The sequence below is a fragment of the Chryseobacterium sp. B21-037 genome (assembly GCF_028570785.1).
GTDB lineage: Bacteria > Bacteroidota > Bacteroidia > Flavobacteriales > Weeksellaceae > Chryseobacterium > Chryseobacterium proteolyticum.
Map to the genome: position 1 here is coordinate 2,249,188 of NZ_JALGCB010000001.1, position 57,671 is coordinate 2,306,858.

Consider the following 57,671-nt stretch of genomic DNA (forward strand, 5'->3'; position numbering starts at 1 on the left):
TTAAAATATCAAAAAAATTAAAAAAGGAATATATTGATAAAGGAAAATTAGGTGCCATAAGCGGTAAAGGCTTTTATAACTATCCCAATCCTGCGTACGGGAAAAAAAATTTCCTGAAGTAGTTTCTCTCGTTCTTATACGGGTAAAACAATAATAAAAAACAGGATCTATTTTGTAGATCCTGTTTTTTTTATATGATAAGAAACTTATTCTGGTTTATAAGAATCTTTCAGTGTCACGGTACGGTTAAATACCAGGTTCCCTTCAGTCGAATCCTGATCTTTCGTAAAATATCCAATTCTCTGGAATTGAAGCGGCTCTCCTACTGCAACATCTTTAAGGCCCGGCTCCGCAAAACCTTGAATAACAGAAACAGATTCAGGGTTCACAAAGTTAAGGAAGTCCACATCTTTTTCTGCATCAGGTTGCTCAACGGTAAATAGCTGATCATAAATTCTTACCTCCACCGGAATTGCATGGTTTGCTGATACCCAATGTAAGGTTCCTTTTACTTTTCTCAAGCTTTCTTCTGTTCCGCTTCCTGACTTGCTCTTTTCATCATACGTTGCATAGATGGTCGTAATCTCTCCGTTTTCATCTTTCTCTACTCTTTCAGCTTTGATGATATATGCAGATTTCAAACGAACTTCACCTCCTAATTTTAACCTGAAGAATTTATTATTTGCTTCTTCTTTAAAGTCTTCACGTTCAATATATAGTTCTCGTGAGAAAGGAATTTCTCTCGTTCCGGCATTTTCCTGCTCCGGATTGTTTTCAGTCTCCAACCACTCTTCTTTACCTTCCGGATAGTTTTCAATCACTAATTTTACAGGATCAACTACGGCCATAACACGTTTAGCTACTTTATTCAGGTCCTCACGAACGCAGAAATCCAATAGCTGAATCTCAATAAGGTTTTCTCTTTTGGCTACTCCTACTTTTTCAATAAAATTCCTAATGGATGTAGGGGTAAATCCTTTTCTTCGCATTCCTGAAATTGTAGGCATTCTTGGGTCATCCCATCCTGTTACTACTTTTTCAGCAACTAATCTCTGTAGCTTTCTTTTGGATGTAATCATATAGGATACATTCATCCTTGCAAATTCTCTCTGCTTCGGAGCTACTTTAGGCTCTTCATATACCTGATCCAGATACCAGTTATACAATGGTCTGTGATTTTCAAACTCCAAAGAACATAAAGAATGTGACACTTGTTCCAAATAATCTGACTCTCCATGAGCCCAGTCATACATCGGATAGATTTTCCAGTCGGTTCCTGTTCTGTGGTGAGGTCTTTTCAGAATTCTGTACATTACAGGATCACGCATATTCATATTAGGAGAAACCATATCAATTTTTGCACGAAGGGACATCGTACCTTCTTCAAACTCTCCGTTTTTCATTCTCTCGAATAAATCCAAAGATTCTTCAACAGGACGGTTTCTGAAAGGGCTTTCCACTCCGGGTTCAGTTGGATTTTTTCTTTGTTCTGTAATCACTTCAGACGGTTGCTCGTCCACATATGCTTTTCCTTCTTTGATTAATCTTACGGCCCAGTCATAGAGCTGCTGGAAGTAGTCAGATGCGTACAATTCTTTATCCCATTTGAAACCTAGCCATTCTACATCTTTTTTAATAGAATCTACAAATTCCTGTTCTTCTTTTTCAGGATTTGTATCGTCGAAACGAAGGTTTACAGGAGCGTTGTATTTTTCTCCCAGTCCAAAGTTGATGCAGATGGCTTTGGTGTGCCCTACATGTAAATAACCATTTGGTTCTGGGGGAAAACGGAAACGGATTTGATCTCTGTTCAAACCATTTGCCAAATCATCTTCTATAATTTGTTCAATAAAATTGAGCGATTTTTTTTCTTCTTCCATTATTTAATTAAAAGTTAAAAGTTATATTTAAATATAACCCATTCGCAAATTTAGCGAAAATTTAGGGTTTATGAAAGGGCTGATTTAAAAGCATATTGACTAAAAATCCAATATTTTTTCCGAAATTTATACCACCAAAACCTATCACAAAATCATTATGGCTGTTTATATCTTAAGTAACAGGAAGATCGTCCGTCATAAAAACGAAACCGTTGATTCATTTTCCAATGATGAATATTCTATTCCTAATTTCAGAATCGCAAAATGTGATTTTACCAATTATACGGAACCAACTGCCCAGGAAAAGAGAAAAAAAAATTACACCAACAGGAATATATTAAATTATCAGCTTTTTTCAGAACCTGAAAAACAAGGATACCAGGAAGTCCTTGATGTTTTATTAAGCGAAAAAAATATCAAAAAATCAAAAGTTACAGCCGATAACCTGGGGGGAACCCAAAGGATGTTTTATGAATTGTATAAAAACATGTCTTCTACCAAATCCAGAAGTGACGTTTTAATATTTATCCATGGTTATGCCTACGATTTCGACGATGAACTGGAAGCTATTATTGATCTGAAAAAACTGTTTATCGATAGTCCGGAATCTCCAGTTGAGCATATCCTGTTTGTGAGCTGGCCGGCTTCAAGCAGTATTGTTCCGCTTACCTACTTTGACGATAAAGCATCCAGCATTAATTCCGGAACCTCATTAATGAGGCTGTTCTATTTTTACACTCAGTTCCTAAAGGATATTTTTTCCAACCGGGATTTAGCTCCGTGTAACCAGAGAATTCATCTGATGGCTCATTCCTTGGGAAACAGGGTGCTTCAAAGTATGCTGTACAGTCTTAAAAGCGAAAATATTCTGAGAGTAATTGATCAGGTTCTTTTATTGAATGCTGATGTAACTTATAAAGTATTTGAAGACTCTGAAGACTCCTTTAACAAACTTCCTTTACTTGCCAATCGCGTTTCAATTTATTTAAACCGAAAAGATGCCGTTCTAGGAATTTCCCAGTTTACCAAAAATATTCTCACTCCGAGACTGGGAAAAAACGGCCCCAGTGATATTGAAAAATTTAAAGATATTGTGTCTATTGTAGACTGTACCTTTATTGAGAACAACCTCAAAGATGGTTTAAAATTTGAGCTAGGAAACCACTGGGGATATCTCTCTAGTTCACAGGTACAAAATGACATTTTTCAGACCCTGAACGGAGTTGATAGAAACCTCATTACCAATAGAATAAGCAATTATGAAAATATTTTCACAATTGTATCAAAATAGTGACTTATACAAAATTAACAATAAAATAACAGAACAATAATTGCGAAAAATTCAATTTGGCACGAAGATTGCTTATATCTAAAGATAGAGAATTAATTAAAATTTCCGGTCATGAAAAAGTTTAAAGAAAAGGTTTCTATTTTAATAGAAAACATCAAAAAAACGATTTTCATAAATGATGAAGTTTAATCAATGTACACCAACAGAAAATAACACAATTTCATGTTGAAATCATGCTTTAAAAAGCAAGCGTTCCCCAATTAGTTCCAAATGATTGTCAAAATTATTAGTAAATAAGCCTCCGGTTCCTAAACCTTGAGGCATTTTACTATTTTTAGTATAGGTATACTGGGCTATTGCATTTAATCCTATATTACTTTCCAGCGCCGAAGTTATCCACCATCCTATATTATTTTGTTCTGCAAGAGAAATCCATTCGTCAGATCCCGAAAAACCTCCAATCAAAGACGGTTTAAGAATAATATATTGCGGTTTAATTGCTTCCAGTAGTTTATTCTTTTCGCCGGTATCAACAATTCCGATCAATTCCTCGTCCAGAGCAATTGGTGTTGGTGTATCGCTGCACAACATGGCCATATCATTCCAATTTCCAGCCTTAATAGGTTGTTCTATAGAATGAATATGTAAATCCGATAGCTGTTTTAAAACAGTCTTTGCTTCTCGTGTATTGAATCCTCCGTTCGCATCAACCCGCAATTCCAAACTGCTTTCCGGAAATTTCTTTCTCAATTTTTTCAGCACTTCATGTTCGGATTCCCAATCAACCCCTATTTTCAATTTAATGCAATGGAAACCTTTTTCAAGTTTTTCCCGGATCTGTTCTTCCATAAACCCGACACCTCCCATCCAGATTAGCCCATTGATCGTAATGGGAATCTGCCCCTGTGTAAATTGACTGGGAAAATAAAGATGTCCTCCATTCTTTAAATTAAGGATAGCCTGCTCGTATCCAATCCAGATGGATGGAAATTCTATTAACTCTTCTCTTAAGAATTCAGTAGTCTGCCCGATATTCTCACAAAGCCATTTGAGTTTTTCTTCATAATCTGGTCTGTCGTCAAAGCTTAGCCCTCTGAAAACGGCACACTCTCCCACTCCCTTTCTATCATTTTCCGAAATTTCAAGAATAAAAGTTTCTTTTTCATGCAAAACGCCACGAGATGTTCCACTCGGGCGTTTGAATTTTAATAAATATCTGAAGTATTTTGCGATCATTTATTTCACATTATCTATTCGCATAAATTCCTCTGCTTTTTCTACCATAGCAACACTTCCACAGAAAAATGGAATTCTCTGATGAAGCTCTGTAGGCTCAACTTCCAGAATTCTTCTGAATCCATCCGTTGCTTTTCCCCCAGCCTGCTCAGCAAGGAATGCCATAGGATTACATTCATAAAGCAGCCTTAGTTTACCATTAGGAGCTTGTGAATAAGAAGGATAAATATAAATCCCTCCTTTTAGCATATTTCTATGGAAATCAGCAACAAGAGAACCAATATATCTTGATGTGTAAGGGCGGTCACCTTCTTCCATCTGACAATATTTCAGATAGTTTTTAACTCCCTGAGGGAATTTAATATAGTTTCCTTCGTTGATAGAATAAATTTTCCCCGTTGCCGGAAATTTCATATTGGGATGAGAAAGATAATAAGTACCCAGAGAAGGATCCAAAGTAAATCCGTTCACTCCGTTTCCTGTGGTATATACAATCATTGTAGAAGATCCATAAATTACATAACCTGCTGCAATCTGGTTCACTCCTTTCTGAAGGAAATCTTCTAACTGAACAGGTGTGCCCGGCTCAGAAACTCTTCTGTAAATAGAAAAAATAGTTCCCACAGAAACATTCACATCAATATTTGAAGAACCATCAAGAGGATCAATCAAAACTACATACTTGCTAAGATGCCCATTTCCTACACATTTAATATCAATAAAGTCATCATTTTCTTCGGAAGCAATTCCACAAACTACCTCTCTTTGCGATAATGCCGTAATGAATATCTCATTAGCAAGGACATCCAGCTTCTGCTGCTCTTCCCCCTGAACATTCTCATTACCTGCTTTTCCAATGATATCTGCAATTCCTGCTTTATTTACTTCTCTGTTTACAACTTTTGAAGCCAATCTTATAGCACTTAGAAGTCGGGAAAGTTCCCCTGTAGAATACTGAAAATCTTCTTGTTTATCTATAATAAATTCTCCTAAAGTCTGCAACGATTGATCTGACATATTTTACTTTTTACGATTTGCCCAAATTTCGTAAAATTTATCACAATCTAAAAAAAATTCTTTCAAAAGCCATTACAATCTGTATATCAAATACATACAACATAACAAACATAACATATTGTCTTTAACCTTTGTATAATTGATTCCCGTTTTCGCTCCCAGCTAAATTTCATCAATTCACACTATTATTAACAATATAGCATCATTACGTCGAGATAATATTAATAAATCTGGAATAATATTGCATAAAATCCATTCATCTTATCATTTATCATAAAAATCTTTATCTCATCCTACCCTTCGGGTATTTCATATCTCATTGTAAATTTATAATTTTGACCTCCGTAAAAAACTCAACTATTTTTTATCTAACAATTTTATTTTTAATATTTTAATGAAAATTTTCAAGTTTGGTGGAGCATCTGTAAAAGATGCTGAAAGCGTAAAGAATGTGTCAATGGTTTTAAAAAGCCAGGGATTTGCCAAATGTTTGCTGGTAATTTCAGCAATGGGCAAAACGACGAATGAATTGGAAAAGGTTGTGGAGCTTTATTTCAAGAAGGAAAACTATCAAACTGAAATTAAGATTATTAAACAGAAACATATTGAAATTGCTGAAGGGCTTTTTCAGGAAAATCATCCTGTATTTGCAGAAATCAATTTATTTTTTGACGACCTTGATTCTTTTTTAAGAAGAAATAAGTCGCCTAATTACAATTTCGTTTACGATCAGGTGGTAAGCTGTGGAGAAATGATTTCTACAAAGATAGTAAGTGAATATCTGAATGAAATACAGTTTATCAATCAGTGGCTGGATGCCAGAGATTATATTAAAACAGATAATTCTTACAGGGATGGTAATGTAGATTGGAAAAAAACAGAGGAATTTATTTCTACCCTGAATTCTGAAATTTGTTATGTAACGCAAGGATTTATTGGATCCGATGAAAATAACTTCACGGTAACATTAGGAAGAGAGGGTTCAGATTATTCTGCTGCTATTTTTGCTTATTGTATGAATGCAGAGGCAATGACCATATGGAAAGATGTACCAGGCGTAATGACAGGGGACCCGAGAAAATTTAAGGATGTTACCCTTCTTTCCAATATTTCATATGAAGAAGCAATCGAAATGGCTTATTACGGAGCGAGTGTAATTCACCCGAAAACCCTTCAACCACTACAGCAAAAAAGCATTCCTTTCTACGTAAAATCTTTTGTAGATCCTACAAAAGAAGGAACAAAAGTAGGAGCTTCAGAAAAAAACCAGCACGAAGAAACATATATTTTAAAAGAAAATCAGAATCTTTTAAAAATATCTACAAGGGATTTTTCATTTATTGCAGAAGATCACATGAGTCAAATCTTCAGTCTTTTGTCAAGACATAAAATTAAAGTTTCCTTGATGCAGAATTCTGCAATTTCACTAGCTTTATGTTTGGAAGATAAATTCAATGCAATTGATGAGCTGAATGAAGAACTACAGAAAGATTTCAGAACTGATGTAGTTAAAAATGTGTCCTTATTCACTGTAAGAAATGCGAAGATGGATAACATTGATAAATTTTACCAGGAAAAAAGTGTATTATTGGAACAGATTTCAAAGAATACGCTTCAGATGGTAACACAATAAATATAATTGCGACTAAACACATATGAGCTTAATTTCGAAAAACGATTTAATCCAGGCTTCCGGCTTAAGTAAAATAGGGTTCCTAAAGAATCCTGTGGCATCTGCTATCATGAGCGTTGCTAAAATAAATGAAGTCAATAAACTATATGATAAACTAAAAGACAAGGAAGGTAAAGACTTTTTCGATTCATTTGTGAGGGAAAGAAACTTAAGCTATATTGCTTTTGAAGAAGATTTGGCTAAAATTCCCAAAACAGGTCCATTTATTTTGGTATCCAATCATCCTCTTGGAGCAATTGATGGGATATTGATGTGTAAAATATTAACAGAAGTGCGTCCGGATTTCAAAGTAATGGGTAATTTTCTACTGGAGAAAATAAAACCAATGGAACCGTATGTAATTTCTGTAAATCCATTTGAAAACAGAAAAGGTGCTTACAGCAGCTCTTCCGGAATGCGTGAAACTTTAAAACATCTTGAAAACGGAGGATGTGTAGGTATTTTTCCAGCTGGTGAGGTTTCCAATAAAAACAATCCTTATAGTGAGATTTTGGATAAGGAATGGGAAAAGCCCGCTCTAAAACTGATCAAAATGGCAAAAGTACCGGTTGTGCCCATGTATTTTCATGCAAAAAACAGTACTTTATTTTATCAGGTTGCAAAGATCCATGCTAATTTACAAACCCTGATGTTACCATCAGAAATGATGAATGACAGGGAAAAACCTATCCGTATCAGGATCGGTAAACCGATTGCGGTAAAGGCTATGGATGAAATGGAGACCATCGAAGAGTTGGGTGAGTTTTTAAAGCGTAAGGTTTATATGATGAAATCTTACTACGAAAAGAGAAAATCATTAGCGCAGGTTATCAACCTGCAAAACCTATCATTAAAATTCCCTTTACTTAAAGAAGAAAATATTGTACAGAATATTATTGATGAAACTCCCAAAGAAAATATTCTTTCTGACATCAATAAGCTGAGAGGTACGGATAAAATGCTTTTCAGTAATGGCAATTACGAAATCTATTTTACAACCTATGAAGAAATTCCTTCCGTAATGAGGGAAATAGGCAGACAAAGGGAACTTACATTCCGTGCTGTAGGAGAAGGCAGCAATCTCCCTTTTGATCTTGATGAATACGATAAACATTATCACCATCTTTTTCTTTGGGACAATACGGCAGAGACACTTGTCGGAGCTTACAGGATGGCTTTGGGTAAAGATGTCATGAAAAAATATGGCATCAAAGGATTCTATACCAGTTCACTTTTTGAATTTGAACAGGATATCCATCCGTTCTTCAAAAAGGTTATTGAAATGGGGAGAGCCTATATCTGCCAGGAATATCAACAGAAACCTCTTCCACTTTTTTTATTGTGGCGGGGAATTGTTCATGTATGCCTGAGAAATTCTGATCATAAGTTCCTGATGGGTGGCGTGAGTATTTCCAATAAATTCTCCGAATTTTCAAAGTCTTTAATGATTGAGTTCATGCGCTCAAATTATTATGACGGAGCCGTTGCCCAATACATTACTCCGAGAAACGAATACAAGGTAAAGCTTAGAGACCGTGACAAAAATATCTTTTTCGAGGAGATGGAATCCGATCTTAATAAGCTTGACAAAATCATTGATGATCTTGAACCGGAATTAAGATTGCCTGTTCTGATCAAAAAATACATAAAGCAAAACGCAAAAGTAATCGCATTCAATGTGGATCCAAACTTCAATGATGCTATTGATGGACTTATGTATATTCGAATCAGTGATCTTCCGGAAAGCACGATTAAGCCGGTATTGGAAGAAATGAGTGAACAAATCAGAAAAGAGCAGGAAAATAATCCGGCTGAGAATCAGTAGGTTTTTGTTATTGACAGAAAAAAAACGTCTTAATACTTGCGTCATATACTAAAACTTACTACTTTTGCATCACTTTAAAACAACGAAGTAAGACAAACAAAAATATAATGGTTTCTTAGCTCAGTTGGTAGAGCAATGGATTGAAAATCCATGTGTCCCTGGTTCGATTCCTGGAGAAACCACAAACCACCTTTTATAAGGTGGTTTTTGTTTTTATCTAATGCTCAGTTTTTAGTATTCTGAAGTATATCGTTTTCCCCTATAATAAATCCTTCCAGAAACAAAGGGGAAATTTTACTGATTTCATATCTTGAGCAAAATATGCATTAAGATTAAGCTTGTAAAGTTTGAATAGAAGGTTTTGAAGTGTTGCTCTTGAAACCAGTAAGCTTCCCAAAAAATCCATCAACCCATTTTGAATATAAATCTAATTATTTGGTGTCAATAATTGAGAATTTGTAAATAGTTGAATGTTTATATACACTTCTAGGAGTTAGTACTGGTGATGGAAAATGAGATTGATTAATTGCGTCGGGAAAGTTTTGCGTTTCCAAACAAAACGACTCTCTTTCCTGATATATGTGATCCTCTTTTCCTTTTTCGTTTTTTATCCAATTGGCAGTATATAATTGTAAGCCCGTCATAGTGGTAAATACCTCCATTTTTCTACCCGACCCTGGCTCTATAGCGGTAGCTACTAAATCTAAACTATATATACCGTGTTTTAAAACAAAATTATGATCATATCCACTAGCAATAGCAAGTTGATCGTGATCACTATTAATTCTGTCTCCAATACATGTCAGGGAGGTAAAATCAAACGGGGTATTTTTTACAGTTAAGATCTCACCCGTTGGTTCATGATTTTTTGTAAGAGGAGTGTAAAAATCAGCCTCGATCTGCAATTGGTGGTTATTTATTGTTCCACTACCTTCTCCTGCCAAATTAAAATAAGAGTGATTCACAAGGCTGAGTATAGTTTCCTGATCTGTTGTTCCTGTATAATCTAATCGTAATTCATTATTTTCATTAATAGAATAGGTTACTGTTACAGTTACTGTACCCGGATAACCCTCTTCCCCGTCAGGAGAAGTATATTGAAAGGTCACTTTTGAGACAGAAGTCTTTTTAACATCCCATATTTTCTTATCAAAACCAATCAAACCACCGTGCAAATGATTACTCCCATCGTTAACTGTTAATGAGTATTTTTTTCTGTTTAATGTAAATTTTCCTTTTTTGATACGATTAGCATATCGACCACAAATAGCTCCTTGATAAAGTTTATTATTATCAATATATTCTTGTGCCGTATCATATCCTTGTACCACATCTGTCAATTTCCCCTCTTTATCTTTAACATTAATACTAACTATGATTGCACCATAATTAGTTATCTGTACAATCATCCCATTCTTATTTTTCAAAGTGAATAATTGTACTTTCTGATTATTGTGAACTGTATTAAAAGCCACTTCACTGATGATACCCATTATTTCAAAAATCTAATTTGACGGCTCCTTTTTGCCTAATAAATAAAGGATGGCAAGAACCAGCACCAAATAAATGATTTAAAGTTGTAATGTATCTTTCAAGCAAATATTCAGGAACAAAAGCTTGTATGGTTCCTGCGAATCCTCCTCCATGCACACGCCAAGCTCCAGTACCTTTTAATACTACTTCGCTATATGCCAATCCCAATGAAACTGCTTGTTCTTTTATGTTACTTGATACATAAACATTTTGATTGTACATATATGAACTATGCCCAGAATCTATTACCAATTGTAAAAATTTTTTAAAATCATTCTTCTCTAATGCCATTACTTCATCTACTACCCGGTCATTTTCGCATTCAAAATGAATTGCTCTTAAAATAGCCCGATCTCCCACTTTCTGACGGATCGAAGGTGCAATATCCATTACTTTTTCCAAAGTAGTTTCTCTCAGCACACCGCATCCTAAATGGGTTGCAACGTCTTTCATCTCTTTAGGTAAAACAGCATATTCATTATTCAAATTGGTATGATCCCCTCGGGAATCTGTAATTACTAAAGAAAAGCCGGTAGATTCAAAATCAAAATCTACTTTTTTAACAATAGGATTTGCTATATCAGCAAAATCAATGGATACCAATCCTCCTACCGAACAAGCTATCTGATCCATTAATCCACAAGGTTTTCCAAAGAAAACATTTTCTGCATATTGTCCTACACGAGCATTTAAGATGGGATCTAATTTACCTTCGTTAAATAAATGACTAACAATTACCCCGATTAATACTTCAAATGATGCAGACGAACTTAATCCGGAACCTTTAGGAACACATCCATCAATTACGGCATCGAATCCTCCTATTCCATATCCCAATTCCTTTAATCGAGCATTAATTCCGCGAACAAGAGCATCTGGAGTTAAAAATTCATTTTCGTTGGGAGCAAGATGATTTAAATCTACTTCAAATGATTGATAGCCTGAAGATTCAATCCGGATTATATTTGAATTATTTTTAGCTGCAATGGCAATATTATCTAAGTTTACCGCACCCGCTAATACGCGACCATGATTATGGTCTGTATGATTACCTCCAATTTCGGTTCTTCCCGGTGCGCTGAAAACAGAAATCTCTTTATCCCCAAAAACTTCTTTGAAACGGGACAATGTTTTGGTATACCGGACTGCTTGCTGATGTAATAATTCTGAATTCCGCCCATATAATTCTCTAAAAAGGGGGATATTACCATCTTTAATTATAGAATAAATATATTTAATATTTGACATTTTATTTGTATCCAATTTATAAAACAGTCTATTTTTATTAAGAGCTATTTTATTTAATTTTATAATGAATTGTTGAACTTTTTTTAAGAATGTCTGCGCTTTGTTCCGGAGTAATATCTCTTTGTGCTTCTGCCAGCATTTCATATCCTACCATAAATTTCTTCACACTAGCTGAGCGAAGTAAAGGGGGATAAAAATGCATATGAAAATGCCATTCCTCATGTGATTCTAGATCTGTAGGTGCCTGATGTATTCCGGCAGAATAAGGGAAGGAAGTAGAGAAAATATTATCGTATTTCACAGTTAAATCTTTCAATATTTGAGCAAATAAAACTTGATCTTCATGTGAAAAAGCCAGTAGGCTATTTAAAGGCATTTTACTAATAATCATTGTTTCAAATGGCCACGTTGCCCAAAATGGAACCAAGGCCACAAAAGCTTCATTTTCTAATATAATTCGCTCATTAATTCCTATTTCCCTTTGAAGATAATCAGACAGAAGGGTTGTTCCATGTTTATCATAATAGTTTTTCAAATTTTGTTGTGTTCTAGCTACCTGGGAAGGAATAGATAACTGTGCCCAAATCTGCCCATGAGGATGAGGATTACTACAGCCCATAATTGCCCCTTTATTTTCAAAAATCTGAACATGATTAATGTAATCTAGCCTTCCCAGATTCTGATATTCTTCTTTCCAGACAGACACAACGTTTGTAATTGCTTCTACAGACATTTCAGGAAGAGTCAATGAATGGTCATGTGAAAAGCAAATTACACGATTAATTCCTCTTTCAGGTTCAGTTTTAAATAATTCATCCTCGGTTTTATCAAAGGTTACTCCTTCGCTCAATAAAGCTCCAAAATCATTATCAAATACATACACACCCTCATACTGGGGATTTTGGACTCCGTTAACTCTTGAATTTCCCGGGCATAAATAACATTCGGGGTCATATTGATTTTGAACGTTTGGCAATGGTTCTTCCTGTTGTCCTTGCCATGGCCGCTTTGTTCTTTGTGGTGATACTAAAACCCATTCATCCAATAAAGGATTATATCTTCTATGTGGATGATCTTTGCTGTTAAATGAACTACTCATATTGAGTTTCTTTATATCAGTTTAGCCCTTTTTCAGGGTTTAACTTGTCCAAAATAGGTTCGGTTAATGTATTTAATTCTTTATTAATTTTATTATTTTTCTGCTCAAAAATAATAATCTCATTATCACCATTTCTTAGATAACATCCTGGTAAATATAATGTCTGTTGTGGTCCTACTGACCAATACCTTCCTAAATTAATTCCATTAACAAATACAATTCCTTTTCCAAAAGGCCGCATATCCAAGAAAGTATCTCCCACTTTTGATACATTAAAATTTCCTTTGTAGATAGCTGGTCTATTCTCTTTTAGATCTGATTTTTGTTTTGCATCAATTACCGGAGCCTTTTCAAAAGGAAGTCCATACATCTCCCAATCTCCGGTGATTTTTCGGTCATTAATAAATGCAGGAGAAATAATTCCTTTTGTATTTTTATTAATAGCAGCTCCGTAGTTAATTCTTCCCATGTTTTCTACCAAAATGTCTAATTTTCCATTGAAGGGTATATTAACTTCACATTCATATTTTTTATAATAACGATTAAGCTCTCCAACTTTTTCTCCATTCACATAAACAATCGCATAATCTCTTAATCCATCAAGTTTTAAAGTTCCTTTAATTGGTTGATTAAAGTTTTTGCTGTACCAGACATAGCCATACCCCTGATTTAATTGCTCAAAAGTCAAAGGATCATCATTAATTACTGGCTTTACATTATTTTTTAAATTTTCTAAATCTATTGCCTGAGACAATTTAATACCCTGAATCTGAATGACTGGAATTTTTGCAGGAATAGGAGGCGTAGAAGAATTTTTTAATAATTCTCTTAATTTCAAATACTTTTCAGTCTCCCAACCTGCCTCAGTAATGGGAGCATCATAATCATAACTGGTCATACTCGGTTGTATGTCATGATCTTTATCGTAATTAGCTCCAGAGGTAAACCCAAAGTTAGTTCCTCCATGAACCATGTAAATATTAAAAGAAATATCGTTATTCATGAATTTTTCAATATGGCTTTTTACTCTTTCCGCGGCTTTACGAGGGAAAGGTTCTGCCCAATGATCTAACCACCCGGGATAGTATTCCGCTACCATAAAAGGACCTTCTCCGTTATGAAATTTCTTTACCTCTTTCTTAATATTTTCTGGATCTTCGTCTCCATTTGCAGTTGGCAAAGCGCCAGGTAAAGCACCTCCTTCAAATAGCCAGTCTCCATCTGAAGTAAAAAACTCCATTCCTTTGAAGCCAACTTCTTTTAATTGATCAAATACAGATGAACTATATTTTTTATGATCTTCCATTTTAATATCTTCCCGTTGACTAACGAAAGATCCAAATTCATTTTCTCCCTGCACCATTACAATAGGACCACCATTAACAATCAGATAAGGTTTTACCACCTTATAAAGTTCTGTGAAATATGCTTTTGTTGAATGTAAAAAAGGTGTATTGTATTCTCTAATTTTCATATCCTTGTCATTTTGCAAAAACCAAGGATAACCTCCGAATTCCCATTCTGCACACACATAAGGTCCCGGGCGAAGAATTACCATTAAGCCTTCTTCTTTTGCTATTTTTAAGAATTCAGGTAAGTTTCGATTCCCGGTTTGAAAATCCCATTTTCCAGGAGCTATTTCATGATAATTCCAAAATACGTATGTAGCTATTGTATTTAGTCCCATCGCTTTAACCATTTTTAAGCGGTGTCTCCAATAATCATGAGGAATTCTGGCATAATGAATCTCACCTGAATGCAATTTAACTGCCTGTCCGTTAAATTTAAATTCTCCATTCTCGATTTTGAAAGATTCATATTTAATAGGTTTCTGCTGTGCGCTGATCAAACTTGCCCCTACTAAGCACAAGGCTAAAATTATATTTTTAATAAGCTTCATCGTAATGTATTATAAATCTAGTTTAGTTAATAAAATAAATTTATAAATTTACCAGACACTACCATACTAGTTCCTACCGGTTTTTGTAGCTTTACTACCAGTTTAAAATTTGGAAATATTTCGAAATAATTTGGGATTCAGTTCTACCCAAATACCAACAGATTATAAATTCCATTGAGCAAGGCTAAAGGATGAAAAACTATTTTCTATAAAAGTGTCTATGTGATAAATTATAGCAAAAAACCAACATTTCTCATTTTCCTCAAATACAAAACTCAAAATTTCTATTACCAAAAACGAACATATATAGCAGTTAGAAGTAATAAAATAATGACAATCAGAAATAATGTTCTATTGTCCACACTGAACATATTTTTGTCTGTGACAAAAGCCTTTGGATTTACTTTTGGTTCAAAAAAACTTAAGAGAATCATTACAACTGCAGTAATGAAAAATGACCAGCCCATATTGATAAGGAAAGGAATCTCTGTAATGGTTTTCACCACACCGTTTTCCAATTTTTCATAAGTGAATGCTGTATAAATCCATGTTTCTTTTCCAAACAGGCCAACTGCAAAGCTGTTAAAGAAAATAGATAATAAAAAACCAAGAATAACTCCAACTATAGCAGCGGTTCCGGTAGTTCTTTTCCAAAACATTCCTAAAATAAACATAGCAAATACACCCGGACTAATAAAGCCAGTATATTTTTGTATAAATGTGAAACCGCCTTCTCCACCGATTCCCAAAATATCTGTCCATGTAAATACCAAAGCAATAAGCATAGCCACTATAATTGCCCAACGTCCTGTTCTTACCATTTGCATTTCAGAGGTGTTGGTGTTTAAATATTTTTTATAAATATCTAAAGTGAAAATTGTAGATATACTATTTACTTTTCCAGCAAGTGATGCGACTATTGCAGCTGTTAAAGCAGCAACCGCAAGACCTTTAAGCCCAGATGGAAGCAACCCCAATATTGCAGAATAAGCACTATCTTTTACCCCATTAAAAATTGACAAATGACCTTTTGTATAGAGTACATAAGCTGCAATCCCAGGAAGTACAACAATTACAGGCATAAAAAGTTTTAAAAAACCTGCAAATAAAATTCCTGTTCTTGCTGTTTTCAAATCTGCTCCTAATGCTCTTTGGGTAATGTATTGGTTACATCCCCAATAATTAAGTTGTACAATCCATTGTCCAGCAAAATACATCGCTAAGCCTGGCAAAACCACATATTTCTGCACCGCTAAATTTTCCGGCATTGATAAAGAAGTTGTTGTTATTTGTGGTTTATTTAGAATGAGTTTGAAATGTCCCGGAGCTTCTTTCAAAAGGGTATCTAAACCCGTTAAGGCATTTCCAATAGCAGCACCATTAATTCTTTGATCCACCACCTGTAATGCCATATAAACTGTAGCAAAACCACCAATAACAAGAACTGCTACTTGAATAACATCCGTGTAGCCAATGACTTTCATTCCCCCCAATCCAATAAACAAAGCCATTAGTAAAAGTGCAATCATGATGATATGCAGGTGGCCTCCACCAAGCAATGAATCAATAGCTACAGCTCCTAAATAAAGAATGGAAGTAAGATTAACAATTACATACAAAAATAGCCAAAAAACAGCCATAATAAGGGAAACAGACTTATTATATCGTGTTTCCAAAAACTGGGGCATCGTATAAATCTTATTTTTGAGATAAATCGGAATAAACCATACTGCAATAATGATTAGGGCAATTGCAGCCAGCCATTCGTAGACGGCAACAGCTACTCCTATGAAGAAGCCTTCTCCACTCATCCCAATAAATTGTTCTGCCGAAATATTAGATGCAATCAGGCTCGCTCCAATTGCCCACCACGTAAGTGAGCCTTCTGCAAGGAAATAATCTTTACTTCCTGTCGTTTTTGATTTCTTTCGCTTGTATATCCATAAGCCATATGCTGTTACAACCGAAAAATATATTAGAAATATAACAAAATCAAGAGTCGAAAGTTTTCCCACGCTTAAAAATTTTTATAGTAAGTTTATCATAGATTTGTACACTTTTTAGCACTTTTATATACTCTAAAGTATTTAATAATTTAGCGTCCCTAATAGATCATTTAAAATAAAATTGAATCTTTTTCAGAAAAATCACATAAAAGGAAACATTATCTTACCAAATATATAAATTTGGAAAACGCATCCATACTTGTTCCTACCAGTTTTTGTATATTCACCACTAGTTTTAAAAAATTGGAAATATTATGAAACTTATTAAAATAACTCCCGATTCGGTTATCCCTAAATACCAACAGATTATAAATTCCATTGAACAGGCTCTTGCTCAACAACTGCTAAAAAAAAATGACAAGCTACCTTCCATAAATAAAGTATGCATGGAATTTGGCATTTCTAGAGACACCGTTCTATATGCCTACGAAACATTGAAAAAGAGAGGAATAGTAAATGCCATTTTAGGTAAAGGGTACTACATAAAAAGTACTGATTGGGATTTTGAAGAGCGAATTTTTCTATTATTTGATGAGCTTAATGCTTTCAAGGAAACACTATATAATTCATTTTTGGAAGAGTTACAACAAAGATCTAATATCCATGTTTTTTTCCACTACTTCAATATAGATGTCTTCAAGAAATTAATCGAAGAAAATAATGGAAACTACACAAAGTACATAATTATGCCGGGCAATATGAATAATACGGCGCCCATTATTAAGATGCTTCCAAAGAAGGATGTTTATATATTAGATCAAACCAATTTACATTTAAGAGAATATTCATCAGTCTATCAGAATTTCGCAAAAGACATGTATAATGGTCTATCAAAAGCGAAAGCTTTGCTTAAAGCACACCAAAGACTGATTCTTATTTTTCCAGGAGAAAAAGAACCTATAGGTATGGTAGAAGGATTTACCAGTTTTTGTGAGCAGCATAAAAAGAAACATATCATTATCAATAATTTTACCGACGAGGAAATACTGGATGGAGATGTATTCATAATTCCTGATGATAAACACTTGGTAAATGTTATTAAACAATCTAAAAAGCAGAAGCTAAAGATTAAAAAGGATTTCGGAATTATCTCCTACAACGAAACGCCTCTTAAAGGTATTGTAGAAAGTGGTATTACTACAATTTCCACGGATTTTTGGCAAATGGGAAAGATCTTAGCAGAAATGATTCTTAATTCCAAACAAGAAAGGATCGAAAATGCGTCTGATCTAATTATCAGGAATTCCTTATAAATGATTTGAATTAATATTTTTTACCTGAAATTATTTAAAAAAAATATAAACAAAAGCTAAATAGGGCATCATTCTGAACGAATTTATGCTTGTTTTTGAAAAAAGGCTCAGATTCTAAAATCCAAGCCTTGACTTTTTAACTTACTCATATTGTGAGATGTTGTCAAAAAATGTAAATTCTTTCTTTTGCTTTTAAATAATTTCGTAATTAAAAGTTAATAGAGTTCAGTGTTTTATCAACAAGTAATCCTTTACTCGCTTTTATATTAAATGATCCGTTTCTTTTTGCTTTAAATTTAATAATGAATAAATCCGTTGTGCCTTCTAAAGGAAGTTTTTGTCCTACATTGACCAGCGTAGGATATAATACCTTTTCTTTGTTGGTATGCAGTCTGTCATAAGTCAGGTTTTCCATTTGTCCGATATTTAATGGGGTAATTCCTATATATTCCAAGTCTTCCTGTTTATATGGAATAGCGAAACTCAATGCATTTACAGATTGCAGATTACTACCTTTTACTACTACTTCAATGATATCATTCTTAGCATATTGTTGCTTTGAGGCAGAGGCTGTAATGCTACCTTGCAGTGGTTTCAATTCTTCATCATTTACTCCTCCATCTATTTTCGTAGCGACGTTAGAAATATCAAAGGCATCAATGAAACCATTTTTATTTATATCTCCGTTGCTAATATATCCTTCAAAATCAGAATCTCCTTTTCTCAAACCTGTATAATTAATATATGAAGTAAAATCATTCATATCAATTTTCTGATCATTGTTGATATCGCCGGGAAGCAAGCTTGAAGACCCTGGAACTTTGAATACATATAATTCGTTTCCACTTCCAAAGTTTTTGAAAGCATTGCTTACTACAATCTTCATAAATCGTGTAGTTGGATGTGTGGTGAAATCTAAAGATTTACTTTTGTTATTTCTATCCCATGTAAAAGAGCCAAGTTCTATCCAATCTTTTTTATTATCACTATACGAAATTTTACCATTCATCCATATTCCGTTGTAACCACTGTTTCTAGGAATATATTCTAATTTGCTTATGGTATTAATAGAACCTAAATCTAAAATTATCTCAAAAGGGACTTTGCTTTTTTCATAATCCGAGTGCCAGCCTGTGCTCACATCCTGATCAAAAAGATTCTCCAGTCCTTCTCCTTCCTGACTTGGAATTGTGGCTGTGGCTTTTATGCCTTTAATTACAAATTCATAAGGGTTTTTATTGGTTTGAGATGAAAAAGGAACCCAATCAGAAGTATTTGTTTTATTTACGGCTCTTAATTTGAAATCATATTTCGTTTCAGGATCTAATCCTTCAAATAAGAAAGAGGTATTTTTTATATTACTGTATACCATATTATTATATAGTATTTCGTAATAATCAGCATTAGGAATTGTATTCCACGATGGTAATATAGAATATGCGGTGTTTGTATTTTCTGAAGTGATTGGTTTCAAAGCTTCTGCAAATGCTCCGGAATTCTTTTTTAGTTGATTAGAATTAATAAATTGGTAGTCTTTAATGACAAGCTCTACTTTGTTTTTGCTAACATCTGTGATTCCTGATTTTACCCACAATTGTGGATTTCGAGAAATCGAAACCTTTGAAAATTCAGAATCTTTTGTAGAAAAATTATTGAATTCAGGTTTACTATTGTAAAAATATACGTTTGTAGCATTATTGAATTCATCTAAAGTATTTACTATATTCAGTTTTATATTTTTACCTCCAATAGAAAGCTTTACACCGGATGGTTTCTTAGTAACATTGATTCTAAATTCTGTCATTTTTTCTTTTTCAAAGCCATTAAAGTTACCTTGAGTAGAAGAGATGCTTATTGTTGCAGTATTTTTTACAACATTACTTTCTATAAGAGTGCTTACAGATTCTTTTTTCATGTAATTTTCGGTTACGCCATCGTCATCATATTCTATAAAACTGGATTTGCCTGAAGGATATACCTCATAAATTCTTAATTTTTTATTGATTTGATGAATGTTGTTATTGGCATTTACCATCGGAATAATAGCACCTGGTTTCACAAATAGAGGGAGTTTCCAAATTGGGGCATCGAAATGATTTAAAACAATCCCTCCTTCATAAGTTTGCCCTGTAAAGTAATCAATCCAATTTCCTTTAGGAAGGTAAATATTATTTCTAATATCATTTCCTTCTTTATCCGTTTTTGTAGCCTGATATACTGGAGCTACTAAGAAATAAGGTCCATACTGATACTGGTATTGAGTAGATTTTCCTAGGGTATATTCATTCGCTTCATCTAAAAATATTGCTCTGATCATTGGCAATCCCTCTACGGCTTCCTTCGCTATACTATAGCTATAAGGAAGCAGACTGGATTTCAATTTTAAATAGTTCCTGTTAATAGAAGCAGCAGACTCACCCAAAGCATGGGGATACTTTTCGTTTGTTCCCCAGCCGTCCATGTTTAACTGCATAGGAGTAAAGGTCTTCCATTGGAAATCTCTTGTATTAACGATTGGGTTTTTCCCTCCAAAAATACCATCCATATCCGAAGTAATGTTAGGCTGGCCAGACAAACCAGAACCTATATAGGTAGGAATGTGAAATCTGATGTATTCCCACTCCCCTCCGGTTTGATCTCCTGTCCAAATACCTGCATATCGTTGTGAACCAGCCCAGCCGTCTAACGAAATGATGAAAGGACGACTTCCGTTTCCATAGCGCGGCATTATTTGAGCTACATCTGAAATACCATTCAGTCCGAATGAATAGCCAGGACCTACCCAGGCAACATCCGTTTTTAGTACTCTTACACCTGCGTCACCTACTTCCTTTATGATATCTCTCTGTAAAAGAGCATTTATACCATCTTTAGGGTGCAAATCTGATTGGGTCCATAACCCTATTTCTACACCGTTTTTTCTGGCATAATTTCCGAGAGATTTCAAGTTAGCTATATTGCCATCCAAGGTTTCTGTCTGCCCGTATCCAGCACTGTAACCATCATTTGGCAATATCCACCCCAAAGGCATATCTGTATTTTTATAACGGTCTATCACTGCTCTGGCAGAAAACTGATAGTTATTTTTTTCTCCATTTAAAGATTCTTTAACCCCTCCATTGTCTTTTTGGCTCTCTTTATATCTTTTTCCGTCTTCAAATAGGATTCCTTTATCATCTTCTTTCCAATAATCTCTATTGTAGGCATTAAGATGTCCTTCATAAAAACCAAATTTGGGTAAAAGTACAGGATTTCCTGTGAGCTGGTAAAAATCATTCAACAAAGATTTAGGTTGATCATTTACCATAAAGAAAACATCCAGGTAATTAATCTCATGAGCCAGTTTCACTTCATTTTTATTTTGTTTACCGAAATCATAATATCCTTTTTTGAAAGTATGCCACATAAAACCATACCCATTTGTAGACCAATAATAAGGATTTGGAGATGCAACACCACCATCAGTCCAGTTATTTTGATTCACAATAAAGATGGTATTTCCTTTATGAGAAAATCGACCGTTTTGTACTCCGCCTCCATAGAAATATTCATCCTTTCCTTGAGATAAAGTAAGCACTGCTTCTTTAGAATTAAATTCAATGGGAGCAACAAAAGACAATATCTCTTTATTAAGGCTCAAGTTGAATACTTTAAATAAAGAAGTTGTTTTTTCAATTTCTATTTTAGTTTTACTGGTGGAAATAGAAACAGTGTGCGGTAAATTGTTGACAGCAATTTCTTTTACTTTTCTTCTGGGCTGATCTACCAAAATCTGAGCAGGAGGTATCGCTTCAGGATTTCTTACTTCTCCTCCTTTGGGATCGAAAAATAATCGAAAAATATTTTCTCCATAAAAATCTATTGTCATTTTTTTGTTATCAGAGAGCAAAACTTCTACTGAAGTTTCTCCTTTCTTAGAAACATTTTCAATTTTTTGAGCCTGAATTTTTCCAATGAAGAAAAAAAGAAAAGAGCTCAGTAGTAAAATCTTTTGAATTTTTGAATTTAAAACGGCATCCATTTACCTTGATTTATTTATTAATTACATTTTACACTACTCTAAGAATAAGATCGATATTGAAGATAAAATTAACTGTAGCTTTCTGTGATATTAAGAATTTCAAAAATAGTTTTTTATCAAGTAATAACTATAGTCATTTATATAAAATTAATATCCTTTTGCTGCTTGAGCTTCTTTTAGTTTCGGATTTAAATCCACAGCTTTTTGAGGATAAGGAAATCTGTAAAATCTGTTATCCCAAACTCTTGTTGCAACCTGCGTATTGGTAATATCGTAAACGGTTTTCATTACATTTGGGGCAATCTTCCATCTCCTGATATCATAAAATCTGTGGCCTTCATTTGCCAGCTCTATCCTTCTTTCATTTCTGATAATTTCTCTTAAGGTTTCTTTTGTCTGTGTGTTGCTAACCCCTACCATACCTGCTCTGCCTCTAATCTGATTTAATGCATCATAGATAGAAGGATCTGGGCCAAAAAATTCATTTCTTGCTTCGGCATATATAAGTAATACTTCTGCATAACGGATAAGCATAAAATTGTTGCTCATATTTAAATTCTCGTCCAATGAGCCATAATCCGCCATTTTTTTATAATTATAGCCTACCTTGGACGTATTGTTTGCACCTTCATTCCATTTGAACAGTGTACTTGTCCCAAAACCTTTTAAGTAAGACCAGGGCCCATTTGGATGCATTATACTTGCATATAAACGGGTATCTCTGTTTTTAAATTCATCCAGATAGGCATTATTTGGGTTACCATGATTATAATTTGAAGCTCTTGTAGCATTAGAAGGAGGTGTAAATGCCGTTCCATCTTTGTTCCAATAAGCATTTACTAAATCAATTGTTGGTGTTACAGAACTCCATCCACTCTCTTCATTTGGCAATAAGAAAAGCGCCATGCTATTACTAAATACTCCTTTAGAGTCCGGTACAAATTGAGCTTCTAAAATTGATTCTTTGTTGCCATTATTTTTAGCCCAGAACAATGCTTGATAATTGCTCAATCCTCTATAAAAATTATCTTTATCTGTTGCAGAGGTAAAGGTAACAAAGCTATCATAATTTGTACTTGTGTCTACTAAAGTTGTAGTGAAAAGATTATAAGTACCGGAATTAATTACTGATTGAGCAGCTTCATAAGCTTCTTTATATTTTCCTGTGTATAAATATATCCTTGCCTTAAATGCCAATACTGCTCCTTTTGTTATTCTGCCTTTATCCTGGCCGGAGGGGTAGGCAGTTGGTAAATCATTTTCTATAGCATTTAATTCACTGATTACAAAATTATCAATTTGAGTTTCAGAAATAGGGGTAAGGGTAGATCCATCCAATTCACCTGATTTTTGTACGAGTGGAAGAGCTCCAAAACGTTGTGATAAATCAAAATAATTAAAAGCTCTTATAAATCTGGCTTCTGCTTTATATCTACCAGCTAAATTTTTGTCCATTGGGATCCCATCAATTTTTTCCAAAAAAGTATTTACTCTTCTAATTGTAGTAAAATCATATCCGAAATCTATAGAAGGAAGTATGTTTCCCGCAGAAGCATCTACTGCAGTTGTTTCCCAGGGATATTGAGCAAATGAATTATCGGTAAAACTATCGTTATATAAATTGCTGTAAGCGGCATCAGAAAAATATTTGTAAATACCATTTAATGCCATGGTTGCGTCTTTTTCCGTCTTCCAAAATGTTTCTTCCGATACTTTATCTTCCGGAAACCTATCTAAATTACATGAACTAGTCACTATAGCCAGGGAAGCTGATAGTAATATAATTTTTATCTTTTTCATTTTCAGATGTTTAATTTTAAATTAAAAAGTTGCATTGATACCAAACGATATGGTTTTTAAATATGGATATGTTGAACGGCTACTGGGCATTTCAGGATCAAAATCTTTCATTCGTTTATCTCCCCTCAATGTAAAGTAATTCTCTAAGTTGGCATATATTCTGAATTTTGTCAGTCCTATGCGGCTAATTGTTTCCTTAGGAATAGAATATCCCAAAGTAATAGACTTAATTCTAAAGTAACTTGCATCAAAAAGCCAATAATCTGAAATAACACCTATATTTTGAGTTCCTCCCCCTGATGGCAGTATTCTAGGATACAGGGCATTAGGATTCGGGTTTTCCGGAGTCCATCTGTTATCTGAAACATATTGTTTTGCACCGGCACCATTAAAAAATGCCTGAGAAGATTCTTTATCCAGATATACCTTAACATTAGCCACCCCCTGACCCACTACGCTAAGATCAAAATTTTTATATCTACCCCCTATACTTAGACCATAGGTAAGACTTGGAACATCATTTCCTATTACTGTTCTATCTTTTTCATCAACAACTCCATCTCCATTAATATCCACATATTTTATATCACCAACTTGAGAACTACTGTATAATTTAGGATAATTATTGTTGATATCTTCTTGGGTTAGGAGACCTGCAGTCTTATATCCGTAGAAATCACCAATTGAGCCTCCTACTTGTGTTATCCAATAATCATTATATAAGGTCTTACTATTGATGAGTGAAAGAATATTATTTCGGTTTTTAGCAAAATTTGCATTGATGTAAAAGTCCCCATTTTCAAAATTTTTATTATATCCCAAAGTAATTTCTATCCCTTTATTTTCCACATTACCCGCATTAATGGGCGGTGCTTGGTTTTCTGCTACACCAGTTTCATATTCTAATTGGTTGCTCATTAATGCTCCTTTTGTAAGACGGTTATATAAATCTACCGAGAAAGTGAAAGCATTATTGAATAAAGATCCGTCCAGACCTATATTTTTGGTAACAATTGTTTCCCAGCCTATGCCTAAAAATCCAAGCTTACCCGGTACCACACCCCCTACTATAGTATTCCCCAGAACTGTAGAAGTATTATCCATATAGGTCTGATTGTCATAATAACCAATGGTATTGATAGATCCGGTGCTGCCATAAGAACCTCTTAATTTTAGTGTATTGATAAAACTCAGGTTTTTTATGAAATTCTCCTTATCTAATCTCCAGGAAGCCATAATTGCAGGAAAATATCCCCATCTATTTTCTTTGGCAAAACGTGAGGATGCATCTGCCCTTATGATACCTTCTAAAAAATATTTTTCCTGATAATTATAATTGATACGAGCGAAAACAGACTGGAAAGCATATTGCTGAGTATTAGAATTTAATTCATCCAAGGTTCCGTCAAGGGTACTAAGAGCACTTAAAGAATGTAATCCATCTTTTGGTATATTGGATTTTTTACCAGATATGGATCTAGTTGTATAGTCTTCGTACGAAGTACCTCCCAACAATTTAAAATAATGTGATGATATGTTTTTTTCATAACTTATCAGGACCTGAGTATTAAGTAATTCATCAGAATTCCAGGACTCAGAATAGTTATTAATTGCTCTCGCAGTTGAACTAATAGGAACATTAGTTAAAAAATTGTATACGGGGTTTAGTGTATTTACAAAAGTCCCTAAACGATAGTTCCAATTTGAATAGTTAATTTGAGCATTTACATTTAATCCTTTTACAGGAGTGTAATTGGCAGATAATGCCCCCATAAATTTTTGATCATTTGACTTAGAATCTCCTCCCTCTACATTGTTTCTTACAGGATTGGTATTTGCAAATGTATTATCTACTTTACCCGCATTAACAGATCCCCACCATCCATTGGATTGTCTTAATACCATAGTAGGAGTTATTCTTGCTAATTCTCCAGTATTAATAACACCGCCCTGATCATTGATCATTTGTTTGATAAATGATATATTAGAATTTACTGTAAGTTTATCACTCAATTTAGAGGATGTATTTGTCCTAAAAGAATATCTATCCATACCCTTTGTAGGTGATAGAGACTCCTGTTTCAAATACCCTAAACTTGCGAAATAACGAGTTTTATCTCCACCTGATATATTTATCTCATTATTAAGCACATTTGCCATTCTTCGATAAGTTGCTTTATACCAGTCTGTGTTTGGGTATCTGTCGGTGTCTGTACCGGCAGCTGTAAGATTTATTTGATCTTGCGTATATTGAGAAAAATGACCAACATTATTATTAGCGTTATAATATGCTTCATTTTTCAGTTTCATATATTCAACAGCATCTACATACTTAGGCAAATAGGTGGGCGTCTGATAACCATTATACATATTATAACCTATACTCATCTTACCTCCACCGCCTTTTTTAGTCTCAACAAGAACCACCCCATAGCCAGCTCTTGCACCATAGATAGATGCTGAAGCATCTTTTAAAATGCTTATATTTTCAATATCAGCTGGGCTTAATCTGGAAAAATCTGCAGCACTAGAGGGAATACCATCTATAATATAGAGTGGAGAATTACCAGCAACACTCCTTCCCCTTACATTCAAGGTAGGAACAGAACCTACATCTCCCAAAGAAGACTTAATTGTAACTCCTGGTAAAGCACCTTGCAGACTTGCTGTTAAGCTTGTTGTTGGGCGATCCTGTAGTATCTTTTTATCAACAGAAGCTATAGATCCGGAAACAGTTCCTTTTTTCTGTTTTCCGAATCCTACTAAAACAATTTCTTCCAGATCTTTTACTTTTTTAGAGGTAGAGTCCGAAGGTTTGTTTTTAGTTTTTTGTGCATCCACTAATGTGATAGATGACATTAAAATTGCACTCAAAATACAAATTGTAGTTTTCTTCATATTTTATTGACTTTTATAACAATATTATCCAGATGATGTTGAATTCTAAAACCGTATCACTTACCATTTTTTCCAGGCAAAAACAAAAAAATGGTGATCTTCCATATTTTACAGTATCCGGCACAAATGGAAAATATGTAAAGTGAAACCTCCCGATTATATCCAAATACACTATATACCCTCTTCTTATTTCCTTTTCTGAATGTGAACTAACTATTACTTTAATATTAACCCTATGTAACCCAAATGTATAGTTTTACACCATACCTCCATACGGGTAGCCACCAGTTTTTATCCCTTTACCACCAGTTTGAAAATCATTTGAATACGGCCTTATTAAGAAGCTCTTAGAAATTGGTTATAAATTGGCAGCCATGCCTATTGCTTCTCTATTTTTCAAGAGAAAAAACCCATTTACATATTGATTTTTTCCATTACAAAAGTGTTTTCAATTTGTCATTCATGGATCACTATCAAATATTAAAACGAATTTTTTAAAGGTTAAAAATCTTTATAAGCATGTTTAGAATTAATTTTCAAAGCGTCTTAAATAAGTCAACTGGTAGTGAACATTCAAAAACAGGTAGGTACTAGTTTGTGCAATTACTTTAATTGTTAATTTTGGAAAGGAGGTTTTTAGTTCAGATATATCGCAAACTTAACAGGAGTGTAATAGAAGTATTTATCTGTAAAAAGTCTTTTTAGGATAAAGTTTTGAGCTATCAACTCACAAATAGTGGATAATTAATATCTGGGAAGATTGCTTAATACAATTACTATTCAAAAACAAATCAAAGCTGGATTTGTCTAACAGCTATAGATTATTACTTTGTTATTTTTTTAATCAAAAATCTACACCAAATGAAAAACAATTATTTTATTCTCTCATTTCTACTCGTTTTACAGACAGCTTTCGCACAGCAGTATAAGATGTCTGTAGCATATGTAAATTCGTTACAGCCCGCACAATCAGGACAGGAGGCTGGACAGAGTATTGATAATAATGTGAATACTCTTTATCATTCTCAATACAATTTGAGTACAGCACTTCCGGACCAGTTAAATTTCAAATTTTCCAACCGGGTAAAAAGTATAAAAAGGTTAGTCTACAAACCTAGAACAACGGGCCCAAACGGAATCTGGACAAGTGTGAAAGTTTCTTATTCTACCCAATCCGATCCTACAGTTTTTATAACAGCAACCGGGGTTATTTCCTGGGCAGCTGATAATACGGCAAAAACTATAGATTTGCCGACAGCAATAGTTCATCCTGCTGTTATTAGGATTGATGTCCTCAGTGCCCAAAATAATTTTTCAAGTTGTGCTGAGATGGAATTTTATTCTACAGAACAGATGGATCCTGTACAAACAGAATGTACACTGGCAACCAATGAGTTTTCAGCTTATGCAGATATCCCAGTATTGCCTCAGGTGGCAGGATCTTCGGCCTCAAGTTTCCAATCGGGAGAAAATATAGAGAAATCCTTTGATGGTGATGTAAGTACACTTTATCATTGTAGTTGGAATGCAACAGCAGCTACTTTTCCTATTTCTCTGATTTACAAGTTTAATGGACAAACAGCTATAAATTATTTAAGGTACACACCCAGACAGGATGGCGGACCAAACGGACTTTTTGGAAATGTAAAAATAAGTTATAATACAATTTCTAATCCAGCATACATTACTATTTCTACTCAAAATTTTGGGCAGACATCTGCAATAAAAACGGTAAATTTTCCTTCCGCCATTACTCCTTTAACTATAAAAATTGAAGTTCTTGATGGTAAAAATAACTTTGCAAGCTGTGCCGAAATGGAATTTTTTCAGGCGAGTTCTAATAGTTTTGATCCTTCAGCTTATTCAAATATTTTTAATGATTCTATTTTCAGTGCTTTAAAAACAAATGTAACCCAGCAGGATATTGATGCCATTTCCTCACCTTTCATAAAAGGATTAGCTCAGTGTTTATTTAATAATACCTACAATAAAAAATATAGGGTACAGACTTTTACGGCATATAAGACAATTGAATCAATAAATACCCAATATAAAATTGGAAATTATAACGGATATGAAAACCCTACAGGGATAGCATTCCAGCCTAATACCACTGCTATTGTTTTTGCGAAAGATATTACCTCTGAAAACAAAGTTTACTTAAAAATAAGAGATTTTGCTACTGAAGGGGCGTCCCCTGAAAAAACATACGAACTAAAAAATGGAATAAATATTCTCGCTATTGCTAATACAGGTTTGGGATATATTTCATATTACACTGATAATGTAAATGCCGCCCCGGTAACTGTAAATATCACAGCAGGTATTGTAAATGGTATTTATAAAAAAGGTACAACCCCTACAGAATGGGCAGAAATGCTGACTAATGATGTCTATCCAAAAATTGATATAGAAGGTTATTATACAAAACTGGTTACCAATAAGTCTGCGGTAAGCAATTTCCATTTCACAACCGCCCAGCCTTTGATAGATAAGTATGATGCAATTGCCAAGTCTGAAAGAGAAATGATGGGCTTCTATAAATTCAATAAAAACTTTAAAAACAGGCAGCTTGTTTATATGGAATCTACAGGAGGATGGTTTGCTGGAGGTTTAGGAGTTCATTTAGATCTTACTTGGGGATTATCCAATTCAACCTCAGCATCAGGACTTGATATTTGGGGTGTGGGACATGAATTAGGTCATATCAACCAGGTAAGGCCTGGATTAAAATGGGTTGGTACAACAGAAATCACTAACAATTTATACTCATTGTGGGCCTATTATAATATGTACTTACCTACAGGGAGTAACAGATTTACAAGGCTGGAAGGTGAAATTGCCGATAAAACAGCCTTTCCTAAAGTAGCTGGAAACAGATTTGGAGAAATTATTATTCAGACACAAATTAACGGGAAAAGTATTATGGATCAATTCAGAACAGATTATGTGAATCCCGCTGATGCGAATTTCAGAAGCCTTATTCCATTTTGGCAATTAGAATTGTATTATCAATTGGCAGGCGCTTCAAAAGGTGCTGCAACCCTTGCATTTGATTCAGATATGTCTGATGAAGATACCCCTACAGTTACCCCTACAGGTCCGGGAGTAGATTATGCACATTGGTTTGCTACAGTAGCTGAGAAAGTAAGAAATACAAACGAAAGCCAGTTTACCCAAGGGCAATTGGTAATGAATTTTGTAAAAAATGCCTGTGACGCCGTACAAGAGGACCTTACGGATTTCTTCACTAGCACCGGTTTTTTAAAGCCAATAAACGGTACAATATCAGATTACACCAATGCTCAAATGACAATTACCCAAAGCATGATTGATGATGTGAAAAGCTATGTCCTGGCAAAGGGATATGCCAAACCTGTATCTCCGGTCATCAATTATCTTTCAGCGAATAGTGTAAATGCATTCAAGAATATGCAGCCTGTTTCAGGGATTACGGGTGTTGGTGCACAGATCACAACCAATACACAAGGACAGTTCTTATTGGTAGATAATTCTAAATGGAGTAATGCTGTTGCCTTTGAAACCTATAATTCAAGTAGCCAGCTAATCAGTGTTTCTATTGTAGGAACAGGAGATACTACATTGACAAATACTTATGTAGATTATCCTTCGAACGCAATGAAGGTCTATGCCGTGGGATACAATGGACAAAAAATACTGGTTTATCCGGCAATTACATTAGTTGTTGATGATATTAAGAAAAATAATAATGAATTTACTGTTTATCCGAATCCTTTAAAAAATGGCCAAAAATTAGTTATTGATTTTAAAAATTCAAAAGAAAATCTGAAAGCAGGATTGTATGATTTGACTGGGAAGCCACTTATTTTAGCAAAAGGCTCTTTAAGAGAGATAAATAAGGAAATTAACGATAAAATTCAAGATTTGAAAACTGGAATTTATGTTGTTTCAATAAATGATGGAACTAATACCTATCAATCTAAGATTATTAAAGAATAATATTCTTTATAAGCTTTACAATCCAGCAAATTGTTACAGTTTATAATATTTAAAAATAATGAATGCTTGAAGCGATTGCCGAAGATTGTTGATTAGTAAAAAGTTATTTTTTATACTGCCGAGCATATTATTGTCAGCAAATAAGTAAATACCAATTTTTATTTAATATCACTTTATAGTTAGTATTACAAAATTGGTGTAAATAAACTTATAGCATTTTGTATTAATTTAATCAAAATGATAGCCATCAGTAAGTAAACTGGATAAATTAACACATTAAAATGGTTGAAATAAATATCTGATTATGTTGTAAATCCCTTTGTTTTGTACAAAACAAAGGGATTTAACCATGGTTAAAAAATACATAAATTACTACTGTAATTATTTCTTCTGGAAAACAACCTATGATAAGCCCTCTATTTAAAGAAAAATTTACAAAATCGGTGGTTTATGGGGATATCTAATGAGTTTTTAATGCCTCCTCTAAACTTCTTTAATACATGTCTGATTCCTGAAAAGACAAAGTATAAAATCTTTAAAATTATACAACTGCACTAACAACTTTTTAATATTATAAATTTAGATTTTTATTTAATCTACAATATGTGAAATAAACTTTTATTATATCCATAAAAAAATTAAATTAGTAGACGTAAATCAAATTACAAACATATTATGAGGACAAAAAAATTAACAAATACCTTTTTAGGTGTTGCCTTACTTATTTTTCAGTCGTGTGCAGAAGCCACTGTAGTAGCGGAGGACACTGTTACTACACAAAAAAGCGCTTCAGCTTTAAAAACCACGTCTTCCTTCAATGTTCCGGTCGCAGGAAATTCTTTTATAACAGTAAAGCCTTCGGGTGCATCCGAAGTTATTACTTCTACAAAATTGGGTAACTGGACTAATTCCAACACTGTGATCAGTACTTATTTCAAGGTGGGCAATACTGGAGCCTTACATATCGGATTAAAAGCTTCTGTACCTTCCGGTACCAGCACAGTAAAAATAACAATCGGTAACACATCCAAAAATGTTACTTTAACTGGATCAGCTTATACAGATTATTCTGTTGGAGATTTTACTATTTCCTCTCCGGGTTATGTAAAAGTTGATCTTCAGGGCGTCACCAAAACAGGCGGATACTTTGCAGATGTTACGGATATTACTTTTAGTGGAGCAGCTTCTACCGGAACCAATATTTACAGTAATGATCCTTCCTACTATTATTGGGCACGCAGAGGGCCGTCATGCCATCTGAACTATACAATTCCAACAACCAGTAATGTGAGCTATTACTACAATGAAGTAACTGTTCCGGCCGGAGAAGACAAGATAGGCTCTTATTTTATGGCAAACGGGTTTAGTGCCGGCTATTTTGGAATGCAGGTAAACTCTGCTACAGAAAGAAGAATCCTTTTCTCCGTATGGAGTCCGTTTGACACAGATGATCCGAATAATGTTCCTCCTGATCATAAAATCATTTTAAACAGAGCCGGAACCGGAGTAACAGTTGGAGAATTCGGCAATGAAGGTTCGGGAGGCCAAAGCTATTATAAATACAACTGGACAGCAGGACAAACCTATAAATTCCTGTTAAAAGGAGAGCCGGATGGTAGTGGAAAAACTGATTTTACAGCCTGGTTCTTATCGCCTGATACCACAACATGGAAACTTATTGCCAGCTGGAAGAGACCTCAAACCAGCACTTATCTTAAGAGCTTCTACAGTTTTGTTGAAAATTTTAATCCGGAGAATGGATATCAGGGACGAAAAGCAGAATTCAAAAATCAATGGGCAAGAACTTCGGATGGCAACTGGATCGCTATTTCAGGAGCAAAATTCAGTGTAGACAATACCTACAATGCACAACAAAGAATAGATGCAATGGGAGGAACGAGTGGCAATGCTTTCTTTTTACAAAATGGAGGATTCTTTAATACTGTTGTTGCACCCGGTTCTCAATTTTCTGTTACTGCACCTACCCAGGCTCCGAATATTAATTTTTCGACACTTCCTTAAAATTACAACATAAAAATAACCAGCCAGTTAGTTTTAAACAAAACGAAAACTGGCTTTTTTATTTTATTTATTTTCAGTTTTTATTGCATGGTAAGCTAAAAATTACTATTTTTGCACCCACTTTAAACAACGAAGTAACACAAAACTATCATATTGGTTTCTTAGCTCAGTTGGTAGAGCAATGGATTGAAAATCCATGTGTCCCTGGTTCGATTCCTGGAGAAACCACAAAACCACCTTTTTTAAGGTGGTTTTTTTATGATTTGTATTTCAAGATTACTCTGAAATAATACCATTATCATTTCAAAACCTAAAACAACAAAAGGCACTTTCCTTTTCTTTAATCTTTCATATAGGAAAACAACTCCTAACTTCCCCGGATGATTTTTACTATAAAAAGTTTACATTTAATCGTTTGACAAAGATCGTCTTTTCCCTGATATCTTCATTAGCCGCAATACAGCATTGATATTTTTTGTCAAGATAAATCTCTTTCAAATAAAAAATTTCATTTTCAATAATAGCCTGACCATGATTAACTTCAAAAGAATCTAAAGGAATAAACATTCCTTTTCCATGTGCTTTAATAACAGCCTCTTTTTCCGTCCAGTACGTAAAAAAAGACTGTACTTTATCCTCTGAAAAATGTATTTTTTCCAACTCACCAGAAGTCATTTGAAATTTGAATTCTTCATAATCGGCTTCCTGATTGATATATTCAACATCAATTCCTACGGGTGATTCATTAATACAGCAAATAACCAGATTACCAGCATGAGATATATTAAAATGCAGGTTGTGGTTTTTTATATAGGGTTTGTAATACGGGAGTGCGTCCAATTTCAAAATCCTTGCTATCAAAATAATGATCTAATCCATATTTTGGAAGAACTCTTCCCAACAAAGACAATTGTGCATCCTGCCATCTTCTGAATTTTAATAGTCTTGTAACAAACTCATCAGAATTCATTATCAGATATTTATCCATCAGATACTGATGTTTCGCTTCTTCGATAAATGTATATAAAACCCGCATTAAATTAAAGCTAATATCGGCAGAATTTTTCAATTATTTTCTATGTCTAAATTAATTAATAGCGATAAGAAACACATGCATATAAAATTATCGAGTTTAACTCTTGTTTTACTTCAAAATTATCAAAAACCATTTTATTGTCATCACTAAAATTTCGAAAAATTTGTACTATTGCCGATGTAGCTTATGGGATTATTAAGCTAAACTGAAACAGAATTTAAGAAGTACTATCTGGGAGCATAATTAGCTACAAACAATAGTAAAATGCCGGTAAAATCCGGCATTAACACTTAAAAAGGCAAGTTGTAATTATATCCAACCTGCAAAAGATATGGCAGTTGTGGTTTCGTTTTCAAATCCTGAGAAACAATCCCTCCTATTTTCAGATATATTTCCTGGTTGCTGAATGTATATCCTCCTTGTATGGCAGCATAAAAGTTTCCTCCGGTCGCCGGTTCATACCAGCCATCTTTTACTGCCGGATAAATTTCTTTATAGTGATCGGAATGTTTGAAATGAGTAACAATGGCTTTATCAAAGCCAATTTCCAACGCTCCAAACCATCTCTGCCTGTAATACCCAATTGTTCCGGACATATCCACCCCAAAATTCAGAAGCTGAACATTCTCGTTTTCAAACTTCCGGAAAACTCCCTGAACTTTTGTTGAAAATTGGAAATCCCTAATTTTTATCCATCTCACATGAGCTCCTGCTTTTATTTTAAAGTCATCAAATAAATCTTCACCAGCCGGTGTGGAGACCTCAATATTTACAATTGTGGGAAATAACTTACCATGAAATTTATATCCGTATCCTAGCCCCAAAACAGCACCATATTCGGCACCAATGTTTGCATTAAGAATATGTCTTTCTCCATTTTCAAGCCCAGCCCAGTTAACCGTTTGTGATTTCACAACATTAAAGATCAGTATAAAAAAAGCTATTTTTATATATAGTTTATTATTTTTCATTTGTTAAAGATTGTTGATAAAATTGATAATTTTAGGTTTGGTCTGGGAATTCCATACATTCTGATTGGTAATAATACCATCATGTCCAACACCGGAAACCTTAACCTTTTCCACATGATTATAATCTGAAGTAATTTTCTGTGCCCAGGAATCAGGATAAGCTTTATTTCTTTCACTGTAAAAGAATAACACAGGAGCATTGTAATTCTGCAGCCCCTTAGAAAAATCGGAATTGTATTCCTCTCCTACATCAAATAATGCATCCATAATTACAGCCCCACTTCTCCAGCTCATGCCGGGATCAAAGTCTCCTTCACCAGTAATATCGTTTTTCGATGTCAGCATAGACATTTTATAATCCAGTATTTCGTGCTGATCCTCCTTTCCGGATATAAACTGATCAATATAGGCTGCATCATTCAAGATCTCACTCCAGAGTTTAAATGATCTGGACTCTTTTACATAGTCAGTAATATCATCCCATTTCAATCCGCCCGGTTCACATAAAACAATACCCTGAACAGCATTTGGATACTTTCCCACATATCCTGAAGCCAGTATGGCTCCCCAGGAATGCCCTAATAAGATTACTTTTTGATTAGAGCTTTTACGGTAATAAGCTATTACTGAGGATAATTCGTCATACATAAGATCAATAGCTCCTGCTCCTAATGATTTATATGAATTCTTAGGAAAACGCTGGGAAAGACCAGAACCTCTCTGATCATAAAAAACGACTCTGTATCCTTTATTAGCGAGATCTTTACAATTTAATAAATATCTGTAATCACCTCCCGGTCCTCCATGGATAGCAATAATTAGGGTCCCATTTTCAGGGCCGAATGCTTCGGAATGGAGCAGAGAGCCATTCACGCGTATTGATGGTAATGAAGAATCCTGATCAACTGTCTTAGGAACTAAGTTTCCGGGTTCATCAATTGTTCTTCCATCAGTACAGGAGAACAGTAATGCAAAAATTGTAAAAGAGGTCAGTAACCCTCTTTTTTTTCTCAATGTTGTCATAGTTTGGGTTTAAAATATTGATGCAAAGATTCATCAAACCCAAAAGCTATACGCCCCAACAGGAAAGCTGACCCAAGAAAAACAACCAATATAAAAACCTGATTACCAATATTATATGAAACATGAAACCATTCCCTGGAAGATGAAACTATAAAAAGATAAGAATTACAGCTTTTTTTGGTATTCAGTAGGGGTAATACCCGTATATTTTTTAAAATTCCGGTTGAAGGATGTTTTGGAATTAAAACCACATTCAAAGGCAATAGCCAGAAAAGTATATTGCCTGCTTTCCGGTTCCGAAATTTTGTGCAAAAACTCTTCTATCCTCTTTTCATTAATTAATTCGTAGAAGTTTTTATTTTCCTTAGAATTAATTACCTGGGAAAGATAGTTCGGATGGACTTTAAGCAACTGAGACAATTCATTTAAGGTGAGATTGGGATTTATGAACGGTTTTTCTTCGCTTAAAACCTCAAGTAATCTGCAATGGATATCATCAATATTTTCCTGTGTTAATCCTGATTTTTGATACTTTTTATCTTCACCAATTGCTATTGGAGATCTAAGTACTTCTGTCAGGCTTTCTTCAGCAGTAAAAAATGAATTAGAATGATTGAAAACCTGTACCTGCTTGATCCCGAAATATCCCAACCACATGATAAAAACAGCAACTGCACCATAAATAATATTTGCATTGTCATTCCAAAGAACCAATCCCCAGATCAGCCCAATCCAGATAATAAGATACAACAACCACTTAAAGTTTATTTTTTCTGTATTTGAAAACTGCTGGACCATATTTTTGCGGAATCTATATAAAATAAATAAAGAAATGATCACATAAATGATTCCTGAAATGTATATACCATATAGCCTGAAAAGCAATTCAATCTCGAATTCCCTTCCCTCATGTTTAAAAATACTAACCCTTTCATCAAAGGGTGCCATATAAAATGAAAGAAAAGATAAATTACATATCACAAAAGGTAAAAAATGTAACAGCTGTACTGCTGAAAAAGGTTTAGGAGAAGTTTGTTTTCTTACATAGAGGTATAAAAACGGTCCATAAAGTAACGGTAGTGTAAAACCTAAAAGTATAAAAGAAGGATATTCTTTATACTGATGAGTAAGAAAGAGATAATGTGTTAATAAATTGACACCAATTGTAAATAACCATCCACATAAAATAAAATCAGCAGAGCTTTTATTCCGTTTTGTAAGCAAAAGAAATGTCAAAAAGAAAGCAATAAAAACCCCGGAAAGATAAAGCATAAACAGCTTCAGTTTTTTAGTTAATAGTCCAATAAATTATAATCATCTAATTCACAAAAATAAAGAATAACTTCTATTGAATGATATTAAATAAGACAGGATACAGAAAACAAGTTTTACAATTGATTAATTTAGTTCTTAAAATTAGTTAATGTCCTCTATCTGGCCTTCTCATTTTCAATCTATCTCTTGAAAATTAACTATCTTCGCCTACAAATTTTAATCGAATGAAGAAGATTATCTCCGGATTATTTGTTTTTTTCACTGTAATTCTTTTTGCGCAGGAATCCATCCAGTTTCAGGATATCCCTTTTAAAGACCTAATTGCCAAAGCTAAGAAAGAAAACAAAATAGTTTTCATTGATGCTTACGCTTCATGGTGTGGCCCTTGTAAACTGATGGAGAAAAATGTATTTACAAAGAAATCGGTGGGAGATTATTATAACGCCAATTTTGTAAATGCAAGATTTGATATGGAGAAAGGAGAAGGGAGAGAAATTGCTGCCAAATACGGAGTTCGTTCCTATCCGACTTACTTGTTTCTGAACGGTGATGGGGAGCTCATCTCTCAAAATCTCGGTTATATGGAAGAAAGTGTTTTCCTAACGATGGCACAGGACATCAATTCACCCAATAACAAAAAAGGGTCATTAAAAGATCGTTTTGCATCGGGTGAAAAAGACCCTGAATTTTTGATCAACGTAATGAAATTAAATTCTACTTCAGATTTTGATTTTGCAAAAAAAGCCTCTGAAAGATACTTTGAAAATAAAAAGAAAACTGAAGAACTGTCTAAAGATGACATTGGATTTCTTTTATTCTTTTTAAAATCCGTTGAGGATCCTAATTATAAAATTTTCGCTTCCAGAAAATCAGAAATTATCAAATATCTTCCTGAGGAAACCTATAAAGAATTTGATCATCAGCTTATTTTATCCAAGGTAGTAGCCGAATCGATTGACGACAAAAATAAGAGGGTAAATGATGACTATTTTCTGAAAACAGCAGAACCCTTGGTGGGGAAATATGAGGCTGAAATTAAGCTGAATCAGACTAAACTTAGTTATTATGAACAAAATAATAATTTTCCTGAATATGAAAAAGCAGCTTTAGCATATTACAAAAATTCTGATTCCTTTGAGCCTAATCAATTACTTAAAGCCGCGTGGATATTCTCCGAGCATGTAAAAACAACATCCTCATTAAAGAAAGCGGTTGAATGGGCAGAGAAATCTGTTATGAGAGGAGAGACTTCTGAAAACACCTTTATTCTGGCAAAGCTCTATTTCTTAACAGGAAATAAAGATATGGCAAAAACGTATGCTGAAATGTCGAAAAATATGGCTGTTCAATCCAATAAAGACGCAACTTTGGCCGATGGATTGCTTAAACAAATCAAATAAACTTCAGAATGAAATATAAATTGTTGGTAAGTTTTATAAGTCTGTTTTCACTAGGAAATTTGAATGCCCAGGAACAGGAACAGGCTACAGAAAAGGGGAAAAGTTTATACGTAAAAGGCAATGCCCTTTTTCTTCCAATAGGAGTTCTAAACGGAGGATTAGAATATCAGCTTAGTAAAAAATATACTTTACAGGGTGATGTGTTTGTTTCTCCATGGAAATCTTTCGCCGGACATGAATTTCAATATTATTCTGTTTCCTTAGAGGGTAGATATTATTTTGATGAAGCTTTCAAACACTGGTATGTGGGTGCCAACCTTGCAGCATCTTCTTTTGTATTGCAAAAATGGAATTACTGGGGTTCTGGTACATACACTAATGACAGAGGCGAACAATTTAAAAAATCAAATCTGTATCAAAAAGGACTTTCTGTAATAATTGGTGTTACCGCAGGATATCAGTTTCAACTTTCTGAAAACTGGAATCTGGATGTATATGGAACATTGGGCACATCTCAAGATTTTTATAAAGGTTATGACCGTGCAACAGGAAAACGTTATGATGAAGCTAAAAAGTTCAACAAAAGTGGTGAGTTTTTACCATATAGAGGTGGAATAATGATTTCTTACAAAATAAAATAACACGATGAAACTATTTGGAAAAAATCACATTATTATATTGGTTATCACCTTTGTTATCCTTTTTTTAATGAATTACATTGGAAATGATGCCCCAGACAAATTACAAAGGGCAATAATGACCGCTTCAGCAGGAGTGATCGGATTAACAGTGGGGCTTTTTATCCTTAATAAAGGTAAAAATGACAAAAACCCACCACAAGATTTCGATTAGTTTTCGTACACCACGTATTTAGATCTGATTTTCTCAAACTTTTCTAAATCTGACTTCCACGAAGCCTTTATTTCTTGTATTGATTTACCGGCAATGATTTGTTTTCTTAATTCATCAGTTCCGGATAAAGTATCGAACCATAAGTTTTTAAGAAAGAAATCCTGTTGAGGATTCTTGTAATTTTTATAAGCTTTGATCACCCATTCCAGACTAAGTTCCCTCAAATCATTCGGATACTCAGATAAATTTTCTCCATAACATAGTTGCCCGTTCAGGAACGGATCTTTTGCCCCGAAATTAGGCTTTGGAGTAAACTGATAAGGAAGACTTTTTGTCCAGGGAGAACCATATACCTGAAAGGGATTATCTGTACCTCTTCCTACAGAAACCTGTGTTCCTTCAAAAAAACATAAACTCGGATATAAATTTATTGCTTTATCATTAGGTAAGTTGGGAGATGGCTTATCAGAAATAGCATATCGCAGCTTTTTATGATAATTCTTCATAGGAACCAAAATATATGTTGCCTGCATTCCATTCTTCAGCCATTTTTCACCGTTGACCATTTTTCCATACTCACCAATGGTTAAACCATAGACAACCGGAACTTCATGCATTCCTACAAAACTAGCCCATTTCTTTTTTAAAACAGGTCCATCAATATATCCATCGTGAGGATTAGGCCTGTCCAATACCATTATCTCAATATTATTTTCAGCTCCGGCCTCCATAAGGTAGCTTAACGTTGAAATATAGGTATAGAATCTGACGCCGACATCCTGAATATCAAACACTACAATATCAATTCCTTTTAACTGTTCAGGTTTCGGCTTCTTATTACTTCCATATAAAGAAACAATAGGCACACCTGTTTTTGAGTCTACTCCATTTTTAACAGTTTCACCAGCATCAGCATTTCCCCTAAAGCCATGCTCAGGGGCAAAAATAGCTTTTATCTTAATCCCGTTTTTTACTAAAAAATCGACCAGGTGAGTACGATCTTTCATCAAACCCGTTTGGTTGGTAACAATACCAATTGTTTTTCCCTTTAGCAGCGGTAAATAAACTTCCGGCTGGTCGGCACCGGTCTTAAAACCATCTTTTGTTTGATTCTGAGAATAATATTGATTGAATACTCCTAAAAAAATTAGGCAAATAAGAAGTAAATTTTTAATTTTGAAATCTAAATTCATAAGCTTGAACTTTCCTTTATATTTCTCTAGAAAAATAGCGTTTTCCAAAGATAACAAAAATAATCTTTCAAGGGTTATCATCTTCATAGGCAGGCTTTCTGTAGCTTTAGGAATCATTGTATCATTGATTACCGTATCTACAGGATTTGGCTCAAAAAAAGCTATTAAAGAAAGACTGGCAGATTTCAGCGGACATATTACCGTAAAGTCCACACGATCCAATTCTTCATACAATACTTCTGTGCTTGATAAGCAGGGATTAAATATTCAGAAAATAAAAGCACTTCCGGATGTTGAAAGTGTTCAGAAATATGCTATGGTTACAGGAATTATGCGGAATGAGCATAATTTTGCAGGCATTATTTTCAAAGGTGTAGGCAAGGACTTTGACAGTGCCCGTTTTAAAAAATTTCTCGTTGCCGGCACAACACCCAAAGTAACGGAGGTCGGCTATAACCATGGGGTAACTATTTCACAAAAGATCGCGAATGACCTTCATTTAAAAGTGAAAGACAGTATTGTTACCATATTTTCAAAGGCGGATCAGAAACCTATTTATCGAAAATTTGAAGTTGTGGGAATTTACCGAACGGACATTAAAATGATTGATGAACAATTTGTGATCGGTGGAATCAACCATGTGAGAAAAATTCAGGATATGAAACCGGATGACATTGGTGGTCTGGATATCTTCTTTAAAAATGTAAATGATATCGATAGTGATTTCCCGGAAATTGAAAAGCTTATCGGCTATAAAAATTACGCGGAAAAAGCAACAGAAAAATTCCCACAGATTACAGACTGGATCAGTATTTTTGACACCAATATTGCATTGATCATTATTATCATGCTTATTGTGGTAATCATTAATATCATCATGGTTCTTTTGATCCTTATTATTGAAAGGACGAATTCAATCGGTCTCTTAAAAACTTTAGGAGCTAGCAATTCCCAGATCAGGGCTACATTTATTAATTATACCTTAATAATAATGGTTCCGGGGCTTTTATACGGAAATATTATAGGCCTTGGTCTCTTACTTTTACAGAAGTTTTTTGGAATTATAAAGCTGAATCCTGAAAATTATTATGTAAGTACAGTTCCCGTAGACCTTAATCCTATTGCTATTATTTCAATCTCTGTAGGAATTTTAATTATATCGGCACTGGCATTGATCGTTCCAAGTTATCTGATCAGCAAGATTTCACCGGTTAAAGCGATCAAATACAATTAATTTCAGATTGTTTATTCTTCCCAATTGAGGTAATATACTTTATCTGTTAATAGTTCATTTTACATGTGGCCAAACTTCATAAATAATTTTAAAGCTGTATCTTTGCAAGGCTTATAAATTATGTATGAAATACGCAAAAAATATTCTTGAAACTATCGGAAATACTCCATTAGTAAAACTTAACAAAGTTTTGGGCGAGGATTTCCCTGCATTAGTTTTAGCCAAAGTAGAAACTTTCAACCCGGGAAATTCTGTAAAAGACAGAATGGCCGTTAAAATGATCGAAGATGCCGAAAAAGACGGCAGATTAAAACCGGGCGGAACAATCATTGAAGGAACTTCCGGAAATACAGGAATGGGATTAGCTCTTGCCGCTATCATCAAGGGGTACAAATGTATTTTTGTAACCAATTCCAAACAATCTAAAGAAAAATGTGATATTTTACGTGCTGTAGGAGCAGAAGTTATTGTTTGTCCTACAGATGTGAAGCCTACGGACCCTCGTTCTTATTATTCGGTTTCAAAAAGATTAGCCAAAGAAACTGAAAACGGATGGTATGTGAATCAATATGATAATTTATCCAACCGAGCAGCACATTATGAATCTACTGCTCCTGAAATATGGGAACAAACAGAAGGAAAACTTACTCATTTTGTAGTCGGAGCCGGAACAGGAGGCACCATTACAGGATGTGGAACGTTCTTCAAAGAAAAAAATGAAAATATAAAAGTAATTGGTGTTGATACTTATGGTTCTATTTTAAAAGAATTCCATGAGACCGGTGAACTTCACTATGATCACGCATATACTTACATTACTGAAGGAATCGGAGAAGATATTATTCCTGAAAACTATGATATGTCGGTTATCGATCATTTTGAAAAAGTAACGGATAAAGATGGTGCCATTTATGCAAGAAAGCTTGCAAAAGAAGAAGGAATTTTCTGTGGATATTCAGCAGGAAGTGCTATATCAGCATTGGTACAAATGAAAGATCAGTTTACCAAAGATGACGTGATTGTTGTTTTACTCCATGACCATGGTTCAAGATATGTAGGTAAAATCTACAATGATGAATGGATGAAGGAAATGGGCTGGCTAGACTAAAAAGCAAATAAAAAAATCAGAGCGATCTGCTCTGATTTTTTATTTAATATTTTTCTTTATTACCTGTTTCAATACGCTGTAATCCTGTTTACTCATTGACTTTTCAGGAAACATATAGTTGTATTTACCTTCCATCGAAATATAGTCTTCATGGGTTTCTGCAGTTACAAATTCACTCCACCTGCTGAGTTCATGCTGCTCATTAAGATTAACATTGAAAGTTTCATTATTGAATCTTATCTCATAAATACCGGCATTCTCAAGTGATTTAAGATATCTTTTGACCTGTTTTTTCCATCTGGACACCTTATTGATGCTTACCGAAAGATATACAGCACAAAGAAGAAAAACAAAACTTATAAAATATAGAATTCCAAAGCTTTCTTTACTTAAATTTTCTTTTAAGGAAAATGTAATCAGAAAAATCAGAGCGACAACAATAGTGATAATGGTTTTACTTCTGGTCTCCGATGAGAAAAACAAACTTCCCTGGTTTCCTTTAAAGTAGATCTCTTCAAAATCTTTTCTGTTTACATGTAGTCTGATCACTTTCTCGTCACCCATTGTATAAAAAATTTAATTTGTTTACAGATTGCAAAACTAAATTAAATATCCTCATATCGATCACTTATTGCAGAAAGTTTGGCCAGTAAGTCTCTATTTTTTTGTTTAAGATCAGTCATTTTCTGAAGCATATCATTAATAACTTCTAAACCGGGAAGGTTTATTTCCAGATCATAATGCCAATTCGTGAATCTTTCAAAAGCAGGTAAATCTTCATACATCAAATAGCGCACATCATTTTCAGTCTGTACCTCAAGTAAGCCGCAGTCTACCAGCTCATCAAAGAAAGCAATTTCTATATTATATATTTTTACGAGTTCTTCCCGTGATATTCTTTCTTCCATGATCTAAGAATTTTTAAGTTGTTCAAAAAGTTCTTTTTGTTTCTCAGTAAGGTTTGTTGGCAACTTCACTTCATATGTTACGAACAGGTCCCCAAATTGACCTTCTTTCTTATATACGGGAAACCCTTTTCCTTTCAACCTCACCGTTAATCCACTTTGAGTCTCAGGTTTAACCTTTAAATTAACGCTTCCGTCCAGGGTATTTACTTTTACATCACCACCCAAAACAGCTGTATAAAGATCAATAGTAACTTTCGTTTTAAGATCATCTCCTACCCTCTCAAAATCAGGATCAGGTGAGATATTAAATGTAATGTACAAATCTCCCGAAGGACCTCCATTGATACCGGGGTTTCCGTGACCTTTTAATTTGATCTGTTGACCATCATAAACTCCGGCGGGAATTGTAATCCGTACTTTTTTGCCATTAATCTCAAACGTTTGGGGATGTGTTTTGGCAGCATCTCTAAGATGTAAATTAAGCTCAGCCTGTACATCCTGTCCTTTAAATTTCCCGGAAGCACTACCTCGGGAGCTTCTTCCGAAACCTCCGCCTTGTCCAAACATACTCTGGAAAAAATCTGAAAAGTCCTCTCCTTCTCCAAAATCTGCACCGGAGAATCCACCACTGTAACCTTGCCCTTGATTTTGATATTGTCTTTGTTGCTGTTGAGCCTTTTCATATTCCTCACCATGTTTCCAGTTTTCTCCGTACTTATCATATTTGCTTCGGTTTTCCGGATTACTGAGAACCTCATTCGCTTCATTCAGTTCCTTGAATTTTCTCTCAGCCTCTTTGTCATCGGGATTAAGATCGGGATGTAATTTTCGAGCCAGCTTTCGGTATGCTTTTTTGATATCTTCCTGCGATGCTTTTTTATCTACCCCCAGAATTTTATAGTAATCTATATAAGCCATAGAAACGTTTATTTACTCAAATTTAAAAAATTTAACCCTGAAAATTATACAATAATATGTTAAAAATAAGCCTATCTTTGGTAAAAAGCAATACATGAAAGAAGTATTTAAAAACTACTCTGGAATTTTATTTTTACTCTTGGGAATCATAGTTGGAAGTATTATCGGGATCACTGCTCCCGATTTTGTAGGTTATATAAAACCGCTTGGAGACATTTTCCTTAATTTACTTTTTGTAAGCGTTGTTCCATTGGTATTTTTTGCTGTGTCTAATTCTATAGCATCTTTAGAGCAACAATCAAAATTTGGAAAGATCATTGCGATGATGTCGTTTACCTTTTTATTTTTTATATTAACAGCAGCTGTTTTTACCATTATTGCTGTTTATCTTTTTCCTATGTCTCCTATTTCAGGAAGTTCACAGATCATTTCTGAAGGTAATGACAATGAAACCTGGGGAAACAGGATTGTAAGCTTCTTTACAGTTGGTGAATTCACAGAGCTGTTTTCCAGAAAGAATATGCTCGCCCTGCTAATATTTGCTTTTTTAACAGGTTTTGCGGCAAGAAAAACGGGAGAAACCGGCCAGCCATTCAGACTTTTCCTTGCTTCAGGATACGAGGTCATGAAAGAGCTGCTTTTACTGGTTATGAAGCTTGCTCCGATCGGGCTCGGGGCTTATTTTGCCTATCAGGTTGCTACTGTGGGTCCACAGCTTTTTGGTTTTTACGGAAAGCCACTAGGTATCTACTACATAATGGGAACCATCTATTTCTTTTTATTTTTCACACTATATACCTTCATGGCCAACGGGCAAAAAGGAGTCAAGGATTTCTGGACAAATGCACCCTATCCTACGCTAACTGCTCTAAGTACCTGCAGTAGCTTTGCAACAATGCCTGCAAATTTGCAAGCAGCTTCGAAGATCGGAATACCAAGTTCTATTGCGAATCTCGTTATTCCGATTGGAACTACTTTACATAAAAACGGATCATCCATATCTTCAATCATCAAGATTTATGTCGCATTTCTAATTATCGGAAAAGATTTTTTTGAGCCTTCCAACCTGATTTTAGCTTTGGGAATTACAATATTTGTAAGTATTGTTGAGGGCGGAATACCTAATGGTGGTTATATCGGTGAGCTCCTGATGATTTCTGTATATAAATTACCTCATGAAGCGATTCCTGCCGTAATGATTATCGGAACATTGGTAGATCCATTAGCTACCGTTCTAAATGCCGTAGGAAATGTTGTGGCCGCCATGTTTGTAAGCAGGTTCATAAAGGTAGATGGTTGAGAAGCTACTATAATTTTTAAGAGGAATACTCAAAATTAGTTTCTATCACTCTCTCTGATTTTACAGATCAGCTAGAGTTATTCGCTGCGTTTTACCGGTTCCAAATTTTTGTATTCTTCAGGAGTAAAAAGCTTGTAATGTACTTTAAATGTTTTTCCTAAAGGTGTTTCCAGAGAAAAACCACCTGGTCCGAAACCATCTACAACATCTAATGTAAAGTGAGAATATTTCCAATACTCAAACAAATCGCGATCGATCCAAAATTCATGTCTGTTGACTGTACCTATCATAGCATCATTCATTCTTGGAAAAAACCCTCCTTTTTCAAAACATTGAGGCTGAGTACCTTCACAACAACCGCCTGCCTGATAAAACATCAGGTCTCCATATTTTTCTTCTAGCTGCCAGATAACTTCAAGCGCTTTTTCCGTAGCAGATAACCTGGATATTTTGGGTTCCATTTCTGTAGGTTTAAGTTGATTTTTATACTGCAATAAACTACCAATTTTTCATGTAAGATTGTTAGTAAAGATCATCATTTACTCTTAGAATTATTCAAAAAACCTGACAAAAATGTCAGGTTACCTAAACTTAAGTATTAATCATAGGATGGCGAAAAAATTCTCCCTCATAAGTTTATTAATAATGAGCCTTATGGAACGGATACGAAACATGATAGTATCAGATTAGGCCGGCCGTTTTGCTCCGCTTAAATAACGGAACAAACGGACATGCCCTGATGTTAAAAAAAATTAAAAGAACCCTAATTTGTTTTTGTTGTAAGAGATCAACATATTTTTAGTCTGACGATAATGGTCCAGCATCATTTTATGATTCTCCCTTCCAATTCCGGATTGTTTGTATCCTCCAAAAGGTGCTCCTGCAGGATAAGAATGATACTGATTGACCCATACTCTTCCTGCCTGGATCTTACGGGGCACATTATACAATTGATGTGCATCTCTTGTCCATACTCCTGCACCAAGACCATAAATCGTATCATTAGCAATCTTTATTGCTTCTTCCTCATCTTTAAAAGTGGTAAAAGCTAAAACAGGCCCGAAAATTTCTTCCTGGAAAATCCTCATTCTATTATTACCTTTAAAAATTGTGGGTTGAATGTAGTATCCATCTTCTAAACCTTCCCCGACATTATTTACATCACCACCCACAAGAACTTCAGCACCTTCTTCTTTCCCTAATTTGATATAGGACAATATTTTATCTTTCTGAATCTGGGAAGCCTGGGCACCCATCATTACGGTTTTATCTAAAGGATTTCCAACTTTAATCGCTTTTACCCGTTCAATTACTTTTGCTATAAAAGCATCAGCAATATCTTCCTGAACCAGTAACCTTGAAGGACAAGTACAAATCTCTCCCTGATTAAGAGCAAAAAGAACGGCACCTTCAATAGCTTTATCCAAAAACTCATCATCCGCATCCATTACAGAGCTGAAGAAAACATTCGGAGATTTGCCTCCAAGTTCCAGTGTGACAGGAATAATATTTTCAGTTGCATACTGCATCACCAAACGTCCTGTAGCTGTAGAACCTGTGAAAGCTGCCTTTGAGACTTTAGGATTGGTTACCAAAGCCCGGCCAAGCTCTGCCCCGAAACCGTTTACGATATTTACTACTCCGTCAGGTAGCAAATCACCGATTATTTCCATTAAAACCATGATAGAAACAGGAGTACTTTCTGCCGGTTTTAATACTACGCAATTTCCAGCTGCCAATGCAGGGGCCAATTTCCAGATAGCCATTAATAAAGGAAAGTTCCATGGAATGATTTGTGCGATAACTCCCAGGGGTTCATGTACGATAAGAGAAACGGTATCTTTATCCAATTCATTGTGAGAGCCTTCTTCTGCACGGACTACAGAAGCGAAGTACCTGAAATGATCTACTGCTAAAGGTAAATCTGCAGCAAGGGTTTCCCTCACAGCTTTACCGTTGTCGATAGTTTCTACTGTTGCCAGGTATTCAAGGTTCTGCTCTATTCTGTCTGCAATCTTATTTAAAATAATACTTCGTTCCGTTGAAGAAGTATCCTTCCAGGTTTGAAATGCCTTGTGAGCCGCGTCTACCGCTAATTCTAAATCTTCCTTGGAGGAATGAGCCGCTTGGGTAAAGTTTTTTCCGTTAACTGGAGAAACTACATCAAAATATTGTCCGTTCACCGGAGCTGTAAACTGACCATTAATATAATTATCATATTTACTTTTGAAATCAGGCCACTGTAAAACAGTTTCTGATTTTTGTTCTGTTATTGTGCTCATATCGTATTGTTTTTAATTTCTGTTAAGCCAAATTACATTTCCCCACTAAGAACAGATAGCATAATCCTACAAAAAAACTTCAAAATCGTATTCGCCAGGAATTTTATACTTTTTTAACAATACCTCGATTTTATATTTTCTTATATTTGATAGAATGGGTTTTAAAAATGTATAGAAATGAATGATAATAAGTTTTTATTAAATACTCCTGATCTGAAAAAAGAAAATCAGCTGATGAGCCTTGTTGAAAACCAAACGAAATTCAATCTCAACAATTGTGAGTTCAGTATCTATGAAACCCATGAAACTGCTTTTGGTGTAAAACTTCATTTTGATACCATTGCATTTACCGCTATGCTGAGAGGAAAAAAGCATATGAAACTGGAAAATAAAACAGGATATTTTGATTATTTTCCAGGAGAGAGCATACTGGTAGCACCAGGAGAAACAATGATTATTGATTTTCCTGAAGCTGATGAAACTCCATCACAATGTATTTCATTAAGTCTTAATCCTGATTTTATAGAAGATTCGCTTAACCATTTAAATTACACATTACCAAAGGTGGATGAAACTTCTCAATGGAATATTCAGCTGGATGAGTATTTTCTATTCAATAATAAATCTCTGGCTTCCGCTACCAACAATATCATGAGGATCGCTATGGATGATAATTCTCAAAAAGACATCATGGCTGATTTTGCCCTGAAGGAACTTTTGATAAGATTGATGCAGACCCAGGCCAGAGGTATGGTAGAGAAGAATATTGCAAAAAATAAATCGAGAATAGGTTTTGCCGTCGATTATATCAAAAAAAATCTTCATCAGAAACTTTCCATTGACAGCATTGCTAAACTTGCTTATGTCAGCAAATCAAATTTCTTTAAAATGTTTAAAGATGAACTAGGTACTTCACCCAATGATTTCATTTTACAAGAGCGAATCAACCGGGCTAAAGAATTATTGGCTACTCAGAATAGCATTAAAGAAACCGCTTATCAAACAGGTTTTTCAGATACAAATTATTTTACAAGAGTATTCAAACAACTTGTGGGAGTAACACCAAAGACTTATCAGAATAAGGTTATATACTTTGAATAAAAATCTTATTTCTTTTAGAAATATGACATGAAACGACTATTCGCCTTCGCGACCATATTACTTTTCTCAAGTAGTAAATACAATTCCCAAACTTCTACAAACAAGTTTGAGATTTCATCCGATCTGGAGCAAATTTCCTTATGGGCAAAAAGCAATATGCCTGATCAACTAGGTAGTATAAACGCAGAAATGATAACTAATAAAGGGTCTGTCACTCATGTTTCTGATCCAAGGTTAATTATTCATCGACCTAAAAAACCAAATGGTATAGCCATTTTAGTCATTAGTGGTGGCGGATATGCTCACATAGAATTAGGAAAAGAAAGTACACCAACTGCGAATTGGTTAGCATCAGAAGGAGTAACTGCCTTTGAACTTATTTATAGATTGCCACAAGAAGGTTGGAAGACGACCAATGTTCCTTTTGAAGATGCACAAAGAGCTATGCGAATAATCAGAAGTTCAGCCAAAAATTATGGTATAGATCCTCATAAAATTGGCATCTTAGGGTTCTCAGCCGGTGGACATTTAGCCGGAATGATTGCCACGCAACCTAATAAGATGTTTTATAAACCCGTCGACGATATAGATTCTCTATCTGCAAGACCCGATTTTGTAGGATTGATTTATCCGGTTATTTCAATGCTTCCCCCGAATAATAAAACCCATGCTTTTAAGAGTATTCTTGGGAAAAATCCATCAACTTCCGAGGAAATAGAATTCTCTGTGGAAAGGCAGGTGAATAGTCAAACACCACCAACTTTTTTAGCACAAGCAATTGATGATCCTATTTCTCCTGTGGAGAATAGTATATTAATGGATGATGCATTAAAGAAGGTGAATGTTCCTGTTGAAATGCATTTGTTTAAGAATGGAGGACATGGTTGGGGATTGGGAAAGAAAGGAAGTGAGGTTGCGGCGTGGCCGGGGATTTATAGGGAGTGGCTTTTGAAAGCAAATAAAAAGATTATGATATATAACAAATATTAAAAAAGAGATTCGATTTTTTATTTCGGAAGAATTAATAAATCCAAATATTTATAAAAAAAAGAGACTATCCAGAAGATAGTCTCTTTTTTTTACTTTTAAGTACCTTACTTACCACCCTGGATTTTGTTGGCTGGCAAGAAGCGGGTTAACACTAGTTGTCATAAGCGGTATGGGCCATAAAAACCTATAATCAGTATAAGCAATACCATTAATCAGATTTCCGGAATAAGGAATTCCTACAGTATAGCTTGTCGCTGCCGGGAATCCATTAGGCACTTTTGCCGGAATCCCTTGAGTAGGAGCAATATCATCATTAATTAACCGATGAATATCTCCCCAACGAACTCCTTCACAACTCAACTCGATTCTTCTTTCCATTAAAATCCCTTTTACCATCTTCTCTTTATCAGGAAACGAAGCAAGCGTATAGGCTTGTGTATCAGGATTTGCCAATGATCTATTTCGAACCTCATTAAGGAGTGTTAATGCATTGGATAAATTGTTCGTTCTGGCATAAGCTTCTGCAGCCGCCAATTTCATTTCAGAAAACCGGACAATCGGTGCCGCATCTGTATAATTAACAATATCCGTATATTTTCGGGTAAATCTGGCACCAGAAACGACAGCCGTAATATCCCTCCGTTTATCATTTCCCAGCCAAAGAGGATCATTCCATAAAATAGGACTGATCGCGATCAATGCTCTGTTATTAAACTGGGCTGCCAATGCTCCATTCACCCCTGGATTATTATTTGCGGTATTAATAATTGAAAAAATAGACTCTGTATTTGCCAGGTTATTATTGAATACTGCTGCAGGATTAGCTTCTAAAGTATACATAGAAGTAAGCTTATTATATTCTGCGATCACTCCATTCCAGTTTCTCATATTCAAATAGGCTCTTATTTTAATCGCAATAGCCGCCCCTTTCGTGATTTTGCCTATTCTATTAATTCCTTGTCTTTGAACATTGGTAGGAAGACTACTTTCTGCAAAATTCAGATCTGTCAACAATCGTTGATAATCCTCAGCGACAGTCTCTCGGCCCACCTGCATTGCTTGCTCAATGGTAGCTTCAGTATCAACTCCTAATGTCCTGTATGGCACCCCCATAGAAGCGCCATTATCCAAATGATAAGGTCTTGAAAAATGTTTTAAAAGCTCAAAATGAGCTAATGCTCTGAAAAATAAGACTTCTCCTTTGTATTCATTTCCCTGAGCTTGAGATATAACATTATTGCTAACCGCTCTGTCAATCCCCTCATTAACAAGATTAGCTCTATTAATCAATCGGTAAGCATCAACCCAATAATATACATTATTGGCAGTAGTCGCATCATAATTAGATTCATACGTTAATTGATAAAATGCCTGCGTATTGACTACATCTTCCCCTCTTGCCTCATTTTGTTGAAAGTAAGCCGCTCCAAAAACATACCCCCTTGGTGTACCGTTAAAATTTCCAATTTGTGCGGCATTGTACACTCCATTTACCGCTAGTTGAACCAATTCAGGAGAAGTAAATGCCAATCCAGGATTAGGGTTATTAAAGGAAGTTGTATCTAAAATATCTTGCTGACAAGAAGCCATAGCCAGTCCTGCTGAAGCTAATACTATATATTTTTTTAATGCATTCATTATGATTCTATTTAAAATTAAAGTGTAACATTTAGTCCTATTGAAAAAACTCTTTGTCTTGGAATTCCATTAAAATCGAGCCCGTTCACCTGCATTTCAGGATCTGGTCCTGAATATTTCGTAATAATAAATGCATTTTGTGCCTGAATATAAAGTCTCATTTTCTGAATGTTAATCTTGTTTAAAAACTCTCGCTCTAAACTGTATCCCAAAGTGAGATTATCAAACTTAATAAAATCTCCTTTCTCTATAAATCGGCTATTTGAAACTGCCGGGCCATTAACCCCTGGATCATTACCTGCCATCAATCTTGGAGTCCATCCATCTCCTGGATTTTCCGGACTTTGCCATCTTCCAAGTATTTCTGTAGAGTTGTTCACAAAGTTCTGGCTCAAGAGTTCTCTTCGGGTAATATTCATAATATAATTACCTCCGCTAAACCTTACCAATGTTCCCAAATCAAAATTGTGATATTTTACAGATATATTGAAAGCACCGAAATATTTTGGAATGGTATTTCCTAATAATTGATTTTCCGGAGCACTTCCCGCCTGAGAAACATCACCTGGGTTATTCGGGTTAAATGTATTATACCTTCTCGTATTTAAATTGTATTGTACCAAAGACCCGTCTAGTTTGTAATAAACAGGGTTTCCATTGGCAGAATTGGTACCCCAGTATTTTATACCATATAATTGATTCATAGAATATCCTTCTCTATGAACTCTGTAGAAGCGATCCACATTGCTCCAGTCAGCATTTCCCGGGAAGATATCTGCTCCTTTGTATAATGTTGAAATGGTATTATTAATCAATGAAAGATTAGCTCCTATATTGACTTCAAAATTTTCCCTCTTGATAGGGGTATAATTCACTGAAAACTCCCATCCTTTATTTTTTGCAACTCCAATGTTTGAACTGTATTGATTATCTGGAACCCCTAAAGATGGATCTACAGGAACCTGTTGGATCATTTCATCAATATTATTCACAAAATAATCTACCGTTACTTTCAGCTTATTTTTAAAAAAACTCAAATCCATCCCATAATCCATCTTCTCACTTCGTTCCCACCTTAAAGTATTAATTCCCATTTGAGAATATCCTAATCCATTAGCGTCCCCATACCTAGCTGGTCCATACAATGACATATAAGGATAGTTTCCAATATTACTATTTCCAACTCTACCATAAGATGCCCTTAGCTTTAATTCGTTAACGTACATTCTCGCTTTTTCGAAAAAGCTTTCATTACTAACATTCCATCCTAATGAAGCTCCGGGAAAGTACCCAACCCTTCCTCCTCTAGGAAGAGATGACAGCTCGTCTCTTCTTATAACTCCCTGAAAGAAATACCTTTTCCCAAAATCATAATTAAATCTTGCTAAATAGGATATTAAAGCAAACTCTGTCCTTCCCCCTCCAGAAAGAGGAGTTCCATAAGTTCCCGTCACTACATTGGTACTAAAATAAGAATCTCCTAAATCAGTTCCTCCTCCAAAAAACGTATTTTGATTTTCCTTTTGGTATTCGTTCACCAATGTAACCCCTACCTTATGATCTCCAAAGCTCTTGTTAAAGTTTAATATATTTTGGATATTATACCTTTCCAAGGTCGTATTGTTGTTTTGGATTCTTCCGTTACTCCCTCTTCCATCACCATGAAATGCATTCCAATACAATAAGCCTTCATTTTGAGAACGATCTATGCTCATCTGAAGCTTATAGGTTAGAAATGGTAAAATTTTCACTTCACCAAAAACATCTCCCAGTACTCTTAGCACTCTGGACTGTAATCTATTGGTATTCATTATATACACAATATTCGGAAGGTTATTGGCAACATATTCTGTATTTTCTCCTTTACCTGTAATAGTATTAGTCCCTACCACATCAATATTGTACCCGAATGGTCCTCCTTCTCTGTATATAGGAGTATTAGGCAATTGTCTTAAAGAATTAGCCATTGCACCAGAAAGGGAATTCACTCCAGAATTAAGAGCATCATATTCTGTTCGCGTTACTCCAATATTAGCTCCTACTTTCAACCAATCATTTACCTCCTGATTGATGTTAAAACGAGCTGTAAATCGCTCCATTCCATTGCTTAAAATGATTCCGTCTTGCTTTGTATAGCCTACAGATCCAAAATAAGAACCTTTGCCTAAGCCTCCCTGAAGAGAAATATTATGATCCGTTTGTGTTGCTGATCTCAATACAGCTCTTTGCCAGTCTGTATTGTATTGTGAACCAAAAGCCCAAGGTGATCTCCCCGCATTTGTCCTTTTCTCATTGGAGATTGTTAAAAATTCCGGTGTTTGAAGTAAATCAAATTGTTTTACGACTTGAGCAATTCCAGTATATGTATTGTAGTCTAGCTGAAATCTTCCCTTTTTTCCTTTTTTTGTAGTAATAATCATTACTCCGTTAGCAGCTCTAGAACCATAAATAGCTGCTGCAGCCCCATCTTTTAAAATCTCAATACTTTCTATATCTGCAGGGTTAATATCACCCAATGCATTACTTGGAGCATACCCTCCCGTATCTCCTGTAAAAATGGGCATTCCATCAACTACAACCAAAGGATAAGTTCCTGAGTTGAGAGAATTGATTCCCCGAATATTGATAGCAGGTGCTTGTCCTACCATCCCCGAGTTAGTGGTTACACTGACCCCTGCTGCCCTTCCGGCCAATTGAGACTCAAAACTGGCAGTAACTAAGCCCGCCATATCATCAGCTTTCACCTGAGATACTGCTGCCGTTACCTCACTCTTCTTTTGTGTTCCATATCCAACCATCACTACCTCTTCTATTTTTTGCTCTTTTGTGGCTGTATCTTTTAACACCTTTTGAGCATGTACAACTTGTCCCGTAAAAAATAAAACAGCAGTTGTTATCATGCATAATTTTACATTCATGTTCTTTTATTTAGTATTATGGCTGTAAATATGTTAATAAAAATTAACATTAACAAAATTAAAACACTGATAAACAGTGAATTACAAATAAAAAAAATCACTTTTGTCGCCAAAAAAAACTAATATTATAATCTTTAAACTCTTTATAAGCTTTATATTTTTTTTAACAAATTAATATTTAAGTAAAAAAAATAAACATCAATAAGACAAATAAAAACTTCACAACTATTAAGAAAGGAATCAAATAATATTAAATAAATAAACTTAAAATATTAAAATATTAAATAAAATAAAGACTACTTTAGGCATATTAAAGTAATTTAACACCTATAACACCCCTTCTTTTTCACCAATTTATGTACGTAACAAAAAAAACATCCCATAAAGAGATGTTTTTCATGAATCCGTTTTTTAATTTACTCCTATTTTATTTCTGATATGAATAGTATCTTGCTCCTTTTAGCAATGGATTTTCAAGCTCTACCGATTGCAATCCGAATCCTGCATAATTTTCATTAACAGATTGATCCAGTTGCTTTCTGTGTAATTTTTCATATGTTTCAAAATTAACAGGTGTTCTTTTCTTTAGGTTGTCAAATAAATTCCATTGAGAAACAACAGTCTTCCAGTTTCCGGAAATCTTAGCGGCAAATACCTTGGATTTCGACCCACTTCCATAGCCTAAAAATCCTATTTCCTTACCCTCTAATTCTTCATTTTCATTGTATGATATCTGTAATGCGGAAAGCAAAGCCATAAATATGGAAGCAGTATACATGTTTCCTATTTCAGAGGATGCCCTTTGGGTTCTTTCTATTTTATTATTGATAAATTGCAGATATCCTTTAGATTTAGCCACTGTTTTTTGTTCTTCAGGGGTTTCGTAGCTCAATCCATTTTCCAGGCTATAAATCTCTGTGAATACCCTCTTTCCATGGAAGGCATAAGGCAGGTGGAAAATCAGATATCTCCAATCTTCATAAGGCTTATCCTTACCACTGATTTCTTTATAATGATGATAAGCTTCTCTGATTCGATCCTGATAACATTGGTTAGAATATTGTCCGTCAAAAACCGGCTCATCCGTAAAAACCTCTATCTTATCCGAAAAAGAGGCTGGAGCATCTTTCAGATCTTCTTTTTTGTAGTGACGTCGGGGTTTGAAAAAATCAAAAACACTCTCGGTTGCGACTCCCCATTGATTCTCAATCTCCAAAAGGTTAGGTTGGGAAGAGACCAATAGGGCTACAGCTCCTCCTCCTTGTGTATATTCACCCGATGAAGCCAGCTCGTATTTTGCGTAATCACTCGCTATGACAATTGCTTTTTTTTCAGGGTTTACCCTCACAAAATCCAGGGAATTGTGCAATGCATCGACAGCTCCTACACAAGCAAAGGTCATGTCCACAACATCACAATTTCTAAAGCATCGTTCTCCATATTTTTCTTCTAACACTTTTTCCACCATCTGCATAGCATAAGATGCTGTTGGTTTTGCGGCATCCAAAGCACTTTCAGTTCCAAGATAAATTCTTGCAATATCCTTAGGATTGATGTTATAGTCTTTTATCAGTTTAAGTAACGCTTCAGCAGCAAAAGTAGCTGCATCTTCATGGACATCAGGAAAGCCCATTTTATGTAAACCTAAGCCCTTTTCTAATTTTGCAGGATCAATTCCCCTTACCTCAGCTAAATCTTTAATTTCCAAATACAAAGAAGGCACATGATAGCTAGCTGCCTCTATTCCAAAAGTCATACAGTAAAATTATAAAAGGCAAATTTAGAAATTATTGATAACAACACCCCTAATTTTCAGATTAATATTATTACTTTGCATTCCGATGTACGCTATTGCAAAAAATATTGTAAAAAAAATACTGCCTCAAAAATTTCTTTTTGAAAACGAAATGTTTTTCAGAAAAGCTTTGTATCCCCTTTACAAGGGAAAGGATTATGAATGCAATATCTGCCGTTCCAGACTTAAAGAGTTTGTAAGATTAGAAAACGGAAATCTATTGTGCCCTGTTTGCGGAAGCTTACCAAGATCACGAAGGCTATATAAAATCCTGACTGAAAATTATCTGAAAGAAGGATTTACCGTTTTAGATTTTTCGCCTTCAAGAGCAATCTTCCGTGCTTTAAAACATAAAAAGCAAATCAAGTATTTTCCAACAGATTTTGAAAATGAATTTTTAGCAGATTATCATTTTGATATTACTAAAATTGATGTGGAAGCCGAAAAATTCGACCTTATTATATGCTATCACATTCTTGAGCATATCGAAAATGATGGTGCTGCAATGAAAGAATTACACAGGGTTTTAAAAACAGGTAAAACACTTTTAATTCAGACTCCGTTTAAAGAAGGTGACATCTACGAAAACCCTGAAGTTAAAACATCAGAAGAAAGACTTCAACACTTCGGCCAGAAAGACCATGTACGAATCTATTCCGTTAATGGATTGGTTCAGCGATTAAAAGATTCCGGATTTCAAACAGAGATAAAGACTTATGAAAAAGACACTTATTGGGGCTTTTCTGATCAGGAAACCATTATCTTCTGTACTAAATAGATAAAATTCGTGAAAACCAGGATATTTTTTCTGGTCCGGATAGAAAATATAAAAGGGCTGCTCATACTGAGCAGCCGTTATTTGATTATTTGTAATCCTCTATACTTTTATTCAAGGCATCGATTTGTTTATTAATGCTTGCAGCATTTTGTGGGTTTTGTTTTAAAAGTTCCATTTTTTTACTAAGACCATCTTTCAACATTTGAGAGATCATCATTTTAGCCTGAGGATTCTGAGCGACCTGGCCTTTTGCCTGCGCCAGCAACTTG

Annotated in this window: 42 protein-coding genes and 2 tRNA genes (2 of these 44 only partly in view); 18 read left to right on the forward strand and 26 right to left on the reverse strand. The window is 34.7% G+C overall.

The annotated features are described in order from the left end of the window. On the forward strand, window positions 1-122 hold the final stretch of the coding sequence (locus MTQ00_RS09840) for a 3-hydroxyacyl-CoA dehydrogenase (RefSeq protein ID WP_273648675.1). Its footprint begins 775 nt before the window's first position; the window shows 122 of its 897 coding nt (coding positions 776-897); its start codon lies beyond the left edge, outside the window; its stop codon occupies window positions 120-122. 84 nt (window positions 123-206) lie between these two features. Here MTQ00_RS09840 and MTQ00_RS09845 read toward each other — a convergent pair whose 3' ends face one another. Next, complete coding sequence (locus tag MTQ00_RS09845) at window positions 207-1,880, reverse strand: glutamine--tRNA ligase/YqeY domain fusion protein (protein ID WP_273648677.1); 1,674 nt, start codon at window positions 1,878-1,880, stop codon at window positions 207-209. A 157-nt stretch (window positions 1,881-2,037) separates the two neighbouring features. Here MTQ00_RS09845 and MTQ00_RS09850 point away from each other — a divergent pair, with 157 nt between their 5' ends. Further along, a complete protein-coding gene (locus tag MTQ00_RS09850; RefSeq protein ID WP_273648679.1) occupies window positions 2,038-3,171 on the forward strand; it encodes an alpha/beta hydrolase in 1,134 nt (377 codons plus the stop codon). Between the two features lie 231 nt (window positions 3,172-3,402). On the opposite strand, the gene MTQ00_RS09855 is transcribed toward MTQ00_RS09850, so the two are convergent. Then, entirely contained in the window at window positions 3,403-4,407 is a 1,005-nt protein-coding gene (locus MTQ00_RS09855; RefSeq protein ID WP_273648681.1) for an o-succinylbenzoate synthase, read from the reverse strand. Further along, on the reverse strand, window positions 4,408-5,424 hold the full coding sequence (fbp, locus tag MTQ00_RS09860; RefSeq protein ID WP_273648683.1) for a class 1 fructose-bisphosphatase: 1,017 nt from the start codon (window positions 5,422-5,424) through the stop codon (window positions 4,408-4,410). A gap of 394 nt (window positions 5,425-5,818) precedes the next feature. Here fbp and MTQ00_RS09865 point away from each other — a divergent pair, with 394 nt between their 5' ends. The 3 genes from MTQ00_RS09865 (at window position 5,819) to MTQ00_RS09875 (ending at window position 9,103) form a co-directional block, all read left to right on the forward strand. Next, window positions 5,819-7,057: an aspartate kinase gene (locus tag MTQ00_RS09865; RefSeq protein WP_273648684.1), complete on the forward strand. Its 1,239-nt coding sequence runs from the start codon at window positions 5,819-5,821 to the stop codon at window positions 7,055-7,057. A gap of 22 nt (window positions 7,058-7,079) precedes the next feature. Then, window positions 7,080-8,921, forward strand: coding sequence for a lysophospholipid acyltransferase family protein (locus MTQ00_RS09870; protein WP_172279588.1), 1,842 nt, complete (start codon window positions 7,080-7,082; stop codon window positions 8,919-8,921). A 109-nt stretch (window positions 8,922-9,030) separates the two neighbouring features. After that, window positions 9,031-9,103: transfer RNA gene (locus MTQ00_RS09875), tRNA-Phe, on the forward strand. A gap of 249 nt (window positions 9,104-9,352) precedes the next feature. On the opposite strand, the gene MTQ00_RS09880 is transcribed toward MTQ00_RS09875, so the two are convergent. From MTQ00_RS09880 to MTQ00_RS09900, 5 genes are all read right to left on the reverse strand, one after another. After that, window positions 9,353-10,414 carry an aldose epimerase family protein gene (locus MTQ00_RS09880; RefSeq protein ID WP_273648685.1) on the reverse strand — a complete coding sequence of 354 codons (1,062 nt, stop codon included), beginning with the start codon at window positions 10,412-10,414 and terminating at the stop codon, window positions 9,353-9,355. A gap of 4 nt (window positions 10,415-10,418) precedes the next feature. Next, window positions 10,419-11,702, reverse strand: coding sequence for a galactokinase (locus MTQ00_RS09885; protein WP_273648687.1), 1,284 nt, complete (start codon window positions 11,700-11,702; stop codon window positions 10,419-10,421). Window positions 11,703-11,751: 49 nt separating this feature from the next. Continuing rightward, window positions 11,752-12,801, reverse strand: a complete 1,050-nt coding sequence (locus tag MTQ00_RS09890) for a UDP-glucose--hexose-1-phosphate uridylyltransferase (RefSeq protein ID WP_273648689.1) — start codon at window positions 12,799-12,801, stop codon at window positions 11,752-11,754. Window positions 12,802-12,817: 16 nt separating this feature from the next. Then, window positions 12,818-14,701 carry a beta-galactosidase gene (locus tag MTQ00_RS09895; RefSeq protein ID WP_273648691.1) on the reverse strand — a complete coding sequence of 628 codons (1,884 nt, stop codon included), beginning with the start codon at window positions 14,699-14,701 and terminating at the stop codon, window positions 12,818-12,820. Between the two features lie 287 nt (window positions 14,702-14,988). Continuing rightward, complete coding sequence (locus MTQ00_RS09900) at window positions 14,989-16,716, reverse strand: sodium:solute symporter family transporter (protein WP_273648692.1); 1,728 nt, start codon at window positions 16,714-16,716, stop codon at window positions 14,989-14,991. A gap of 245 nt (window positions 16,717-16,961) precedes the next feature. Between MTQ00_RS09900 and MTQ00_RS09905 the strand changes: the two genes are divergently transcribed. Continuing rightward, window positions 16,962-17,960 (forward strand): GntR family transcriptional regulator, encoded by a 999-nt coding sequence (locus tag MTQ00_RS09905; RefSeq protein ID WP_172279598.1) that lies wholly within the window; start codon window positions 16,962-16,964, stop codon window positions 17,958-17,960. A gap of 208 nt (window positions 17,961-18,168) precedes the next feature. On the opposite strand, the gene MTQ00_RS09910 is transcribed toward MTQ00_RS09905, so the two are convergent. The 3 genes from MTQ00_RS09910 to MTQ00_RS09920 form a co-directional block, all read right to left on the reverse strand. Next, a complete protein-coding gene (locus MTQ00_RS09910; RefSeq protein WP_273648694.1) occupies window positions 18,169-21,981 on the reverse strand; it encodes a TIM-barrel domain-containing protein in 3,813 nt (1,270 codons plus the stop codon). Window positions 21,982-22,128: 147 nt separating this feature from the next. Continuing rightward, window positions 22,129-23,781: a RagB/SusD family nutrient uptake outer membrane protein gene (locus tag MTQ00_RS09915; protein WP_273648695.1), complete on the reverse strand. Its 1,653-nt coding sequence runs from the start codon at window positions 23,779-23,781 to the stop codon at window positions 22,129-22,131. Window positions 23,782-23,802: 21 nt separating this feature from the next. Next, window positions 23,803-26,679, reverse strand: coding sequence for a SusC/RagA family TonB-linked outer membrane protein (locus MTQ00_RS09920; RefSeq protein WP_273648696.1), 2,877 nt, complete (start codon window positions 26,677-26,679; stop codon window positions 23,803-23,805). Between the two features lie 861 nt (window positions 26,680-27,540). On the opposite strand from MTQ00_RS09920, the gene MTQ00_RS09925 reads away from it, so the two are divergent. The 3 genes from MTQ00_RS09925 to MTQ00_RS09935 all read left to right on the forward strand — a co-directional run bounded on the left by MTQ00_RS09925 (window position 27,541) and on the right by MTQ00_RS09935 (window position 32,910). Beyond that, window positions 27,541-30,660, forward strand: coding sequence for a M60 family metallopeptidase (locus MTQ00_RS09925; protein WP_273648698.1), 3,120 nt, complete (start codon window positions 27,541-27,543; stop codon window positions 30,658-30,660). 675 nt (window positions 30,661-31,335) lie between these two features. Continuing rightward, on the forward strand, window positions 31,336-32,682 hold the full coding sequence (locus tag MTQ00_RS09930; protein ID WP_273648700.1) for a DUF3472 domain-containing protein: 1,347 nt from the start codon (window positions 31,336-31,338) through the stop codon (window positions 32,680-32,682). 155 nt (window positions 32,683-32,837) lie between these two features. Next, window positions 32,838-32,910 (forward strand) — tRNA-Phe (locus MTQ00_RS09935). Window positions 32,911-33,072: 162 nt separating this feature from the next. On the opposite strand, the gene MTQ00_RS09940 is transcribed toward MTQ00_RS09935, so the two are convergent. The 5 genes from MTQ00_RS09940 to MTQ00_RS09960 all read right to left on the reverse strand — a co-directional run bounded on the left by MTQ00_RS09940 (window position 33,073) and on the right by MTQ00_RS09960 (window position 36,984). Next, on the reverse strand, window positions 33,073-33,522 hold the full coding sequence (locus MTQ00_RS09940; protein WP_273648701.1) for a 4'-phosphopantetheinyl transferase family protein: 450 nt from the start codon (window positions 33,520-33,522) through the stop codon (window positions 33,073-33,075). Beyond that, a complete protein-coding gene (locus MTQ00_RS09945) occupies window positions 33,467-33,751 on the reverse strand; it encodes a hypothetical protein (RefSeq protein ID WP_273648703.1) in 285 nt (94 codons plus the stop codon). The genes MTQ00_RS09940 and MTQ00_RS09945 overlap by 56 nt, the downstream gene beginning before the upstream one ends. A 257-nt stretch (window positions 33,752-34,008) precedes the next feature. Beyond that, a complete protein-coding gene (locus MTQ00_RS09950; protein WP_273648704.1) occupies window positions 34,009-34,689 on the reverse strand; it encodes a hypothetical protein in 681 nt (226 codons plus the stop codon). A gap of 3 nt (window positions 34,690-34,692) precedes the next feature. Next, complete coding sequence (locus tag MTQ00_RS09955) at window positions 34,693-35,712, reverse strand: alpha/beta hydrolase (protein WP_273648705.1); 1,020 nt, start codon at window positions 35,710-35,712, stop codon at window positions 34,693-34,695. Between the two features lie 165 nt (window positions 35,713-35,877). Further along, window positions 35,878-36,984, reverse strand: coding sequence for a helix-turn-helix domain-containing protein (locus tag MTQ00_RS09960; RefSeq protein WP_172279622.1), 1,107 nt, complete (start codon window positions 36,982-36,984; stop codon window positions 35,878-35,880). Window positions 36,985-37,211: 227 nt separating this feature from the next. Between MTQ00_RS09960 and MTQ00_RS09965 the strand changes: the two genes are divergently transcribed. Genes MTQ00_RS09965 through MTQ00_RS09975 form a run of 3 tightly spaced genes read left to right on the forward strand, consistent with a single transcriptional unit; the run spans window position 37,212 to window position 39,239 of the window. Beyond that, the gene (locus tag MTQ00_RS09965) at window positions 37,212-38,387 is read left to right on the forward strand and encodes a thioredoxin family protein (RefSeq protein ID WP_273648707.1); all 1,176 of its coding nucleotides are present in this window, start codon (window positions 37,212-37,214) and stop codon (window positions 38,385-38,387) included. Window positions 38,388-38,395: 8 nt separating this feature from the next. After that, a complete protein-coding gene (locus tag MTQ00_RS09970) occupies window positions 38,396-39,028 on the forward strand; it encodes a DUF3575 domain-containing protein (RefSeq protein WP_273648709.1) in 633 nt (210 codons plus the stop codon). Window positions 39,029-39,032: 4 nt separating this feature from the next. Next, window positions 39,033-39,239, forward strand: a complete 207-nt coding sequence (locus tag MTQ00_RS09975) for a hypothetical protein (protein ID WP_273648711.1) — start codon at window positions 39,033-39,035, stop codon at window positions 39,237-39,239. On the opposite strand, the gene MTQ00_RS09980 is transcribed toward MTQ00_RS09975, so the two are convergent. Next, on the reverse strand, window positions 39,236-40,432 hold the full coding sequence (locus tag MTQ00_RS09980; protein WP_273648712.1) for an exo-beta-N-acetylmuramidase NamZ family protein: 1,197 nt from the start codon (window positions 40,430-40,432) through the stop codon (window positions 39,236-39,238). The two genes, MTQ00_RS09975 and MTQ00_RS09980, sit on opposite strands and share 4 nt — an antisense overlap. A 4-nt stretch (window positions 40,433-40,436) precedes the next feature. On the opposite strand from MTQ00_RS09980, the gene MTQ00_RS09985 reads away from it, so the two are divergent. Both MTQ00_RS09985 and MTQ00_RS09990 read left to right on the forward strand, forming a co-directional pair. After that, complete coding sequence (locus MTQ00_RS09985) at window positions 40,437-41,666, forward strand: ABC transporter permease (protein ID WP_172279632.1); 1,230 nt, start codon at window positions 40,437-40,439, stop codon at window positions 41,664-41,666. A 124-nt stretch (window positions 41,667-41,790) separates the two neighbouring features. Beyond that, a complete protein-coding gene (locus MTQ00_RS09990) occupies window positions 41,791-42,774 on the forward strand; it encodes a PLP-dependent cysteine synthase family protein (protein WP_172279634.1) in 984 nt (327 codons plus the stop codon). Between the two features lie 39 nt (window positions 42,775-42,813). Here the strand turns inward: MTQ00_RS09990 and MTQ00_RS09995 are convergent, their stop codons facing one another. Genes MTQ00_RS09995 through MTQ00_RS10005 form a run of 3 tightly spaced genes read right to left on the reverse strand, consistent with a single transcriptional unit; the run spans window position 42,814 to window position 44,600 of the window. Next, complete coding sequence (locus MTQ00_RS09995) at window positions 42,814-43,338, reverse strand: hypothetical protein (protein WP_273648715.1); 525 nt, start codon at window positions 43,336-43,338, stop codon at window positions 42,814-42,816. Window positions 43,339-43,379: 41 nt separating this feature from the next. Then, window positions 43,380-43,682, reverse strand: a complete 303-nt coding sequence (locus tag MTQ00_RS10000) for a chaperone modulator CbpM (protein WP_273648717.1) — start codon at window positions 43,680-43,682, stop codon at window positions 43,380-43,382. A 3-nt stretch (window positions 43,683-43,685) separates the two neighbouring features. Then, window positions 43,686-44,600 (reverse strand): J domain-containing protein, encoded by a 915-nt coding sequence (locus tag MTQ00_RS10005; RefSeq protein WP_273648719.1) that lies wholly within the window; start codon window positions 44,598-44,600, stop codon window positions 43,686-43,688. 94 nt (window positions 44,601-44,694) lie between these two features. Here MTQ00_RS10005 and MTQ00_RS10010 point away from each other — a divergent pair, with 94 nt between their 5' ends. Continuing rightward, window positions 44,695-45,900 (forward strand): dicarboxylate/amino acid:cation symporter, encoded by a 1,206-nt coding sequence (locus tag MTQ00_RS10010; protein ID WP_273648720.1) that lies wholly within the window; start codon window positions 44,695-44,697, stop codon window positions 45,898-45,900. Window positions 45,901-45,977: 77 nt separating this feature from the next. Here the strand turns inward: MTQ00_RS10010 and MTQ00_RS10015 are convergent, their stop codons facing one another. Both MTQ00_RS10015 and MTQ00_RS10020 read right to left on the reverse strand, forming a co-directional pair. Then, the gene (locus MTQ00_RS10015; RefSeq protein ID WP_273648722.1) at window positions 45,978-46,361 is read right to left on the reverse strand and encodes a DUF779 domain-containing protein; all 384 of its coding nucleotides are present in this window, start codon (window positions 46,359-46,361) and stop codon (window positions 45,978-45,980) included. A 291-nt stretch (window positions 46,362-46,652) separates the two neighbouring features. Continuing rightward, a complete protein-coding gene (locus MTQ00_RS10020; RefSeq protein ID WP_273648724.1) occupies window positions 46,653-48,182 on the reverse strand; it encodes an aldehyde dehydrogenase family protein in 1,530 nt (509 codons plus the stop codon). A 177-nt stretch (window positions 48,183-48,359) separates the two neighbouring features. On the opposite strand from MTQ00_RS10020, the gene MTQ00_RS10025 reads away from it, so the two are divergent. Then, complete coding sequence (locus MTQ00_RS10025; RefSeq protein WP_273648725.1) at window positions 48,360-49,283, forward strand: AraC family transcriptional regulator; 924 nt, start codon at window positions 48,360-48,362, stop codon at window positions 49,281-49,283. A gap of 27 nt (window positions 49,284-49,310) precedes the next feature. Continuing rightward, window positions 49,311-50,273 carry an alpha/beta hydrolase gene (locus tag MTQ00_RS10030; RefSeq protein WP_273648726.1) on the forward strand — a complete coding sequence of 321 codons (963 nt, stop codon included), beginning with the start codon at window positions 49,311-49,313 and terminating at the stop codon, window positions 50,271-50,273. 108 nt (window positions 50,274-50,381) lie between these two features. Here MTQ00_RS10030 and MTQ00_RS10035 read toward each other — a convergent pair whose 3' ends face one another. The 3 genes from MTQ00_RS10035 to MTQ00_RS10045 form a co-directional block, all read right to left on the reverse strand. Continuing rightward, window positions 50,382-51,911, reverse strand: a complete 1,530-nt coding sequence (locus MTQ00_RS10035; protein ID WP_273648728.1) for a RagB/SusD family nutrient uptake outer membrane protein — start codon at window positions 51,909-51,911, stop codon at window positions 50,382-50,384. A gap of 17 nt (window positions 51,912-51,928) precedes the next feature. Next, the gene (locus tag MTQ00_RS10040) at window positions 51,929-54,829 is read right to left on the reverse strand and encodes a SusC/RagA family TonB-linked outer membrane protein (RefSeq protein ID WP_273648729.1); all 2,901 of its coding nucleotides are present in this window, start codon (window positions 54,827-54,829) and stop codon (window positions 51,929-51,931) included. Window positions 54,830-55,256: 427 nt separating this feature from the next. After that, window positions 55,257-56,585 carry a hydroxymethylglutaryl-CoA synthase family protein gene (locus MTQ00_RS10045; RefSeq protein WP_273648730.1) on the reverse strand — a complete coding sequence of 443 codons (1,329 nt, stop codon included), beginning with the start codon at window positions 56,583-56,585 and terminating at the stop codon, window positions 55,257-55,259. Window positions 56,586-56,619: 34 nt separating this feature from the next. Here MTQ00_RS10045 and MTQ00_RS10050 point away from each other — a divergent pair, with 34 nt between their 5' ends. After that, window positions 56,620-57,402: a class I SAM-dependent methyltransferase gene (locus MTQ00_RS10050; RefSeq protein ID WP_273648731.1), complete on the forward strand. Its 783-nt coding sequence runs from the start codon at window positions 56,620-56,622 to the stop codon at window positions 57,400-57,402. A gap of 85 nt (window positions 57,403-57,487) precedes the next feature. Here MTQ00_RS10050 and MTQ00_RS10055 read toward each other — a convergent pair whose 3' ends face one another. After that, on the reverse strand, window positions 57,488-57,671 hold the end of the coding sequence (locus MTQ00_RS10055; protein WP_273648733.1) for a M1 family metallopeptidase. It continues 2,327 nt past the right edge of the window; 184 of the gene's 2,511 nt are visible here — the last part of the coding sequence; the start codon falls outside the window, past its right edge; it ends in the stop codon at window positions 57,488-57,490.

What these genes read in the sequence shown, in the direction of transcription:
- MTQ00_RS09845 (WP_273648677.1), bottom strand. Translation starts at nt 1,880, where the DNA reads ATGGAAGAAGAAAAAAAATCGCTCAATTTTATTGAACAAATTATAGAA.
- MTQ00_RS09850 (WP_273648679.1), top strand. Translation starts at nt 2,038, where the DNA reads ATGGCTGTTTATATCTTAAGTAACAGGAAGATCGTCCGTCATAAAAAC.
- MTQ00_RS09855 (WP_273648681.1), bottom strand. Translation starts at nt 4,407, where the DNA reads ATGATCGCAAAATACTTCAGATATTTATTAAAATTCAAACGCCCGAGT.
- fbp (WP_273648683.1), bottom strand. Translation starts at nt 5,424, where the DNA reads ATGTCAGATCAATCGTTGCAGACTTTAGGAGAATTTATTATAGATAAA.
- MTQ00_RS09865 (WP_273648684.1), top strand. Translation starts at nt 5,819, where the DNA reads ATGAAAATTTTCAAGTTTGGTGGAGCATCTGTAAAAGATGCTGAAAGC.
- MTQ00_RS09870 (WP_172279588.1), top strand. Translation starts at nt 7,080, where the DNA reads ATGAGCTTAATTTCGAAAAACGATTTAATCCAGGCTTCCGGCTTAAGT.
- MTQ00_RS09880 (WP_273648685.1), bottom strand. Translation starts at nt 10,414, where the DNA reads ATGGGTATCATCAGTGAAGTGGCTTTTAATACAGTTCACAATAATCAG.
- MTQ00_RS09885 (WP_273648687.1), bottom strand. Translation starts at nt 11,702, where the DNA reads ATGTCAAATATTAAATATATTTATTCTATAATTAAAGATGGTAATATC.
- MTQ00_RS09890 (WP_273648689.1), bottom strand. Translation starts at nt 12,801, where the DNA reads ATGAGTAGTTCATTTAACAGCAAAGATCATCCACATAGAAGATATAAT.
- MTQ00_RS09895 (WP_273648691.1), bottom strand. Translation starts at nt 14,701, where the DNA reads ATGAAGCTTATTAAAAATATAATTTTAGCCTTGTGCTTAGTAGGGGCA.
- MTQ00_RS09905 (WP_172279598.1), top strand. Translation starts at nt 16,962, where the DNA reads ATGAAACTTATTAAAATAACTCCCGATTCGGTTATCCCTAAATACCAA.
- MTQ00_RS09910 (WP_273648694.1), bottom strand. Translation starts at nt 21,981, where the DNA reads ATGGATGCCGTTTTAAATTCAAAAATTCAAAAGATTTTACTACTGAGC.
- MTQ00_RS09915 (WP_273648695.1), bottom strand. Translation starts at nt 23,781, where the DNA reads ATGAAAAAGATAAAAATTATATTACTATCAGCTTCCCTGGCTATAGTG.
- MTQ00_RS09920 (WP_273648696.1), bottom strand. Translation starts at nt 26,679, where the DNA reads ATGAAGAAAACTACAATTTGTATTTTGAGTGCAATTTTAATGTCATCT.
- MTQ00_RS09925 (WP_273648698.1), top strand. Translation starts at nt 27,541, where the DNA reads ATGAAAAACAATTATTTTATTCTCTCATTTCTACTCGTTTTACAGACA.
- MTQ00_RS09930 (WP_273648700.1), top strand. Translation starts at nt 31,336, where the DNA reads ATGAGGACAAAAAAATTAACAAATACCTTTTTAGGTGTTGCCTTACTT.
- MTQ00_RS09950 (WP_273648704.1), bottom strand. Translation starts at nt 34,689, where the DNA reads ATGAAAAATAATAAACTATATATAAAAATAGCTTTTTTTATACTGATC.
- MTQ00_RS09955 (WP_273648705.1), bottom strand. Translation starts at nt 35,712, where the DNA reads ATGACAACATTGAGAAAAAAAAGAGGGTTACTGACCTCTTTTACAATT.
- MTQ00_RS09960 (WP_172279622.1), bottom strand. Translation starts at nt 36,984, where the DNA reads ATGCTTTATCTTTCCGGGGTTTTTATTGCTTTCTTTTTGACATTTCTT.
- MTQ00_RS09965 (WP_273648707.1), top strand. Translation starts at nt 37,212, where the DNA reads ATGAAGAAGATTATCTCCGGATTATTTGTTTTTTTCACTGTAATTCTT.
- MTQ00_RS09970 (WP_273648709.1), top strand. Translation starts at nt 38,396, where the DNA reads ATGAAATATAAATTGTTGGTAAGTTTTATAAGTCTGTTTTCACTAGGA.
- MTQ00_RS09975 (WP_273648711.1), top strand. Translation starts at nt 39,033, where the DNA reads ATGAAACTATTTGGAAAAAATCACATTATTATATTGGTTATCACCTTT.
- MTQ00_RS09980 (WP_273648712.1), bottom strand. Translation starts at nt 40,432, where the DNA reads ATGAATTTAGATTTCAAAATTAAAAATTTACTTCTTATTTGCCTAATT.
- MTQ00_RS09990 (WP_172279634.1), top strand. Translation starts at nt 41,791, where the DNA reads ATGAAATACGCAAAAAATATTCTTGAAACTATCGGAAATACTCCATTA.
- MTQ00_RS09995 (WP_273648715.1), bottom strand. Translation starts at nt 43,338, where the DNA reads ATGGGTGACGAGAAAGTGATCAGACTACATGTAAACAGAAAAGATTTT.
- MTQ00_RS10000 (WP_273648717.1), bottom strand. Translation starts at nt 43,682, where the DNA reads ATGGAAGAAAGAATATCACGGGAAGAACTCGTAAAAATATATAATATA.
- MTQ00_RS10005 (WP_273648719.1), bottom strand. Translation starts at nt 44,600, where the DNA reads ATGGCTTATATAGATTACTATAAAATTCTGGGGGTAGATAAAAAAGCA.
- MTQ00_RS10010 (WP_273648720.1), top strand. Translation starts at nt 44,695, where the DNA reads ATGAAAGAAGTATTTAAAAACTACTCTGGAATTTTATTTTTACTCTTG.
- MTQ00_RS10015 (WP_273648722.1), bottom strand. Translation starts at nt 46,361, where the DNA reads ATGGAACCCAAAATATCCAGGTTATCTGCTACGGAAAAAGCGCTTGAA.
- MTQ00_RS10020 (WP_273648724.1), bottom strand. Translation starts at nt 48,182, where the DNA reads ATGAGCACAATAACAGAACAAAAATCAGAAACTGTTTTACAGTGGCCT.
- MTQ00_RS10025 (WP_273648725.1), top strand. Translation starts at nt 48,360, where the DNA reads ATGAATGATAATAAGTTTTTATTAAATACTCCTGATCTGAAAAAAGAA.
- MTQ00_RS10030 (WP_273648726.1), top strand. Translation starts at nt 49,311, where the DNA reads ATGAAACGACTATTCGCCTTCGCGACCATATTACTTTTCTCAAGTAGT.
- MTQ00_RS10035 (WP_273648728.1), bottom strand. Translation starts at nt 51,911, where the DNA reads ATGAATGCATTAAAAAAATATATAGTATTAGCTTCAGCAGGACTGGCT.
- MTQ00_RS10040 (WP_273648729.1), bottom strand. Translation starts at nt 54,829, where the DNA reads ATGAATGTAAAATTATGCATGATAACAACTGCTGTTTTATTTTTTACG.
- MTQ00_RS10045 (WP_273648730.1), bottom strand. Translation starts at nt 56,585, where the DNA reads ATGACTTTTGGAATAGAGGCAGCTAGCTATCATGTGCCTTCTTTGTAT.